The organism is Psychrobacillus antarcticus (genome assembly GCF_029533155.1).
In the GTDB taxonomy this organism is placed as follows: domain Bacteria; phylum Bacillota; class Bacilli; order Bacillales_A; family Planococcaceae; genus Psychrobacillus; species Psychrobacillus antarcticus.
The window spans coordinates 1-57,671 of the sequence record NZ_JAIZDB010000009.1 but is presented as its reverse complement, the minus strand read 5'-3'; the positions used below and the strand labels follow the sequence as shown (position 1 = coordinate 57,671).

Genomic DNA, 57,671 nt, shown 5'->3' with positions numbered 1-57,671 from the left:
AAATACTGCTTTTTTCTTTGTTTAAAAAACCAACCTAAATCCAAGAATACTTTCACTTTTCTTCCCCCACTATATATATTAAGACTTTTCTATTTTAGCAAATATTCTAACATTCCGGTAGATGAAAAATGAAAATAATTCGGTTTCTGAAATATCTCCAACCGTTTCATTAAAATTAGAAAGTTAACACTTTATTCACTTCTTTAAATTAATTATACAATTTTTAATATGTCAGCTTAAAAACTGTATATAATGAATAGATAAATTCAAATCAAAATGATAGGAGAGTTTATCTTGAGTCAATCAAACCAACGAGCGTATAATTTTAACGCTGGACCTTCAGCACTTCCACTAGAAGTTTTAGAAAAGGCACAACAAGAGTTAGTTAATTTCCAAGGTTCTGGCATGTCTATTATGGAAATGAGTCATCGTAGCGCAACTTTTGAAGAGGTACATAATGAAGCTATTTCCCGATTAAGAAAGCTTTTCGCTATTCCAAACGATTATGAAGTTCTTTTCTTACAAGGCGGAGCAAGTCTTCAATTTACAATGATTCCAATGAACTTCTTACAGGCTGGAAAAAAGGCAAGCTTTATAATGACCGGCGTTTGGTCAGAAAAAGCTTTTAAAGAAGCGAAACTATTCGGCGAACCTATACAAATTGCAAGTTCAAAAGAAAATAAGTATCGTAATATTCCTTCATCAGAAGAAATTCATATCGATTCAAATGACGCATATGCACATCTAACATCAAATAATACGATCTACGGAACACAATGGCACGAGTTTCCTAACACTGGTGGTGTTCCATTAATCGCAGATATGTCTAGTGATATCATGTCGAAGCCTATAGATGTTAGTAAATTTGATATGATCTATGCCGGAGCTCAAAAAAACCTTGGTCCTTCTGGGGTTACTGTCGTTATTGCCCGTAAGGATTTTCTAGCAATGGCAAACACGGAAATTCCAACAATCCTAAAATACAGCACACACGCTGAAAGTAATTCTCTGTATAATACACCACCGACTTTCGGCATTTATATGCTTGGTGAAGTGTTAAAGTGGATAGAAGAAAAAGGCGGATTAACTGTAATCGCTAAACAAAACGAAGAAAAAGCAAAATTAATTTATGATGCGATTGATAATAGCAATGGCTTCTATACAGGACATGCTTCAAAAGAAAGCCGTTCTCTTATGAACATCACGTTCCGCGTAGCAGACGAGGAATTGGAAAAACAATTCTTATCAGAAGCAAAAGAAGCAGGCTTTATCGGCTTAAATGGGCATCGCTCTGTCGGTGGTTGCCGTGCTTCTACATATAATGCGGTTCCACTAGAAACATGTGAAGCACTTCGTGATTTTATGCTTGCTTTTCAAACTAAACATCAATAAATTATTAAAACCCAAGGTGAAATTTACCTTGGGTTTTGTTTGAATTTCAGAAATAATTTTTATTAGCATATTTCCTTATGATTTGTGACATTTAAATGCACGATAGCCGATGAAATCACGGTTGTTAAGCATAAATTCGTTATGCTCCTCCCATAACTCATAGAGGTCCATATTTATGTGTATAGATGGATTTATATCACTAATCTCACTTTGATGAAGCACAGATGGTGTATTTATCAGTTCAACTTGAGTAAATCCAGCTTGATATAAGCGTAATATCCATTCATCAGTATCTAATATTTCATTGATGCCGTATAGTTTACATGCTTTTTTTTGTTTTTCTTCTGATAAGTATTGTTCAGCTGTCATTTCGATCATGATCAACTTACCATCACTTTTCAAGACTCTAGATAGTTCCTTTAACGTACTAGAAATATCCGTAAAAACGATAACTGACTCAGCTATGATCAAATCGAAGGAATTATCTCCAAAATTCAATTTTTGTACGTCAGCTACTTTCACTTTGACTGGTACTTTCATTTTTTTAAATCGTTGCCTAGCTTTTTCTGCCATAATTGGGTGATTATCAATCGCTGTCACTTGAGAATATTTTTTTTAGCTAAGAAAGCTGCAGTCTGCCCTGTCCCACAACCTACATCTAACACAGATAGATTTGGTTGAATGTTTTCAGATTCCAATATAGATTTGGTTAGACTAAACCCACCTGGATGTGCACCACCAATTCCAAAATAAGCTAATAAATCTAAATAGGCATTAGACAATGTGTTTCCCTCCTATATAGCTATAGTATGCTTTTAAAGCATATCCGTAACTGTATAGGTGGTTTTGGGATAATTGGAGTAAATATATAACCCCGTCTAAAATTAGGACAGGGTTAACAGAAAGTTGTTTAATTGTTAATAACTAGAATACATCTATTTCTACCATAAAGTTACTGCTGCAATATCTGAATTAGATTGCCGCATGTATTGTTAAATACAGCAATTGTAACATCGCCCATTTTGGTCGGGTCCATTCTAAACTGCACGCCTTTTTCCATTAATCGTTTGTGCTCTTTATATATATCTGGAACGCCATTTATTTATATGAATTATTTATATTTTTTAATCGTAATCACTGTGGTATCTAATCCCAAAACTTCCTTTAACTCTTCTGTTAAAGAGAATGAAATAGTTGTACCTTTTTCCACATCGATAAATTTGTGATGCATCCCCGTAACAACTGTTCCATCAGTGCCATATGTTTCAGAGGGATTAGAGTTAAAAGTTAAATGTTCATAATAATTGCCACTTATTTTTCCCTGCCTAAAAATGTCATCTGGTAAAACAACATAAGCTGGTTGCCTTTGTATCAAAGAAATTTCAATTGTGTTTTTTTGTACTTCTACTATACCGTCTCTCGGAACAGCTAATCCATTTATTTCTAACTCATAAACCCATAACTTTTTTGCTAAATCTTTTAATTGTGCTTCACTATAATCATTTATAAGGTCATCAATCAATTGATTATAATAATTGGCTTCCTCTCTCGCATAGTTGAGATCCGTTTCAATACTAGTCAATGTATCTTGAAGTTCCCCATTCTTCTCTTCTAGTTCCCTTATCTGAATATCTTTTCCCTCAATAAGTTCCGTCGTAGTGTTTTTTTCATCCAATTTATCACTGTTTGCCACTGCATTGTTATCTATACAACCTGATAACAATACAATAATACTTAATGTCGTTAATAATAAAGTTCCTCGCATTTAAATCCCCCTACTATTATATTAATCTTCCCTATAAGTTCTTTAAGTTCTTTTTTAACGTAGCCGTCGTTAGTAAAAAAACTACGTATGTCAATAATTCTATTAAAATCATAATAATCCCTTTAAAGTTACTTACTAAGGGGATGGATTTGTTACTGAAGCATGCCGATATGACCTGTTGCTTTATTATTACTGCTAATCACTGACATGGAACCGAAACATGTATTAGACTAGGATAAAACTATCTCTTTTTTAGATCTAACCCAAAAATCTAAATATTATTTACAAAAAATATTTAATACACTTATAATAAAGGAAACCATTAGTAAATTTATAGCGAATCTATGCATAAATAGTTAGCATCTGCTATGGATTAGATTCATTTTCTTCACTAAAAAATTCAGTAAAGAATAAGGAGATAATTAAATGAGTAAAAAGATTAAACTAGGCATCGTTGGATATGGTAATCTCGGAAAAGGTGCAATTGATGCGATTAAACAAACTCCAGACATGGAGTTAGTAGCAATTTTCACTAGAAGAGATCCTCAAGACTTAAATATTAATGAGCCCAATGTAAAAACGGTAAATATTTCAAAAGCAAGTGATTATAAAAATGAAATTGACGTGATGTTACTTTGTGGGGGATCTGCAACAGATTTACCAGAACAAACTCCTTACTTCGCAAGCATGTTCAACACTGTAGATAGTTATGATACACATGCAAAAATCTCTGAATTTTATCAATCTGTAAATGAAGCTGCAACGAAAAATAATACAACTGCAATTATCTCTGTAGGATGGGATCCAGGCTTATTCTCCATCAATCGAGTCATGGCAGATGCAATTTTACCGAATGGTGAAAACTATACTTTCTGGGGGAAGGGATTGAGCCAAGGACACTCGGATGCGGTAAGAAGGTTAAATGGGGTAAAAAATGGTGTACAATATACCATTCCAGTTGAAGACGCAATCGAAAAAGTTCGCAGTGGTGCAAATCCTGAACTAAAAACTGCTGAAAAGCACACCCGCGTTTGCTATATTGTTGCTGAAGAAGGTGCAGACAAAACAGCAATTGAGAATGAAATCAAAACAATGCCCAACTATTTCGCTGATTATGATACAGAAGTAAACTTTATCTCAGAAGAAGAATTAAATCGCGATCATTCCAAAGCACCACATGGCGGATTTGTCATCCGAGGTGGAAATACGGGAGCTGGCAACAAACAAATTTATGAATTTTCACTTAAATTAGAAAGCAATCCTGAATTCACTGCAAGTGTATTAGTAGCTTACGCGAGAGCAGCTTATCGATTAAATGAGGAAAAACAGTTTGGTGCGAAAACAGTTTTGGATATTGCACCTAGTTATATTTCACCACGTTCATCAGAAGAATTAAGAAGAGATTATTTATAAGAAATTATTGTAGAAACAACTCCTTTTTTGATAAGTAACCCGTTCAGTTAAGTGTTACAAACATTCAAAATAACTTACGAATTAACAAAATGTTACTGTGTAAATTACCACTTCAATTAACATAGTAACCAGCTATATTTTTGACACATAAATGGCTTAGTTCTCACTTAAGGAGAACTAAGCCATTATTATTTCGATATTCGAATTTTTAACAAAAGCATTCGTGAGTTTAAGTGAAATACTTCGCAGTATTGCCATTTAATAGGTCTTCACAGTTTTCGTGAGCTTTTAAATTATCAAGAACACGAAGACTGGACGACATGTTTTGTTAGTATCTTCCTTGCTGATAATATTCGGCGCCTTGGTTATCCACTAAAATACGCTCGCCTTTTCTCGTAAAGACGATGTCAAATCCATCTGCCGATAACCATAAAACTTTTCCATTATCTTTGTAGATAAGTCGAGGTTGTTGGAAATGTTTAAACACATTTTCCTTGCCAATCTCTTTTAAGTATAACTCGATGGCTGACTCTACTTTATTACGTGAACGAGAGCCACTCACCAGCAATTCCCCTTCATCTATTGCCACAGACTGATTGTTATTATGACTATATCCACCGAAACCAAAAATGGCTTGCGCCTGAGCTATTTCAATATCAAAACGCTCGTATATATAAAAGGGTTGATTATAAACTGATTCATATATTTTTCCATCAACAATTTGGTAATACGTCACAACATCGTTCCATTTTTCTCCTTCTTTATTCATCACCATAAATTTCATCCAAATGATGCCGTCAAGCTCCCGTAGAAATTCTGCTGTCGAGAAATCCGTATTTTCATACTTTTCAGACAGCTCATCCACAGTCCCACCATATGCCGGCAATGCTACTAAATTTAACGCTTCTGAATCCAGTGCATCAATTGCCTCGAAATAGGTGTTAAAAAGCTCTCCGTGGTCTCCAAGTGCTTTTGTTGTGGTATCACTTAGAATCCCTGGTTGGGTTGCCCATAATGTAATCGTAAGAAGCAATGCAGCGATTGAAACTATGCCTATCATTGCAAATACCGGCGTGCGAGTCGCTGTTTTTCTCGGTTCAGCCATTTTTCGTGCAAGTTCCTTCGTCATCCACAATTCTTCGCCAATCACTTCATCAATACCAGTTTTCAATCGTTCCATCAAAGCCGTCCTCCTTAAGCACCAATTTAAGTTTTTTACGACCACGCGCAAGCCTTGTACGCACCGTAGCCGGTGAACAATTTAGTAGCGTTCCAATTTCCTCTGACGAATATTCTAAGTAATACGTAAGTACAATGACTTCACGGTATTTCAGCGGTAATAAAAGAACGGCTTGTGCGAGTAGACGATTTTCTGATTACGTCACGATATCTTGCTCTGTCGATCGGCTAAATAAATGCTGAATTTTTTCTCCCATAATCGTATTTTTATAATGCCAACTTCGCAAATAATCGTAACTGCGATTTATCGTCATTCGATACAAATACGTACGATACGTGGCCTCTTCACGAAACAAATCTTGCTTTTCAAATGCTTTTATTAGCACATCTTGGACAATGTCTTCCGCAACTTGCTTATTTTTCACATATGTATAAGCAAGTCTCAACAACTCATCACCATGATCATATATAAATTTTTCAAGTCGGGTCATAGGGCAACTCCTTTTATTGTTATATGTTAGACGGAGCAATAGGAATTTCTGTTTCAAAAATGAGTGAAAAGACTAAATAAATTCAAAGGAGGACACATGTCGGAGGTGTGGCGATATGTTAGTTTTAGTGTAATATTTCACATTGTATCTTCGAAATCTTCTTGATATTTTAACATAAAAATAGACCATCGAAATGAACTGCCCCGTAAATGTTAGACACCAACTAACATTTACGGGGTGTTTTTATGTCTAAATATACATTAGAAGTTAAATTACAAGCGGTAAAACGCTATTTAACTGGAAACGAAAGCTATCAAACTATTGCAGAAAGCATTGGCGTAGCTAAATCTCAAGTCATTACTTGGGTGAAATTATTTGAAGTACAGGGTGAAAAAGGGTTTAAGAAATGCTATACAAGCTACTCATCTGAGTTTAAACTAGACGTACTTAATTTTATGAACGAAACAGGTACGTCTTTTCTAGAAACGGCAAGCACATTTAATATTTCTTCTCCGAGTATCATTTATCGGTGGGATCAATTGCTTAAGACAAAAGGATTGGACGCGCTAGAACCAAAGAAAAAGGAGCGTCCATCTATGAAAAAAGAAACGAAAAAAGTTGAACCAGAAAAATCCATCCCTGCCGAAGACTCTATGGAAGCCCTACAAGCAAAAATCAAACATTTAGAAATGGAAAATGCTTATTTAAAAAAGTTAAACGCTTTAGTTCAGATGCAGGAAAAATTACAAACAAAATCAAAGCGCAAGTAGTTTTTGAACTAAAGGAACAATATGAGGTCGTGGATTTAGTTGAAGTCGCTGACATTCCACGCAGTACTTATTACTACTGGGAAAAACGATTGGATCAAGCCGATAAATATGAAGCGGTAAAAGAAGCAATCAAGATTATTTATCACGAACATAAGGGACGTTATGGTTACCGTCGCATCGCGAAAGAACTGCAAAAATACGGCTTTATACATGACCCGAAAACCATCAACCGCTTGATGAATGAAATGGGTTTAAAATGTGAGGTCCGTATTAAGAAGTATCGCTCTTATAAAGGAAACCTCGGGAAAATCGCACCTAATGTATTACAACGTAATTTTAAGGCAGAGAAAATGAATCAAAAATGGGTAACTGACGTTACTGAATTCCATCTATTTGGAGAAAAGCGATATCTATCACCTGTTCTTGATTTGTGTAATGGGGAAATAATCGCATATAAAGTCATGAATCGACCGGTCTACCAACTTGTAGGAGATATGTTAGACGAAGCTGTTCAGCGCCTCCAGCCAGGAGACGAAGTCATCCTTCACTCCGATCAAGGTTGGCATTATCAAATGAAAAAATATCAACAGACATTACAAGCACATCAAATTACGCAGAGTATGTCTCGTAAAGGGAACTGTTTAGATAACGCAGTCATTTCTTTGGCCTCTTAAAGTCTGAACTGTTTTATTTACAAGAGTTTGAGAGTATGGCGCATTTTGAAAAGGAATTAGAAGAATATATGGAGTATTATAATCACAAGCGAATGAAGGCAAAATTAAAAGACCTGAGCCCGGTTGAATACCGAACGCAGATCTTAGAAGCTGCTTAAATTATTTGTCTAACTTTATTGGGTCAGTTCAAAATGATGGTCATGTATAACTAAAGCAGCCGTTGTTTCAATGAGTTTTTTAAAATATCCTTTATTGCGAAAACACTCTTGTCCTCGACAGTTTTTTTATTTCAACTAAATAGTATCAATTGTCATAGTATCTAAGTTGATATAGTAATTGTTGGTTGTGTTCACTTAGTACGTCAATAAAATAATCGGATGCTATATAAGTGATGTTCAAGATGAGAATCTTCAACCAGGATTCAAAACTTGAATTTTCTATTTTGTAAAAAGCGGGGTCGTATGCGAGCCTTGTCAATCCGGTGACATCTCTTTCCTCTCTTAATTTACCAATAAGGATTTCAATATCGTCTCTTGTTAATTCTTTCAGAATACGAAAATAACGGAAGGCATAAAAATTAGTTTAATCTTGCTTGTATGTGAATTTGAATTGCTGTCCACTGTTGAATGCCGAAAATGTTAATTCCAAAAACTCAAAACTCCATATAAGTATTCTAAAGGCTCTTTTGTTTTGTAATTTTATAGATTTTGAGCATTTTTTAATTTTTATAACTACAAAGTTCTATCAGGGTTCCATCAGTTGATGCCGGATTAATATAAATAAGCCTTCTTCCACGGGCGTTAGTACGAAGAGTGTCCTCTAAAAAACGGATTCCATTTTCACTTGCATCGAGTATTGCTTTGTCCAAATCATCTACTCGATAGGCAATATGATGTACGCCCTTTCCCCGCTGCTTTATAAACCGAGCCATTGGCGAGTTCTTGTTCGTTGGTGCTAGTAATTCAATTACTTTATCATTCGTTCGGACAACGGCGACGTGTACTTCAACTCCAGGTGTATCACTTGTGTATCGGTCCTCTACTACTCCATTTAAAACATGAAGATAAAAGGGTAGTGCGTCATTAATATTTCTAACCGCAATGCCAACGTGATCTAACACATATTCCAATTTAGTTCCTCCTGATTTTAGTTTTTAATCGCTCGATAAACTCTTTTGATCGTTTCCATGTGTAATGCTTCGTGATAGAAACTGAATAGGAATGTTTCACCAAGTGTGTGAAATGTAATCCCGGCTTTGTTAGTGAATGGCTCCGGCAATGTTTTCCGTAGATTTTCAGATAAGTAATCTGTAATTCGCTGTTTTTGTCCAATCAGTTCCCCCGAAATTTCTGCAAGAGATGGTGGAGTTCCAATCCAATCAGCTGGTTTCGTACCTGCACTAAAAAATACTTCATATGCTTCTGGAAGAGTCATCTTCTCTCCGGATACACCAAATACAAGCTTTTCCTGTATGTACGCTATATGACCGAAATTCCAACGAATATTATTCGTAAATCCTGTTGGAACAATATCGGCTAGTTCCTCAGGTATTTGTAGGATAGATTTTTCTGTTATTCCCCGTACTACCTGCATATGCTGAAAAATTGTTTGTTCCAATACTACTCCCCCTAGTTTCATTTAACTCCTGCTCTTACATGTATTCTCCCTGAACGCTCTTAATCCCTCCCTTTCTCGATATTAAAAATCACCTCCGTGTTTGGAAGTCATTTTTTCAAAGGTCTGATTATGCAAAGTATATCAATATTTATTTTTATATTTGTATCCTTTCTCCCTATTTTCTTCTATGTAATGGTTGCGAAGCGGTTGACTAATCGCAAAAATTATTTCGAAATCAAGGGGGAAAATATATTGACTATTCATCTAAAGACTTACCAAGTTTTTGACACTGTTCCAGAAATGGATTCACATATTAGGTCCCATGTAACGGAGAATTATTATAAGTTAAATGATACGGATCGTGCCGTGCTATCTTTGCTTGCGCAGTATGCTTGTAAGTATCCGGGTGCTGCACATTTGAAGGTGGAAACAATGATTCAAGCGATAAATAAATCGGATGCGACTGTTCGTCGCTCGTTACGCAAGCTAGAAAGCCTTCATATCATTAAGAGAATCTCCACTATTCGACGTGTTACAAAGGGTTATGGCGCTAATATTTTAATCATTTTGCCTTTTGATGATCAATCGGAAATGATCAGTCGTGAAGAGGCTCAAACATCAGTAGTTTCAAGTACGGAAGAGCATTTTTCACAAAAAGAAACCGATTATTCTTTAAGCCCTAAAAAAGAATTATTACATAATACGTATTCTAACGAAATTGTTACCTCTGCAATTCCTGTGGATAACTCAATAAATAAAAATACTAGTACATTCTATCAACAATTCCAATCGACTATTTTTTCTATGCTTGGAAAAGACCAAAGGACAGTAAGTCAATTGTATGGTGTTTACAGAAGCCTAACTTATCGTGTCATTAATTGCTTCCCTCAGCATAAGGATTTCTATGAACAAGTTGGTTACCAGGCATTGACTATTTTATTGCATGTATCAAAAAAGAAGAAAGTTCGTAATCTTGCAGGTTATTACGCAGGTATTTTCGAAAAAATATGCCAACGTGACTTGTTTGAATTCTACGATGAATTAGAGGATTAACCGAAGAATAAATAAACATCAGCCAACTTTGATTATCCATTAAAAAATGACTCCCGGAGTCGGAAGTCATTTTAAGAATATTTGTCCCGCGTTAACGGGCAGTAATACTCCCACTTCAGGGCTAGGCTCAAGTAACAAAGCAATAGGGGGAGTCAGCTGCCCGTAAAAGCCCGCGTCGCATTGGCGTTAATACTTCCACGCCAATGCGTACTCTAACACTTCTGTTGGAGCTACGCGACCAATACCAGCATTATTAAAAATTAACATCATTGTCTTACTTTTTATGACCACCAAGTAACCCTGCACGCTTTCTTGCAGTGCCTGCTTCTGTGTAAGATACTGCACGTAAAACTGCAGTAGAGCCGTATTTAGTACGAAGGGCATCCATTGTTTTTCCGAGCTTTCGTTCTTTCCATTTATTTTCTTCAAACAAGCTTAACTGCATCGAATGCTCCGGTTCTAAATTGGTAATCGAGAGGGACAACCTTCGAACAGGGCGGCGATCGTAAAATTCATCAAAAATTTGTTCACACACTTTATAAATGGTCATTGTGGCATTTGTCGACTCATCAATAGAACGAGATCGATTGAACCCTCCACCAAATGCGTCTTTGCTATACCCAACGGATAAATGGATCGTTCTGCCAACCATTTCTGCTTCACGCGCTCGTCTAGCTACATCCTCACACATTTCTAAAACGACTGCCATGACTTCTTTTTTACTGCGATAATCTCGAAATAATATTTGGCCTTTTCCATAACTAATTTGCCCTTCTGCGAGAGGGGCTCCAAGCTTGGATATATCTACCCCCCACGCATGATAATAAAGTTGGTTTCCCATCACACCAAACTTTTCCTCAAGCAGATTTAGTGGTGTTTTCGCCAATTGGCCAACAGTGAAAATCCCCATATTATTTAGCGTTTTTTCTATCCGAGATCCAATCCCCCACATTTCACTTAATGGAGTTACTGGCCACAATTTATGCTGAACGTCTTCATACGTCCATTTAGCAAATCCAGTTTTTTTCGCTTCTAGGTCAAGTGCCAGCTTAGCCATAAGCATATTTGGCCCCATTCCAACCGCACATGGTAACTGAAATTGAGCATATAGCTCATCTTGTATACGTTTTATCGTGTTTTCAATGGGTCCCCAAAGCTTTTCTGTACCTCCAAGATCTACGAAACACTCATCAACACTGTATACATGAATCGATTCATGTGGCACGAACTGATGTAAATAGCGCGTTATTTCCATCGATACTCGAACGAAAAATTCCATTTTAGGTTCGATCAGATGAATCGAAGGATGATCTGGTATTTCAAATAAGCGAGTTCCAGTCTTTACACCAAACAGTTTTTTCATAGGTGGAGATGCAGCGAGCACGATACTTCCTTTTTGCTCCAAATTTCCGATGACTGCAATCGGAGTATTCGTGACATCCAGACCTGCATCTGCTGCTGCACAGCTTGCAAAAAAACTTCGTATATCAATACATATAATTTTTCTGTTTATTAATCCTTCATACATATTATTCACTCTCCTCTTAAGGAACGTATGTTCTTTATAATATAACACGAACGCAGGTTCTTATTCAATAAAGAAATAATACATTGCAAGGAGCAGAATATTATGATAAATTAAACAACAACAAAAAGAAGTCAAAACTTCATAAATTATATAAAATAACGTGAATCCTTCAAAAAAGGAGAATATACTTTGTTATTACTAGATTTAATACGTGAAAAATATAGTACTATGTCTAAAAGTCAAAAGAAAATAGCGAACTACGTGCTAGATCATCCAAATGATATTGCTTTATATTCCGCGACTGAGTTGGGTTCTAAAATAGGGATAAGTGAATCTACAGTTATTCGCTTTGCCTATTCACTGGGCTTTTCTGGTTTTGCGGAACTCCAAAAACTAGTTCGTGAGCAATTTTTTATAACAAAAAGTAGTTTATCCACTTATCAGCAAGCAAAATTGGACATTCCAAAGGATATCAGCTTCCATAAACAAGTAATGGAACAGGACCGGGAATCTATCTTAGTAACGATGAATCAAATAGAAGAAAATGCTTATTATGCTGCAATTCAGCATTTATCCAATGCAAACTCCGTTTATGTACTAGGACTTCGCTCTTCCTATTCCGCTGCAAATTGGCTTTCATTTTCTTTAGGACTAGTAAAAGAAAATGTCCATTTTATGCGACCTGAAACGGAAGATGTTATCCGTACTATTTCACAAATGGATGAAAATTCTGTCGTCATAATTATTTCGTTCCATCGCTATCTGAAAGAAACAATTCAATTAGCCGAGCTTATACATAAGCAAAAATCATACATTATAGGAATAAGTGACTCCATCCTTGCTCCTATTCACATGTATAGTGATGTATTATTCCCTATCTATGCAGCAAACAAATCAACATTAGATGCTGTCTCTCCCCTCTTTTCATTTATGAACGCGATTGTTGCAGGATTAATCGTGGAGCAAAAAGAGGATTTTATAAAAAGGCAAACATTGTATGAAACTATACCGAGTCATTTTCTATTCGAGGAAGAAGGAGATTCAACATGAAACAAGCATTATTAGAAATAAAATCTACTGTGGAAGCAGTATTTCAACATCTTCATGCAAATCCTGAAATTAGCTGGAAAGAGTTTTCGACAACCGAGTATTTGAAAGACTTTTTAGTACAGGAAGGTTTTCATGTAACTACTTTTGAAGACTCCACTGGCTTAGTAGTTACGGTCGGTAGTGGAAAACCTTGCGTAGGACTTCGAACAGATATGGACGCCCTTTGGCAAGAAGTGGATGGCGAGTTTAAAGCAAACCATTCCTGTGGTCATGATGCGCATATGACGATGGCTATAGGAACTCTGCTTTTATTGAAGAAACTAGGTATTCCCAAACTTGGGACATTAAAAGTATTATTTCAGCCAGCGGAAGAGAAAGGTACAGGAGCACTTTCTTATATTGAAAAAGACTTAGTAGATGATATCGACTTTTTGTACGGTGTTCATCTTCGCCCTATTCAAGAACTTCGAAACGGCTATGCTGCCCCCGCCATTTTACATGGTGCAGCAAAACTAATTGTCGGTAAAATTCACGGGATGGAAGCACATGGTGCAAGACCACATCTTGGCATCAACGCGATTGAAGTTGGCGCACAAATTGTGCAAGCTATTCAAGGTATTTACCTAGACCCAATGATGTCTTATTCTGCAAAGCTTACAAAATTTCAAGCAGGTGGAGAATCTGCCAACATCATTCCTGGTACTGCAGAATTTAGTATAGATGTTCGAGCGCAAACAAATGCAGCGATGGATGAGTTAATCGCGAAAGTGGAACATGCTATTCAATCTGTTGCATTCTTAAATAATAGTACGATAGATTTTCATATTGAAACGGAAATTGCTGCAGCAGAGAATGATGCAACAGCAGTAGAATTTATGAAAGTGGCAATTATTGATACGATTGGTCAAGATCATTATGTCCCTCCAATCGTTACTCCAGGAGGAGAGGATTTTCACTTTTATACGTTAAAAAGACCTTCCATTAAAACGACAATGCTAGGATTAGGGTGTGATTTAGTTCCTGGACTACATCATCCCAATATGTCGTTTAACCATGATAGTATATTAACTGGTATTGAGATTCTTACGAAGACCGTTATCGGTACTTTCCAAAAAGAGGGGTGAAGAGAATGGCCCAGATTGACATTCGTGTATTAGAAACAAAGGAAGAAATGCTCCTTATTCAACAATTAGAAGAAACCGTTTGGGGCATGGGCGCAATTCCTACCCATCAAACGCTTACAGCAGTTAAAAATGGCGGATTGATCATTGGAGCATTTGATGGTGAAAAATTAGTCGGGTTTTCTTATGGCTTCCCTGGTTATAAAAACAACGAAACATATTTATGCTCTCATATGCTGGGTATTCACCAAGATTTTCAAGCAAAAGGCATCGGTAAAATGCTAAAAGATGAGCAGCTTATAGTTGCAAAAGAAATGGGATATAGACTAATCACTTGGACATTCGACCCACTAGAAAGTCGCAATGCCTTTTTGAATGTTTCGAAGCTTTATGGAGTCGTAGACACGTATATAGAGAACTGTTATGGGGAAATGACAGGGGGGATTAATGCCGGTTTACCAACCGATCGCTTGCAAGTTGAATGGAGAATTACAAGTGAACGTGTGCAGGAAAAATGGATGCCACATGCAATTATTTTTGAAAACCCATTTCAAACTGTTATCTCTGTAGAAAATCTACCTGTTTTAGTTGAACCAGATTTATTTGAGCCATCAGGACAGGGTTATGAAGTTCCTATTCCCCAGCAATTTCAAACGATGAAAACTGTAAGTCCTGAAATAGCTTTAAAATGGCGTTTGCAAATTCGAAAAATTATCCAAACATTATTTTCAAATGGTTATGCAATCGTTTCCGTGCGAAAAACAGATGAACCAGTTAACTATTATCAATTTGTTCAAAAATCAACGATACCATTAGAAACAGAGGAGAAATAATATGCTTATTAAAGAAGTAAATATTCGTAAAATGAAAATGACGATGAAATCCGCTTTTACCACAAGTTTTGGCACTTTCCAAGATAAAGAATTCCTTCTATTAGAAGTAACAGATGAACTCGGAAATACAGGTTGGGGGGAATCTACAGCATTTCACTCACCTTGGTATAACGAAGAAACGCTCGAGACCAATTTACATATGATAAGAGATTTTTTAATACCTTTAGTATTGGATAGAGAGATTACACACCCTGATGAAGTTAATGACCTATTTGCTCCTCTTCGCAAGAATAATATGGCGAAAGCAGCTGTTGAAGGAGCAATTTGGGATTTATATGCAAAGCGCAATAAGTTGACATTAGCAGAAGCGCTTGGTGGAACAGCAGGAAAAATTGAAGTCGGTATTAGTATTGGTATCCAAAAAAGTACAGAGGATTTAATCGAACTCGTTCGTGGTTATGTAGCGGAAGGATATAAAAGAATAAAAGTTAAAATAAAGCCAGGCTTTGACATAAATGTAATTCAAGCACTCAGAGAAGCTTTTCCTACCGTTCCCCTTATGGCAGATGCGAACTCTGCGTATACATTAGATGATATAGATGTACTAAAACAACTAGATGAGTTTAATTTGACAATGATTGAACAGCCTTTAGCTTCTGATGATATTATTGATCATGCAAAATTGCAAAAAGAGTTAAAAACGCCTATTTGTTTAGATGAAAGCATTCACTCGTTGGAAGATACACGCAAAGCTGTTGAACTTGGCAGTACAAAAATAATTAATATCAAAATCGGACGTGTTGGTGGCTTAACCGAATCGAAAAAAATTCATGACTTCTGTATGGAAAACAACATCCCTGTATGGTGTGGTGGAATGCTAGAATCAGGGATAGGGCGTGCTCATAATGTAGCTTTAACGACACTACCAAACTTTATATTGCCTGGTGATACTGCTGGCTCTTCCCGCTATTGGGAGGAAGATGTAATTACTCCTGAAGTAGTAGCCGAAGATGGATATATTACGGTTCCTACTGGCTACGGTATTGGATATGAACCGAATATTGAAGCAATGGATCGTTACACTGTGGAACAGTTCCATTTTAAAGCATAAACGAATAAGCGTCCCTTTACTTAAAGTGGGCGCTTCACCTTTAAAATATTCGGAATATTATAAATAGTCAGGAGTTGTTAAAGATGAAGAAAAGTTTTCAAATCGGATCTGCTTTTATAGGAATTATTGTTGGAGCAGGATTTGCATCAGGACAAGAGACTTTACAGTTTTTCACCAGTTTTGGTTACCTAGGTATTGTTGGGTCTGTAATCGCTACCATTCTTTTTGCTTTCCTCGGGATGAATTTAACGCAATTAGGAAGTCGTTTACAAACGACTTCGCATAAAGATGTTATTTACCATATTTGTGGTCGGTATTTGGGGGTTTTTGTCGATATACTTATCACATTTTTCTTATTCGGAGTAACCGTCGTTATGTTCTCTGGGGCCGGAGCAATCTTTGAAGAGCAATTTGGATTGCCGGCATTTGCAGGAAGTCTCTTTATGGCAGTTATATCGATTATATCTGTTACGCTGAATGTAAAGAAAGTAATTGGGTTGATAAGTGCAGTTACCCCCTTTTTACTTGTGATGGTTCTTTTAATAGCCGGATATTCATTATTTAATTATGATCCTTCTTCTTTTGATATGGATGCAGCTGTAGCAAAAACATCTCCAGCAGCTTCCAATTGGATTATGGGCGCATTACTATATGTATCTTATAATATTGCTGCCGGAGTTGCGATGATTACAGTAATTGGCGGTACAGTAAAAGATCAAAAAGTAGCGGGTCGCGGAGGAATTATCGGCGGACTAGGATTAGGATTGTTGATTATATTAATCAATATCTCCTTGTTAACACAACTGGATAAAGTTTCTGATGTAGCCATGCCAATGATTACATTATCAAATGCAATACATCCAGCTGTTGGCTTTTTGATGGCAATTGTGTTGATTGGTATGATTTACAACACTGCAGTTGCAATGCTTTATGCCTTTTCTGCACGAATCGTGAAACCGGAAAAACCTTCTTTCAAGGCATTTACTATTCTATTTGGAGTTATAGCTTTTATTGCTAGTTTCTTAGGTTTTGTAAATCTTGTCGGAACTGTCTATCCAATCACAGGATATTTAGGTTTCCTTTTAATTGTTGCGATTATTATTTCTTGGTTTACATATAAAAAGAGAGCATGATTTCGAATATGTAAGTAAAAAGAGATTCTTCTGCTATGAAACTAGCAAAAGAATCTCTTTTAGTATGTTACTATTTCACATCAACTCGTCTAACTCAGTTTCATTATAAATGGGAACTATGAAGTCTAGTGTTTGCTAGTTTTAAAGAGTTTGTATAAAATTTTCTAATCGATTTAAGCCTTCAACGAGAATTGGCATCGAGTAGGCGTACGAAATTCGAATATATCCCTCGCCGTATGGTGTAAAAGTGCTCCCCGGAACGACTGCAAGCCCACCACTGTGTAAAAGTTTTGTGGCAAACTCAAACGAACTCATGCCATATGCTTTTATAGAAGGGAAAATATAGAACGCACCATTCGGTTTTTCAACAGATAATCCTATTTCTAATAATCGATGATACACATAGTCTCTTCTCCTTACATATTCCATATTCATTTCTGCCGGTGTGTCTTTTGCATTTGTTAATGCTTCGATTGCAGCATACTGTGCTGGTAACGAAGAGCAGATGGAATTATAGGCATGTACGAGCGTCACTTTTTTCATAATCTCTGCCGGTCCCATGACAAAACCAATTCTCCACCCAGTCATAGAATGGGATTTAGAAACACCATGTAAACAAAATAGTTTATCTCTGATTTCACTGTAGGATGCTAAGGAAATATGACTCCCCGAAAATGTATTCTCACTATAAATTTCATCCGTCAGAATATATACATCTTTGTCTTTAAGCATCTGAACCAACTCATCCATTGTTTCTCTTTGCATAACTATTCCTGTTGGGTTCGAAGGGTTATTGAACAGAACTGCTTTTGTCTTGTCCGTAATTAGCTTTTCAAGTTGCTCTGCGGATGGCTGAAAAGCGGTATCTGTCGTATCTAGATAGACGACTTTTGCTCCACATAATTCAATAACTGGTACATACCCAGAATAAATTGGTGCTGGTAAAATAACTTCATCACCTTCTACTAATATCGTTCTAAAAATCGAGTCAATCGCTTCACTAGCGCCATTTGTAATGACAATTTCATGCTGTGGGTCATATGAAAAACCATATTTGTTCGAGAAAAAAGTATTGACTGCTTCTCTTAATTCTAGTAAACCGGCATTGTGGGAATAACCAGTTAAGTTTTGTTCGATTGCCCTAATTCCAGCTTCTTTCACGGAAATAGGTGTTGGAAAGTCAGGCTGACCAATTGTCAAATTGATAGCATTTGGAAAATTGACTAGCTGATTGGAAAATTTTCGTATACCTGGTACTTCTAGTGCATTAGCACGTGGATTAATGGTTAATGGCATAACAAAATCCTTCTTTCATTAGATTACTTAAAAAAGCCTAGAAGTCATAAGGACAAACTTGGAAATAGGATTGATAAACATCCATACGATTAACAATATGATATTAGTGGCTATTAGTATGACAATTAGATTAGAAGACAACTCTCCACTTGAAAAGATTCATTTATTCAACTCATTAATATGTTGGATTGCATCCTCCACATCTCGAACACCTATAATTTCTATCGGAAGATTTAACGATTTTCTTGCATCGTTACCTTCTTCGAAATTCCCAATAGGGAGAATTATATAAGGGAGACCGATTGTATTTGCACTTATAACTTTTTCTTTTACTTGACCAATCTCAATTGCTTTTCCAGATTTATTGATAGCTCCAGTTACACCGATTGGTATATCATTTTTAAATTCTCCCTGCTCCGATAAACTAGATAGAACGAGAGCTAAGCCTGCACTGTTCCCTCCTAAATTACTTCTAGAAAGAAACTCGTCTATTGCTGGATTAGTCGTATTTAAATACGACTTTACATTGACTGACATCTGTTGAAAATAATCTACCTCTAGATTGATTCTAGCCATTTTATAGATTAAGGTAGTTTTCCCCGAATAGACTTGAAAATTAGTTCCTTTAACTATGTCTAGAATTAACAAGTGACTATTAACATCTCGAAAAACTTGTTCATTTAAAGCATCTTGTTGCTGAATTTCGATGGAATTCACAGGTAATAAATAAATTCCTGTGTTTTTTATTAGTTCTTCTGGAGGTACATATGAAGATACTATATAGTTGTTTTCGTTTGCGAACATAATTGGAAATTCATATACCAGTAAGAATAACGAAGCGATTAAGGAAAACACAAAAGTATGTTTGTAGATTTTAGTCTTTCGAGTTCCGAGTAAAAAAGATGACCATAATATAACGAGCAAGAACAATACAGTCCAAAAGAAAAAATTCGAAATATAATCGAGAAGAAACAAATAGAGCTCCGAAAAATAAACAAACATCGTCATTACTAATGGGAGCATTGGATACTTATTAACTGATTCAATTATCTTTATCACCTATCCTCCCATTACACACTCTTATACTTATTCTATTAGTCACTAAAAAACCCTTTATATTGAACCTTAAAAAAACCGGGCAATAAAACGCCAGGTCCTTTAGGATCTAAACCTGTTTCTACTGCTTTCGAAGGGCTTTGGACAGGCTTATTGCTATATAATTACCGTTTGATTTTTTAAAGAAGCTGGTCGTGACTGAAGTCACGACCAGCTTCTTTTTTTCTCGGTAAACTTATGGCTATTGACTGTCCGTCGCCCTTCTACAACTTCTAGAAACAAGTTAGTGCATTTTTTGTTAACTAGAGAAAAGCTAAATTTCTATATAGAGAAGAAGCTCACGAAGATGCAATTTCGTTTGCTATTCCGCTTCTTTATTGGATAGATACTTACTATTTTTCATTATTTCCACTAGTAAAAAGGAAATCTACTATCTTCATCCTTCCTTACACAATTTCATTCCTACATTCAACAGACGGTTTTATCCCCACATTAACTCAGAATCCTGTGGGAACAGCAAGTGTTTTCTGCAACCATAGCGAAGCGACAGGTGCACGAGCTGAAAGACCTACAGGAAAGACGAGCAACCGCATGAGCATATGTTTTCGTAGTGATGAGCAGATTGAAGCCGTGCCCACTGAGGCCAACAGGATGTTGGTCACGAAGGCGTTGAGGCCCACAGGATGTGGGTTATGCAATCGTTGCCGCAGGACGTGGCGCTCTTAGCCTTTGTACACCACATGTAACAGAAATCAGTAGTATTATCCATTCTTTAAAGTATTCCGAACCCAGTTTACACGAGACATTTTTATATACTTATCTTATAAAAAAGAGCTTGGAATTAGTCCAAAGCCCTTTTTGTATTTAAAACATATGAGGAAATTGCCTAATAATTGCATGTGATATCATGTCCGACATTTCCAAAATTTCTGCTTCTATTTGGTCAAATACTATAATATCCTCTTTATATTTTTTTTGAATCATATATACCGCCTCGGATTTTGTTAATGCGAGATGCGTATAAAACATTCGCTGCACTTCTTCTTTCGTTAAATAGGGATTAATATTACTTAAAAAAATCGCAATATCATCTGCGTTGCGATACCATTCTTTTTCTTTTTGCTCTGCTGTTTTAGCATCACCTTTTACTGCTGCCGTTACGAGTTCGGCTGCTAAAACTAAGTGTTCTTTTATGAGTGCAGCATATTTGTCGGCGATTTGATCGCCGTAAAAGGGCCGAATACAATTTCCTAGATCGGTCGCATTTTGTAAAAGTCGTTCTTGCACAGAAGGTAGGTCAGGTAAGTTGAATACAATACTTGTGATGGTCATTCTAGTCCAATTGACATGCTCTAGCCAGAGAAGCCGGTTCATGCTTTCAAAGTCGACCGCTGCTTTACTCTTAAAGTAGCGCTGGTCATAACTAGATGATTTATTCAAAAAGTATCGAACTGGTGCGGTGTATTGTGCAGGATTTTGAGGGTAGGAGGAAAATTCATTTGAGTGAAAGTGCATGGTAAGGTCACTCCTTTTATTCTAGTCTACGTTTGCTCTTTCATTAGTGTGATAAATCTGTATAGGAAAGATGGGCCCAGTAATCCTGAGATTATTGGGCTAACTTAAAAAATATCCGTTTTTGCATTATTTCAGAACGTAAACCATCAATTTCCTATTCAAGTCGTTCATGTTTCTTCTTAATTGTAGCATTTACATCCTCTCAGGAGTTGGTACACCTAATAATCGCAACGATTCCTTCAAGACAACAGACACGGAAAATGCGAATGTTAACTTAGAAGAAGTCGTTCCGTCATCGGCTAAAATTTTTGTGTTTGCATAATATTTATTGAACTGGCGCGCAAGCAGTAAGCTAAACTTCGCAATTTGTGAAGGATCAGCATGATCAAATGCTTTTTCTACGACTCTCGGAAAATCCTCTAATAGTTGGATAATCTGCCAAGCTTCAACTCCAATAGAAGAAAAAGTGAATGCTTCCGCCTCAAAGTTACCTTTTTCGAGCAATGAACAAATTCTAGCGTTGGTATATTGGACATAAGGTCCTGTTTCCCCTTCAAAATTAAGAATTTGTTTCAAAGAAAAGTCAATATCATTCATACGATCATTTTTTAAATCATTGAAAATAACCGCCCCTACTCCAACTTGCTTTGCGACTTCCTCTTTGTTTTCTAATGTTGGATTTTTCTCTTCAATATTATGCTTTGCAGCCTTAATAGCATCAGCAATTACATCCGCAAGTAATATGAGTTTACCCTTTCGAGTAGACATTTTTTTACCGTCTTTTAGCATCATCCCAAATGAAACGTGTTCTAGCTGGTTGGACCATTCATATCCCATTTTTTCCAGTACCGAAAATAGTTGCCTAAAGTGAAGGGTTTGTTCATTTCCAACCACATAAAATGTTTTACTGGCATGATATGTTTGATGACGATACATAGCAGCTGCTAGGTCGCGTGTAGCATAAAGGGTAGCCCCATCTTTTTTAGTAATTAGACTTGGAGGCATATCTTCGAGTTCTACTACAAAAGCACCGTCGGATTCAATTAATAATCCTTTTCCCTTTAAATCGTCAACTACCTTAGTCATTTTATCGTTATAAAAAGCTTCCCCAGCATACGAATCAAAATGGACACCTAAAAGTTCATAGATTAATTGGAATTCCTTTAAAGATGCCTCTTTGAACCACTTCCATAACGATAGAGCCCCTTCATCTCCTTCTTCGAGCGACTTAAAAGCTGCACGAGCTTGCGCATTTAACGTGTCATCTTTTTCGGCCATATCGTGAAAATGCACATAAATCTTTAATAACTCTTCAATGGGTGCTGCTATAATTTTGTCTTTGTTTCCCCATAACTTATAAGCGAGGATTAGCTTGCCAAATTGTGTACCCCAATCTCCTAAATGATTAATACGAACAGCTTCGTACCCATTCTTCTCTGCAATATTTGCTAAGGCATTGCCGATTACAGTAGAACGCAAATGGCCCATGGAAAAAGGCTTTGCTATATTCGGAGAAGAAAAGTCGATCACAATTTTTTCTTGCTTGCTATCTTTACTTCCGTACTGCTGTTGATTCGCCGTAATAGATTGTAAAACCTGATTTGTAACAAGCGTTTGATCGAGGAAAATATTCACGTATCCACCAGCCACTTGAACGCTGGCTATCAATTTGTCCTCTAACTTCTTACTTATCTCTACAGCTATTTGTTGTGGAGGTTTACGTAACTTTTTAGCTAATGTAAGACAAGGAAATGCAATATCCCCTAATTCTGTATTTTTTGGCTTTTCCAATAACTGTTCTACTTGTTCAGCAGTCCATTCATTTTCTAAAGCGTTTGAAATGACATATGCGATCTGATTTGTCAGCCTCATGTTTTCTCCTCCAATATAAAAAGCCCTCGTCTCTATATAAGAGACGAGAGCTAAAATTCCCGTGGTACCACTCTAGTTGCCACAAATGTGACCGCTTTTCCGTTCGTAACGAGGTGTCTTCCCCGATGTTCCCTACTAGACTTTCAGGACATTTCTCCAAAGTGCGCTTCATCGATTCTTCGTGTATTAGGCTCACACCGTCCCTAACTCGCTTCCCATCTCCGTATCGACTACTCTCTTCTTCAACGAATTTAACATGATGATTTTACATATCGTACGAAAAATTCAGTCAATTGTCAATATCAAATTTCCTCTGTTAAAAAGAAATACATGACGGAATTCTCTACCTCTTTTGATTTTATTTCACTCATTATTACTATAATTAGTAATATTACAACATTATTCATTTATATTGTTTCGTTCCAAACTGTAGTATATACTGGTCACTATTCCAAAGAAATAGAACTTAAATTAATATCCTTGTATAATATCAGTTTAAATTGGTCTGATAGTTTCTACCTGGCAGCCGCTAAAAATGTCGGACTACATGGAAATGAGAAAAAAGAGAAGAATGAGTTAAGATAAATCGATTGGATCTTTTCCTACATAAAGATCGATATTTAATCCATCCTGTCTAAAAACTCTTATTTATTCATGCTTTCTGTCTGGTGGCTGAAGGTGTGAATGAATAAGAGTTTTATTTTTGGGAAAAATAAAGATGGAGTTGATTATATGTTTTTTTTAATAAATATACTGGGCATATTTGTTGTCCTCGGTCTCATTTACCTTTGTTCACCTGATAAACGGAAAATTAAATGGCGCTCTATTCTCAGCTTGCTCATTGCTGAATTAGTTATTACCTGGTTTATGTTATCAACCACAATAGGGACATGGACGATTAATAAAATTGCTTCCTTCTTTACATGGTTGGTCTCATCCGCCAATGCAGGAATCTCCTTTGCCTTTCCTTCTGTGATGGCGAACGAATCAGTAGATTTCTTCTTTAGCGCCCTACTGCCTATTGTTTTCATTGTGACTTTCTTCGATATCTTATCTTATTTTGGAATTATGAACTGGATCATTGATAAAGTAGGCTGGGTCATTTCCAAAATTTCGGGATTGCCAAAACTGGAGAGTTTCTTCTCGATCCAAATGATGTTCCTTGGAAATACGGAAGCTCTAGCTGTTATCCGTCAACAGTTGGTAGTTCTAAAAGACAATCGCTTATTAACTTTCGGCATCATGAGCATGAGCAGTGTCAGTGGTTCAATTATTGGGGCATATCTAACTATGGTTCCTGCCGAGTACGTGTTTGCAGCAATCCCGTTAAACTGCTTAAATGCCCTCTTACTGGCAAGTATTTTAAATCCTATAGAGGTTAGCAAAAAAGACGATATTGTTTACGTTCCCCCTAAAGAAGAACGTCAAGATTTCTTTTCTACCATCTCAAACAGTATGCTAGTTGGTATGAAAATGGTCATTGTAATTTTAGCGATGGTAATCGGATATGTCGCATTAACGACCGCTCTTAATGGGATTCTAGGTTTCTTTATAAATGGTTTGACAATCGAAAAGATTTTCGGCGTCATTTTCTTCCCATTTGCCGTCTTACTTGGATTAGGTGTTCAAGATGCTTCGTATGTTGCTTCGTTAATGGGGATTAAACTCTCAACAAACGAATTCGTGGCCATGATGGACTTAAAAAACCATCTTAATGATTTAAATCCACATACGGTTGCAGTTGCAGTTACTTTCTTGACCTCATTCGCTAATTTCAGTACAATCGGTATGATTTATGGAACATATAACTCCACTTTAGGTGAAGAACGTTCAAAAATTATCGGTAAAAATGTATGGAAACTTTTGGTCAGCGGAATGGCAGTATCTCTGTTAAGTGCGATGCTTGTGGGATTATTCGTTTGGTAAACATTCTAGTGATGACAGCTTTTGCAGTTTCGTTATAAAAACAATGGAACAGTTCACCATCCTAATTGAAGGTATTGGAAAATTTATATGAAATCAACAAAAGAAGCTAACAGCCTACCTTGGTCGTTTGCTTCTTTTCTCTTTAAATGGACTTTTTCAGTGACCTCACTTATAGAAACAGAGGGCTGGATCAAAATACGTAAGGGTCTTCATTCAAAAGAGTAGTCGGTACTATTCTAATCCGATGCCCAGATGCTTGTTGAAATGCATGATGAAATTGATTCAATTAAATAAATTTCCCACATGTAAATCCGATGAAAACCCAAATCTCGAATAGAACATCCTCTACTTAGTGATATTAACAACAAAGGAGATAATGTAATGCCACGAAGAAGTGACAATCGACATGTGAATGCGACTCCACATGTTGATGGTGATAAAGAAAATATTATTAATAACCCTACCTCAACTGCTGGGGCAAATTTGGGCATTCAATTTGAGGCGAAAGAGGAGTTTGGACAGGAAGGAAATCCATACAATTATCTACCGAAGCCAGATAAAGAAATGCAAGCATTCGCGAAACTAACAAAAGGTAAAAAAGTAGAGAAATAATTAGTAAACGTCAACTATAGAGTTCTCTCTATAGTTTTTGTTTTTCTTTAAAAGAAAAACATATGTATCAAGGAAATGATTTCGTATAAAAAAATACCCTTGTACCTGTAAGCTATGATGAAAATATCATAACATAGCGGTCTAAAGGAAATGCACAAAAATAAGCTGTGAAATGTCTCCAAGGTAATTATAATTTACTTTATGTTTGTTACTTTACCTGTTAGTCAAATATTATTTTATTGAGTATAATAAGTTCATAGACGGGGAATTATCATGACATTATCAAATATATATCAATACATTTGGAATTAATTTTCAACATCACTACCGTATACTCTAACAACTCAATTCACACTAAATAATTTTATATGAATAACAGATTAATAATTTGCGAAAATATTAACTCTTTCGCAGATTCAAAGGAGTAGACAATGAAATCTAACATTCAGTTCTTATTATCAATGATGATCTTCGGTACTATTGGTGTCTTTGTAAGATACATTGATCTATCTTCAAGTGAAATAGCTTTAATACGCGGTTTAATTGGTAGTTTATTTTTAACGACAGTTCTGTTCATGATGAAAAAGAAAATTTCATGGGCAGTGGTTAAAGTAAATGCTCTAGTATTAATACTATCAAGTATTGCATTGGGTGGAAATTGGATTTTTCTGTTCCAAGCATACAAACATACAACAATTTCTAACGCAACATTAAGTTATTATTTTGCACCTGTAATTGTCCTGATACTTTCACCCCTTGTACTCAAGGAAAAATTATCAGCTAAGAAAGTAATCTGCATTGCTGTAGCCATGCTAGGTATGTTATTCATTGTTGGCAATGGTGGTGCAAGTTCATCTGGTTTCGATGATTTAATTGGCATTGGTTACGGATTAATGGCAGCTGTACTTTATGCTTCATTAATGCTGCTGAATAAGTTTATCAAAAACATGGATGGGCTAGAAACTACATTACTTCAACTCGGTATAGCGACCATACTTCTAATGCCTTATGTTTTATTTACGGAGGGTTCCGGAATACTCGAAGTTTCAAGTTCTTCCATTCCATTTATATTAATAATAGGGATTGTACACACAGGTATTGGATTCTTGTTATTCTTCTCAGGTATGCAAAAGTTAAAAGGGCAAAGCATCGCTACACTAAGCTATGCAGACCCTATCACATCATTAGTGATTTCTGCTCTGATCTTGCAAGAACAAATGACAATTGTACAAATGATAGGTGGCGTATTGCTTTTAGGTTCAACATTTATTAGCGAAAATAAATCAATGAAATTACCAAAAAGGTTAAAACAGCTAAATAACTAAAACAGTGTGAAGCATCTGCTTCACACTGTTTTGTTTAAAAGAGAATGATTTAATTTTCACAGGTGAAACAATTCCTATCCATCTAATAGCTATATATATTACATATTTTTGCTTTGCTGAAGAAGTTTAGATTCCCCAGTCCTTTCCCATTCTTCCACCATCTCATATGCTTTTTCAGGAGAATAACCTTTTCCTACAAGAACTCCCATTAGAATAAATTCTTGAAGGATATGCGTAGCATTTACTCCTCTTTTAACATCCTCTAATCCTTCATTTACCAAAAATTCCGTGTGCCGTACCCATTCATCTGGAGTCTTCCCAGAAATAACTGTATTTCCCTTGCTATGATCCTTATTTTGTTTCGGAGCCATCGCATCTGCTTTCGTAGGATGAACAGTACCAAACGGATGGTTAGGCGGAGCATATATCGAATAAAGCTTTAATGGAATGTTACCTGTATTGGTTAAATTATGCCATGTTCCAGCAGGTATTATAATAGCCCAATCATCAAATACATTTCTTGTAAAGTTTAAATTATCTTTTGTCCTGCCCATTTGAGTAATTCCCTGCCCCTGTTCAATACGTAAAAATTGGTCAACATTAGGATGCATTTCTAATCCAATATCTTCTCCGGGATTCAGACTCATTAATGTAACCTGAAAATGTTCTCCAGTCCATATACTAGTACGATACGTATTGTTTTGTTTCGACGCTTCATTAATATTAAAGACAAATGGGCTCGGTCCATAATCTCTTAACATTATTCTATGATTATTATTTGAGGCATGATTCGGGTTCGCAGCATAATTATGCATTTGCGAATAATTATTATAGTAAGGATTTTGATGTGGATACCCATAAGGGTTATAGTACATTCTCTTCTCTCCCTTCACTGATTTATCGTATTATCATATGTAACTGTTTCAGGAACGTTCTTCCTACTAAACGGAAAATGGTTTTATGCATATTTGATAACTAATGTACTATATTTGTCATTTATATTTTTCATTGCTCAATCGCGAGAATTGCAACGAAAAAGAACAAGACCAGTCGCAAAATTAAGTATGTACAAAGTGAAAAGATAGGAGTATTATTACTCTCAGTTTCATGTTTCTAAATCGCTTAATCCATTTGGATCGGAGGACCCAGTTATTCGTGGCTTCTCGGCCGCTTGGGGTGAATCGTACAATTTGTATGTAAGGCTACTCTTTTAGCCTAAACCCGACAGCTAACTCCGTAAGCGTTATGAGAGAGGAATTTGAACTAGTGAGAATGTTAGAAGTCCACTAGGCTATTCTTGATGCCTTTTGTGGACTTTTTTTAATTCACATAATTTTCATTGTAAATTAAAAACGAGGAAGTGATCTTATGACGAAAAAGAAAAAAACTTCTATTTCACCACCTGTTATTTATGCTGGGAGTTTCTTGTTCTTAATAATTATAGGGACAATTTGTTTAAAACTTCCTTTTGCTACAACAGTACCTATTTCATGGACGGATGCTTTGTTTGTCGCAACGTCCGCAACAACAGTTACAGGACTCAGTGTTTTTGACCCAGGTACAACATTGACAGTATTTGGGGAAGTTATATTAATGATTCTTATCCAATGTGGCGGGATAGGTTTAATGACATTCGCGGTGGCAACACTTATGCTCCTAAGGAAGAAAATAGGTTTACAAAACCGTATCTATTTGCAAGAGTCACTCAATCAAAACTCAATAGGAGGAATTATAAAGTTACTAAAGCTAATTTTAACTTTTGTTTTATCTGTTCAACTCTTTGCAGTTCTTATTATGACAATATATTGGATACCCTCATTTGGATTTAAAGAGGGGCTTTATTTAAGTATATTTCATGTAATTTCAGCATTTAATAACGCTGGTTTTGCCTTGTTCCCAGATAACTTAATCAGTTTTGCAAATGATCCGATTGTAAATTTAGTTTTTTCAGCACTATTTATTCTTGGAGGAATCGGTTTTACCGTTATAGTTGATGTTCAACAGAAGAAGTCTTTCAAACAATGGTCACTTCATACCAAAATGATGATTATCGGGACAATTCTTATTAATGGAGTAGCTATAGTAGTAATTTTCTTACTTGAATACGGGAATGCAGCAACCATTGGCAATATGCCTTTGTCCGAGAAAATCATCGCTTCCTACTTTCAGGGAGTAACCCCTAGAACTGCAGGATTTAATACCATAAACTATGGTGATATGGAAGATTCGACTATATTTTTCACTATGATATTAATGTTTATTGGAGCTGGGAGTGCATCTACTGCATCCGGAATTAAGCTAACTACTTTTATGGTTATAGTTCTAGCTACATTCTCTTTCTTACGACAACGTAGCGAACCAGAGCTATTTGGCCGGTCTATTCGTATAGAAACAGTAATACGATCATTAGCTATTACAACAATTGCATTATTTACCGTCCTTTCATTTATCTTTCTTTTAACAATCACTGAAAATATTCCATTTCTACCACTGGCATTTGAAGTGGTATCAGCTTTCGGAACAGTTGGATTGTCGATGGGAATCACAGCCCAAATAAGCGACATCGGAGAAGTATTGCTATGCATAGTTATGTTTGTTGGACGAATTGGTCCTTTAACTTTGTTTTTTATACTTATGAAACCCAAAAATGTTCATTATCGCTACCCATATGACCAAGTATTTACTGGATAAGTAGCAATTTTTTTTGCTACTTATTATTTTTATTAACAATAGATATACATATTAATTATATATTTCAGAATTTCTAGAGATAGAATTTAGATGAAGAGTGATAAGAGAGGGTGTTTGAAATGTCTAAACAAATAAAGCAATTTGCAGTAATTGGGTTGGGTAGATTTGGAGGTAGTGTTTGTAGAGAATTGCATTCACTTGGACATGAGGTGTTAGCTATTGATATGCACTTAGTTAGAGTGGAGGAGTTTGTTCAGTACTCAACCCATGCAATTCAAGGAAACTCAACTGATGAGATGTTCCTCAAATCAATTGGTATACGAAACTTTGACCATGTCATCGTCGCAATTGGAGAAAATATACAAGATAGTGTACTTACTACTCTAAGTCTTAAGGAATTCGGTATTTCCGCTGTATGGGTGAAAGCACAAAATGTCTATCATCAAAAGGTTTTAGAGAAAATTGGGGCTGACCGTGTGATTCACCCAGAAGTAGAGATGGGTATTAGAATAGCCCAGTCTATGTCTTCTGATTTATTACTCGATTATATTAATCTGTCTGATGAATATAGTATTATTGAAATTCGTGCAACACTTCCAATACATAATCGGTCATTGTTGGATTTAAATGTTCGTGTAAAATTTGGCATCACCATTTTGGCGATTAATGGAAAATACAATATGAATGTATCTCCTTCACCTTCGGACATTATCTTCGAAGGCGATATACTAATAGCAATGGGACTCAATAATGACTTAAAACGATTTGAAGATAAGATGTTTTAAGTATTTCTATATGGTTTTCATTACTCTCTCTTCTTTAATCTACTTTATTTCTCTAGTGTTTGAACTTTAGAGAAGAAATAAAGTTTAAAATACAAATTTCAAATCCTTTAAAAAAATGTAATTACAATAATAAAGCAGAGGAATATGCTTCCCCTGCCTTTTTAGTATTTCCTATATTTTTTTGAGAACTCCGCAACTACCTTGTCATTTAATTAATCGTGAATTTTAACTAAGATTTTTGCTTGTGTTTTATCTACTAATAATTTTTCTAAGCCATCTTCTATAATTCTATCTAATGGGATTCTATCATTTACTATCTGTTTAACGTCCAGTACACCATTACTAATCATATTACAGGGAAAATATGACAATATGCAAGTGAGCCTTCAATATTAATCTCGTGTGCTACTACTAAAAACATTTCCACTTCTGCTTGTTTCCCGAATATTGCAATAATAATCACTTGTCCACCCTTTTTATCTACCTGAGTAGCGCTAGTTAATGTTGGTTGAACTCCTTCTGCTTCATAAGCTATATCTACCCCACCATAAACAGAATTAATAACTTCTGTTGGGTTTTCTTCTAAGCTATTAATGATGTGAGTTGCTCCCACTTCTTGTGCTTAAAGGAGTGAGTCCTGCTTGAGATATTGAGCAAATTTAAATTTTTGACCTTCCATTTGTTTTATGGATCGCCTTTGATTTCTTGGGTGGTTAAGGGTGTGCCTTTGCAACTTATTAAATTAGTTTCGTATATTTTAAACTTAAAAGGCTAACAATGGAATTAATATGGAATTTTACCGTTCTTCCAAAAATGCTTTTTTATATATAGAGATGAGGGGTGTACATGTTTTGGAAAAAACAATCAAATGAAAGTAAGCCTGTTTCTCAAGCAAACGCAGAATCAGAATTATCAATAGAAGCTCTAAAAAAAGCCCTCGTTCAAATGGATGATGCGGAATTTGTGGAAATTAACATTTCTGAAAATCAAAATGTTGATCTTATCTACGTAAGAACCCTAATTGACCAAGAAAGATTAAATGAAAGCATTGTAAAACCTTTATATAACTGTTCCAAACAATCCATTCAGGAATGCAATGTTCACTCATCAATTAACTGATAAAGGAGTATTCTACCGGCTCTTATGCAAATTGAGTATAGGGTACTATACTCCTGGACAAATTTATAAAAAGACTAAAGTGAAAATGATATATGTCGAAATTAAGAGGCAATGAAAATATAAAAGGAAGAAAAAAGATGATATTCCGTGAGGAACTGGTTCATTTTCTTTACAATAGAATTATAATTAAAAGTGGAGGTGACGTGATTTTGAATCTTAAAGACAAATCCAAAAAGTTTATTTCCACAGCGAGTGACATGCTGAAAGATGAAAAAAACAAGGAAAAGGCGAAAATTATTGTTTCTTCAGCCTTGAACCAAGCCAAAAAATTAAAAAAGAAATAAGGAACGATATAAAATAAAGCATGATTCTATAACAGAATCATGCTTTATTTTGTTTGATCTGGATACTACAGAAGCTGCGGGAACACCATTAATTTGCCATTATTTGATTGTCCAACTATGTTTAGACTATCCAAACAATATCGTTATTACTAATTTCCGCAAAATTTAAAATGCCACATAAAATGGTTGTTTGGTGCTATCAAGACAATACTCAATTCTCTGTCTAAAATTATCAATGGTTATCATTTTCAAAGCCTGCTCGATAGGAAAAAATCCCACTTCTAAACTTTCTGGGGAAGTTGATAATTTGCCACCTATTGGCTTAGCTAAAAAGAGTGTATTACAAATGGACTTATTCACATTTTGAAATATCCCACAGAATTTAAGAACTTCAATATCAATACCTGACTCCTCTTTAGTTTCCCTTATTGCAGCGTCTTTCAGAGACTCACCTTCCTCAACTATTCCACCTGGCATTTCCCACCCTCTCATAGGACCTTTAATTAGCAGAATTTCCTTTTGGTCGTTGAGTACAATAGTTGCAGCTGAAACAAAGTGTTTAGAAGGTGTGTAAATAGGTGATGTGTTTTGTCCCAAAGTAATTTCCCCCCCTTTATATAAAAAACTTATTGCGCAGATTCGTTAGTGTAATAAGCTACCGCTGCTCTGGTTGTCCAATCACCCCTATTTTATATATTTAGTGATTATTACTATAAAAACCAACGTGAAGAAAATACCTCTTATTATACGAGAACGCCTTACATATGCCTCATCTACTTTAGGCTCCTCCGCATAAGCTGCTTGAAACCACAAACGAATCGCCTTTGTTGGATTTATATATTGCCAAATTGAAATAACATAGAATGCAATGACTACGAATAAAAACAAAATGGTTTTAAACATATAGTCCCCTTCCTGCCCTTTTAGTTCAATAAGAAAAAAGATCTGATATAAGAAAAACCAGGCAAAAAGACGCCCGGTCCTCTAAAAATAAAAACGTAGATATGCCGTTGATTTCCGCTACGAGCGGACGCTTTCCGTGGGCACGGCTTCAGCCGCTTCCCTCGCGATGCTCAGTCCAGGGTCTTCAGCTCGCGCTGTTCCCACTGGAGTCGCCGCTCTGCGCTCAAACAACTAGGTCCACTTTATATAATACTACCCCTAACTCAAGAGTCCGTTTTACCCCTCTAGTAACTTTGAATACGCTTATCATCAAAGCGATAGGCTATGCAGATCTACTAGTGGAGTACTACTCATTTAATTGATTGTAGTGAAATGTGGCGACTCCAGCGGGAACAGCGAGAAAGTCGAGACCACGCAGGCAGCGCAGCGTACGAGGAGGCTCGGCCTCGCCCGCGGAAAGCGTCCACATGTAACGGAAATCAGTAGTATTATGCATTCTTAAAAGTTCTGTAAAACCAGTGTTCATGCTGTATTTTTATATACTTTCTTATCTTTTAAAAAATCAATAATCTTTAACTAAATCAACCGTAAATCATAAACAAGTTGATATCATTATGTTTTCTTATATTTTCTAAAAGGAAAAAGAACTATCAAGAAAATAATCAAAAGTAAAAGCAGAGGCACAATTATTTTATTTGCTTCATTAGGCTCACCAAATAAATTGACTAGGACGTTTGTAAATGATGGCAAACCAAGCCCTTCTACAAGCGGAATCACAAGAAACATTCCAACGATTATGCCAGTAAAAAAGTAAAGAATATAATTCTTCTTATTCATACATATTTGACCCCCCTTAAGCTAATTATTCGAAATTCACTGATAGACAAGTACTTCGACATCCTTCCAATAATACCTCCTTGCTCAAGTGCGTCTCTAGGTGAACAAGAAAAAAGGCCTTACTACTTTTTGAAGTAAAGCACCTGTTACTACAATATTAATGGTCAATTTGAGCACGCTCTTATCAGAAGAATAAATACTACAATTATTATAATCGAACCAATATTTACTAAACACCCACTACTAGGTGCTCCTGTATGGGCTTGAGCCCAAGCATTGTTTAAAGCACCACCAGGGTTTTTTCGTTGTTCTTTAGCTTTTAACCTATCTCTTTCTTCCTCGGACATTGAACTCCCCATTTTTTTAGGATTTTAATAAAATGAAATTTTTCTTCACCAACTCAACTAATCTGAAGTATTAGCACTATAAGCATGAAAAATAAAAAATAAAAAGTTTAATCACAACAAAAATGATATTCCAATAATAGTAAATAAATTAGCAATAAAATGCGAAATAGCACTTATCCACGCGTTGTTTGTTTTATAAAATATCACACCATATATAATGCTATTTATAAAAATAAAGAAAATATCATAAGCGACTATAACATTACTCCCCAGCACACTGTGACCAAATGCAAATATTATAGATGTAACGATTAAAGTAGGTATTATTGGTAGTGCTTTACCCAATTGCTTTTGAAAAAAAGCCCTCCAGGCAATTTCTTCACCCAATGCTAGAATAGCAAGTTGAAAAGCGAGAAATACTATCTTATCTAGGGAAACAACAAACCCCGTTCTTCCAGAAAGATGTTCTATGTATTCGGGCAAAAATAATTTTGCCAATACAATACAAACAACATTTAAAATCAGTGGTAAAACAATCCACAAATAAATTTTTTTATCTTTTAGACTCGTTCCAATTTCCTTTGTATTTAACCCAGTGTCATCAGAATATTTTTTTCCCAAGCTACTAATAATAAAGAAAAATACAATACAGATAATTACAGATATCCCAGCAATACTAAATCCAAAAAGATTACCAAATGAAACAACAGTCATAGCTATCATTGCAATTAAACACAATTTTTTTATATTAGCCAACTTTAACTCTCCTGCCTATTAAATTTTTCTATCTATTGCCCAATCCTTTGCGAAACCTTAACGTATCTATTTCTACATGATTTCAAAAATATCCTTCTTCTACCAATTTCTCGGATGATTTTTAGTAAATCCCTCTTAAACTTATTCAAAATTACATTTTACGATTCCTTTCACGTGGTTTATCTTTTTTCTCATTTTCACTTCCATTTTTTCATAAGCTATATAGACGGATGTCCCTGGGAGTGAGAAGATGCATTTTTGGAAAAAAGGCATGGTTATAGTAGTTGGAAGTATTTTTATCGCGTTAGGTATTAACCTTTTTTTAATACCATATAAGGTATTAGACGGCGGGATTATTGGGATAGCGCTAATAATAAATTATCTTTGGGCTTTAAAGCCTGGATTAATGATTATTTTGTTTAGTATTCCAATCTTTATCATTGCATGGTTCAATTATCGAGAATATTTCTATAATAGTTTGCATGGGATGATTATTTCCTCTTTTTTGATTGATTTACTACAGCCAATGGTAGGTTTTATACATATTGTGGCGATTTATAGCTCTATTTTAGGTGGGGTTTTTATTGGTTTCGGTATTGGGTTGATGCTACGGTTTAAGACTAGTACAGGTGGTACGGATTTAGTAGCACAATTACTTAGTGTTAAAACGGGAGTAAATGTAGGTATACTAATCTTTATCATTGATTCTATTGTTGTCTTACTTGGAGGGTTCTTATTGTCTACGGGTACGTTAGTTCTGTCTATTATTACAATCTTTTTCGTGGGAGTTACAACGAGTTTATTAGCAAGGAATGTTCGACCAGTTTCATAAGAAAAACCGCTAAGGAAATTAATTCCTTTAGCGGCTTGTTATTATTTAATACGTAGTTCCGTTTCCTTATCAAAGAAATGTGCCTTACTAAGATCAAATGCTAAGTCGATTGTATCCCCCGCAGTAATATTGAAACGTGAGTCAATACGAGCAACAAAGTTTTGATTGTTCACTTGCGAATAAAGTATAATTTCTGCACCCATTAATTCTGCAACCTCTACAGATGCACTCAATTTCGTTTCAGGAGAAAAGTCTAAGAATACTTGCTCGTCATTAATATCCTCTGGGCGAATACCAAGAATGATATCTTTCCCGTCATACCCTCGCTCTTTAAGAATCTTCAGTCTGCCATCAGGTACTAATAATTTGATATCATCCATGATAAAGTAATTGCCTATCAATTTACCATTCAAGAAATTCATAGCTGGAGATCCAATAAATCCACCGACAAATACATTATCTGGCTCGTCGTATACGTCTTTTGGTGCACCAACTTGTTGAATGATTCCATCTTTCATAACTACTAATCTAGTAGCCATTGTCATTGCCTCTGTTTGGTCATGTGTTACATAAATAGTTGTAGTTTGCAGACGGTTATGAAGCTTCTGAATTTCCGCGCGCATTTGAACACGAAGTTTTGCATCTAGGTTAGATAATGGTTCATCCATTAAGAAAACCTCAGCGTCACGAACAATTGCTCTTCCAAGTGCTACACGCTGACGTTGACCACCAGATAGAGCTTTTGGCTTACGATTTAGTAAGCTCTCTAATCCTAAAATTTTTGCAGCATTATCTACTCGTTTTTTAATTTCATCTTTTTTAAATTTGCGCAGCTTTAATCCAAAAGCCATATTATTATATACGTCCATATGTGGATATAGGGCATAGTTTTGGAATACCATCGCAATATTACGATCCTTTGGAGGCACGTCGTTTACTCGTTTATCTCCGATATATAAATCCCCAGAAGTAATCTCCTCTAATCCAGCAATCATACGTAATGCCGTTGATTTACCACAACCAGATGGACCAACTAATACTAAAAATTCTTTATCTCTTATTTCTAAATTAAAGTTTTGTACAGAAACAACGTTATTGTCATATACCTTTTTAATATTCACTAATTTAAGTTCAGCCATCCTATTTCCCCCTTGAATATGTAAGTGCTTTCATTATTAATAGAATACTATATTTTTAATTTTCAAGAAATGGGAATAGTGCACAAAGTTATGGCAGAACTTAGTGAATATTTACTAATTATCATTTTCTAGCTATTAACGCCAAGGATACTGTCATTGCATGATGGAATTGGCGTATATCGATCCCAGTCTTATCAACGAACCGATCTAATCGATATTGCAGACTGTTTCGGTGCAAATGGAGCACTTTTGCTGTCTCTGAAAGATTTAAGTTACATCGGAAAAAAGTCTCGATCATCTTAATCGTTTCTTCGTCGTGTATGTACTCTTGCAATATAGTTTTAGAAATATCTATTCGTAATTCTGCCTCGGTCTGCTTTGTTAGTATGAAAGGGATAGCCTCTACATACGTCACTACCGACTTGTTCGTATAAAGGAAAACGCGTTTGGCCACATTAGTCAACGAAATGTAGTGAAGTGTAAGATTCACCATATCCTTTATGTATGGTCCAACAAAAAAGTTTATCTTTACATATAAATCACTCATTAAAATATCAATTATCTGCTCAAACGAAATACTTTCCTCTTCCAACATTTGCTGCTCTATGATAAAACCTTCGTGTTCACTCTCCCATAAAATAGAAACTTGCTTATCAAAAAGGGCCTCTATGGCATCTTTAAACAAGAGTGGTTCTATTTGATTTATATTAAATGAAAAATAAACGAACCGGAATGGGTTACTCGGTTTCCAATCCTTCTCTTCGATCAAATCTGCAGAAAAGATAACTTTCCTCCAGTTTCTTTCTGCTTCAGTTGGTGTAGGGAACTTCACCTTATACGGAGAAAGAAAAGTAGTTAATAATGAAACATCCCTGGAAGTCAGTTCATCATTCCGTATTCCGATGATTTCCCCATTGTCTGTAGCAAACCATTTATAATCTAAGCCTAACTGATCCGAACCGTCCTTATATACTATTAAAGTCGAGTAGATTTCCTTTAATTGTTCAATCACTATAAAACCTGCTTTCGATAGAATTATTACCTATGTATCCTAGAGTTTTTCTATAACTATTACCATAACTATACAATTAAATTCCTATTAATGAAACCAGAGATAGACTATAAAAAAACTGTAGACAGCTCAATAAATCTGAGAGTCTACAGTTTAGTACACCAAGGGCTTCTTTTCCATTTATAAAGATTTTCATATCGCCATCTCTATATTTTCTCCAATTTTAAGGTCAATAGATTTTCCCTTATGAGAAATGGTTAAATTATTCCCTTTTATTAGTGAATAGGTTACTATACTTCTTTCCATTTTGATATTTAAAGTTCTATTTTGATATTGCAGATGAAACTCAAGTGAATCCCAATGATCAGGAAGAGAAGGTGCCAGTGAAAGACCTCTCTCTTTTACTCTTAAACCAGCAAAACCATAAACAATCGCTAGCCAAGTCCCTCCCATATTCGCCATGTGAAGCCCGTCTTTTGTATTGCCATGTGTATTTTCCAAATCTAATCGCGCAGTTTTTCTAAAATATTCATAAGCTTTCGCTTTATCCCCTAATTTGGAAGCCATCACACTAAATATACAGGAAGACAAGGAAGAATCATGTGTTGTAATTTGTTCGTAGTAATTATAGGAGTTATTCATCGTTTCAAAGTCCTGTTCATCTTCCAATAAGAAATGTGCAAGAACTGTATCTGCTTGTTTACAGACTTGATATCTATAAAGAGTTAAGGGATGATAATTCAGTAAAAGTGGGAATTTATCTGGTGGCGTATTTTCTAAATCCCAAAGATCTTTTTGTAAAAAACTATCATCCTGTGCATTGATTTTGTACTGTTCATCATATGGAAGGTACATCTTCTCACCTGCATCTGTCCACTCGCTCAATTCTAGTTCAGATAAATTTAGTTTATCGCTCAATTGGTTTAGTAACTTGCTATCCTTTTCTTTCAAAAGATTATATGCCTTCACAGCCCATAGTAAATTATGTTTAGCCATGACATTTGTATAGTAATTGTTATTTACAATACAAGTATATTCGTCTGGTCCAGTTACACTATCAATTCTAAAAAGTCCATCTTTCATATGCCCTACATCAACCCATAGACGAGCAGTTTCAAATAGAAGTTCGGCCATATAATCCTTTAAAAATGCTTCATCTTGTGTTACTAAATAATACTGAATATAACTATAGGCTATATCTGCACTTATGTGATACTGTGCTGTACCTGCCGGGAAGAATGCTGAACTTTCAGGACCAGTGATCGTTCTCCACGGAAATAATGCGCCTTTTTTATGTCCCATTTCCTTCGCTCTTGACTTAGCACTATCCAAAATAGAATATCTTTGCACTAATAAGTTTTTCGCCATTTCTGGATTCGTCATTAAGAAAACTGGAAATATATAAATCTCAGTATCCCAAAAATAATGCCCTTCATATCCCTCTCCCGATAATCCTTTTGCTGCAATATTGCTTACCGGGTCTTTACCAACCGATTGTAACAGCTGATATAGGTTAAAACGAATTCCCTCTTGCAAGGCAACATCTCCACCGATTTTTACATCGGCATGATGCCAAAAGTTATTGAGGTAATCTTTTTGTTCTAATAAAAGCTCGTCAAAAGATGTATCTTTTAACTGTTGTTGAATAGCTAGAGCCTTGTCAATAATGGCATCCCCATGCCTTAATGTGTCTGTATACACATTATATTTTGTAAATTGAATAGGCTCATTACCATTGCATACATAGGTCTCTTCCACACTACTATCAGTTATTTTACTCGCATATTCATATGCAGCTATATCTATGCTAGAAGACGTAACACATGCAACTTCTAGCTTCGTTGCATACGTAATGTTTTTAACAATGCTTAATTTTTTTTCCTTTCGAACTTCTGCAATATGCAGTCTTCTAGCATGACCTGAAGCAACTCTAGGGTCATTTTTATCCACAAAGTTCGAAACATTGCCATCGACTATCGAAACAATTTTTACGATTTGAATATTGTTTAATGGTACTATCTTGACTTCTATCGCAAACAATTCTTTCGTTACAAATGAAATAACTCTTTTAAAATGAATTTTGACCTCTTTGCCTTTAGCAGATTTCCAATGGATAATCCGATCAACATAGCCTGCATCCATATGTAAATTTCGTTCTAATTGAAGTACTTCCCCTTCAAATAAAGAAAATTGTTCATCATCAAAATAAATATTTATCCTTTGAGCATCAATAACATTCAAAATTTTCTGTTGTATTTCTGGAAATGCATGAAGTTTCTCCCCATAGTTAATTTCCGTTTCATCATGAAAAGCATTAATATATGTACCTCGAATAGAGCTATATGTACTTTTATAGCCCTCTTCAAAATTTCCTCTAACACCCAGATAACCATTCCCTATAGACAAAAGACTTTCATCTAATAGAAGGCTTTGGTTATCTATTTCTGATTTAGTTAATTTCCAAGTCATTAAATTTCACCTCAGCTGTTTTTATCGCTGTATTTCTTCATTATTTCTTCAAAATCTAACTTGGAAGTATCTTCAACTAAATAGTCAGCCTGAGATAGATGCTCATGGGAACCAACACCAACTGAGAACATATTGGCTTTGTTTATAGCTTCTATACCAGCAGCTGCATCTTCAATTCCAATGCACTCCGCATAAGGAATACCAAAGTAATCTGCAGCAGTTGTGAACGTTTCAGGATCCGGTTTTCCCTTTGAAACCTTCGACGCATCCACAATATAGTCAAAGTAACTAGTGAGTGCAAGTTTTTCTACTACATTTCTAGCATTTTCACTTGCTGAACCAAGTGCAATTTTAATATTTTGTTCTTTATTGTCCTTTAGTAAATCTTCAATTCCTGGCAAAATATTTTCTTCGTTTATGGATTCTGCTAATGCCAAATAAAATTCATTTTTTTTACTTGCTAGTCTTACTTTTTCCTCACTACTCATCTTTAACAATGAATCATTCAATTGTAGAATTAGTTCAAGAGACTCCATTCGGCTAATTCCTTTAAGTTTTTCATTAAACTGTCTATCAAATGAGATACCAAGTTCCTCTGCGAGTTTCTTCCATGCTAAATAGTGAAACTCTGCCGTATCCGTAATGACGCCATCCAAATCATATATAAAGGCTTTTGGGTACTGAGACATTAAATCCTGTCCTTTCTAAGAAAAATTATTAGACAAAATGGGAAAGTACTAACTAAGGTGAAAGCGTGTTGACACTTCCCCGTTGTATTAATCGATGTTCCACATTTACATGTTTGTGATCTAGTCTATTTTCCATTAAGTCTTGGAGCAATTGCGCTGCCATTTTTCCAATTTCAAAAAAATCTTGGCCAATTGTCGTGAGTTGTGGGTCTGTGTAACTACTAAATACCAGATCATCAAATCCAGTAATAGATATATCGTCTGGGATTTTCAAACCAATTTCCTTAACTGCCTTCATTACTCCAAATGCCATTAGGTCGCTAAAACAAAGAAAAGCAGTAGGACGCTTAGTTTTCAAATATTCTCTTGCTAGTTCATATGCTTCTTGCTCTGAAAAATCAGCATACATAATCTCATCAGTGTTTAGCTCTAAGCTATAGTCCTTATATGCTTCTCGAACTCCCTTAATCCGCTCTGAGTTCACATAGGTTTCTTTTCTACCTGCTACCAAAGCAATATCTCGATGATTATTTTCAATTAAATACAAGGCAATTTCGTTGCTAGCTTTTACGTTATCAATAGAAACACTTCCAACTAACCCATTATTTGTTGCAGGTATAATGTCGAGAACCACACAAGGGATGTTAGTATCAATTAGTTCCATATAGTATGGATCGTCTATACGTATTCCCTGTAACAGTGCACCGCCAATATTTCGTTCTCGACAATACTGGGCATAGCTCTTTTTCTTCTGACGCTGTGAATCTATTAAGTAAATGGACAATTCAAACTGACTGGTCGAAACAGCTGTATATACTCCCTTGAATATATTAAAGGCATTATTATCTTTTTCACTATTGTTAAGAACACCAGATGAAATCAGGCCGATAGTCATTTGTTTTTTGGAAGATAAATTTTTAGCTATTATATTTGGAGTATAGCCCATTCGGTTGGCAATCTCGAAAATTCTTTGCCTTGTTTTTTCATTAACGTCCGTATAATTGTTAAAGGCTTTTGAAACAATACTTACCGATACTCCAGCCTCTTTTGCAACATCTTTTATAGTAGTCACTTCTATAGATCACTTCCTAAATTTAATAAGTAAAAAATTCTTATAACTATCCAAATCTCCAATATTTAAGTACTTTTATTGGTTAGAGCTTTTTCTTGTATCTTCAATGAAAAACTATAAAATAAAGCAAAAGCTACATAAGCACTTAATGATCCCGTAAAAAGTGGGAGAAGAAAAATAAGCTTGGTAGCACTTAAGTAAAATAATATTCCATTGCTAAGTAGTATTCCCAAGAATAATAAAGGACTTCCAAACGTTATAAAAAATGTGTTCTTTAGCATTTCTCGAATGTTCATATGAAAATGCACATGCAGTGAAAAAAAGTTAATAGTACATACAAATAACACAAGTCCCACAATTGAAAATACAATTAACAACAAATCACTTTGATTTCTAAAAAAGTAGAAATCGATTATCCAAATTAGCCATATGAAGGTCAAAATTATACCAGCCAAAACACTTTTTTTGTAATTAGATTTCATATGAGAAAAATACGCTCTCGTTAGAGATGGATGATCTAACTTCATCACCCAATCACGCGCCATTGCAAACAACCCCATCGTGCTTGGGACAAATAATAGAGGGATTAGTAGTAGTAAAGGTACAAAGTAAATTACAAACTCCATACTAAAGTTATTAACGTATAAACTTAATAAAATGATCACAATAGGAAGATTGATCGTAAACCATAAAATGTTCACAACAGAAAATCGCATAATCCATTCTGTTGTACTATAAAGTACTCCTGTAAAACCTGAAAACTCTCGCATTTTCTAACCTCCTACAGAAATAAATTCTATTTTACAGCCCCTTCCCCAATACCTTTAATAATATGTTTTTGTGCAAGTATATAGAAAATTACAACAGGAATGATTGTTAGCATCAAGCCAGCCATCGCTAAGTTCCACTGAATCGTAAATTCACCAAAGAAATAAAAAGTAGAAAGTGGAATTGTTCGAAGCCCCTTATCAGTCAGTGTTAACGAAGGCAGTAAATAATCATTCCATATATTAATAACATTTAAAATCATTACTGTCACAGTGATTGGTTTTAAAATCGGAAAAATAACTCGCCAGAAAACCCCAAACTTCGATGCACCATCGATTGTAGCTGCTTCCTCTAAAGTAATCGGTATAGACTTAACAAATCCATGGTATAAGAAGACTGAAATACTGGCACTAAAACCAATATGCATAAATATTAACCCTTCTCGTGTATTAATCATTGGAATATGTAAGGAATTAGTTATAGTGCTCATGAATTGCATTAAAGGCATCATTAATGTTTGAAAAGGAATGAGCATCGTTGCAATGAAAACCATAAAAATAATTTTACTTAACTTATTATCTGTTCTAGCTAGCATCCAAGCGGTCATAGAAGATAATATAACTATTATTAGAACAGAAAGAATAGTTATATATAATGAATTACCAAGTGCAGTCATAAAATTCATTTTATCCATTGCTTCTATATAATATTGGAAACTGAATTCTTTCGGAAGTGCTAAAACATTTTCATATAATTCCTGTCGATCTTTAAATGAATTGACAATAATTATATAAACGGGAGATAGAAAGAAAAGCGCTGCAATAAGTAGTAAAAACTCTTTTAAAATTTTATAAAACTTTTTCATTACAATTCTACCTCCCTCTTTTTCGTAATATAAACTTGCGTCAGAGTGATTCCAGCTACTATGAAGAAGAAGATGATTGCCTTAGCCTGACCATAGCCATAATTACCATAACCAAAAATTTCATTATAAATGTTCATCGCAAACATTTCAGTAGAATTTGCAGGTCCCCCACCCGTTAAAGATAGGTTGACATCGTAGATTTTAAATGCTGAGGAAAGCGTTAAAAATAAGCTAATCGTAAAAGCAGGCATTAACAAAGGGAAGGTAATATTTTTTAACCTTTGCCACCAACTTGCACCATCAATCATGGATGCTTCCATTACTTCGTTAGGTATACTTTGTATCCCTGCGATATAAATAATCATAATATATCCTGCCATTTGCCAAGTAAAAACGAAAACCAAAGCATATAAGGCAAAATCCATATCGATTAGCCAATTAAAAAAGACTTTTTCAAAACCAGTTACTTCCCCTATTAATGTAAAAACATCTAAGAAAATAAACTGCCAAATATATCCTAATATTAATCCGCCGATCAAGTAGGGCATAAACACCATCGTACGTGCAATATTTGACGTTCTAAGTTTTGATGTCACCAAGAGTGCAAAAACAAGGCCAACTACATTTACGGAAATAACGGCTAATATGGTGAAGAAAGTCGTCTTCCATGTAGATTCAAGAAAACGTGTATCACTAAATAATTTGATAAAATTATCAAAGCCAACAAACACTTTTGGATTAGCTGCAATACCATCCCAACTAAAGAAGGAATAATATATTCCAATAACAAATGGAATGACTACTACTGTCAAGAAAATAATAATTAGCGGTGCAGTAAATAATAAATACCAGCCTTTATTATGTTTATTTTGCATGTCAAACACTCCTATTTAATAGTTTATAAATGGATTGAATAAGTAACTACTGGGCACCCATAAAATGTATGCCCAGACTTTATTAATCTATCTTCGTAGTGAAATTAAACTATTTTACAGCGTTTTTCCAAGCATCATCTAAGTTTTCTATAAATTCTTGGCCAGTCATATCTTTAGTTAAAAAGAATTCTTCTGCTTTTGGAGCAAAATCATTTGGAACAATATTCGCTGGGTAATAATTTTGTGCCCAAGGAATTGTCTGCCCACTATTGGATGCGTTTAATACGTCTTGAGAAAGTGAATCTAAGTCATTAGCTTCGATATTTGTAAGCGCAGGAACAAATCCAAATTCCTCTACAATGTATCTGTGACCTGTTTCACTTGTAAACATCCAATTTAAAAAGTCTTTTGCTGCTTTCGTTTCCGCTTCATCTTTTTTCCCATTGACTGCCCAGTTATTTCCTACACCAACTGCTAATTTATCAGTACCCATCAATGGGAATGGCAGCATTCCTACTTCAAAATCTATATCAAAATCTGAAAGCATCCCATAAGCCCAGTTACCCTGATGAATCATTGCTGATTTTCCAGCGGCAAAGTCACCAACTTCTTTGTCATATGTCACATCTAAAGGACTTGGTGTGTTTACTTTTATAGCTTCCATAAATTTACCGAACTCTTGAAATTCTTTCGTTTCTGCCATTGTTACATCACCACTTGTTAGCTTATCGATAAATTCATAGTGGTCGCTTTGCAAAGAAAATGGATAGTTACTAATATGCCCAATTAAGAAATATGCTTCCTTAGATAGGCCAAGTCCAGTAATACCGTCAGCTTTAAACTTTTCTAAAGTGCTAACAAAAGAATCATAATCTGCAATATCTTCCGGTTTCACTAAATCTTTGTTATAAACTAATCCAAATCCTTCTACTCCATAAGGAACTCCGACAATTTTGTCATCTACCTTTAATTCCATTCCTGGAGCAATGTCTTTTGCATATCCTTCCGAAGATAAATCGGCTACATAAGATTTCATTTTTTCAGCTTCCATTACATTTTGAAGACTGAATATAGATGGACCTTGATCACTATTCAAACGAATTTGCAATTGTTCAAAGTAATCATCTCCTGTTGTTCCCCATACTTCCACTTCAACACCAGTTTCAGAAGTATATTCCTCTGCTAGCGCTTCTAATTGATCGGATATTTCCACTTTACTTTGGAAAATAGTAATTTTTTGAGTTGAAGCTTTATCACTATCCCCATTACTTTCTTTCCCTGTTGACCCTTCATCACTGTCACTACAAGCTGCTAAAAGCAATAACAAAGCGATAATAAATAGACTACTCCGTGTTCTTTTTTGAAACTTCATATTAAATTCCTCCCCCTACGATTTGAATTTCTATAGTGAATAAAATGAAAAATCATTTTATAACTACCTAGTTTTGGTATTCAAAATCTATTTTTAATACATCATCACACTCATAGTGTTGACCATATATCTCAAATTCTATTTTTTTCTTGTTTTCTACTTTTATAGATAAAGTAGTAGCAGTAAGGAATAAGGTAATTGGTTGACCTTGCCAATAAATCGTGAACTTCATATGATTCCACTGTTTTGGTAATTTCGGATTTATACGAAGCTTCCCATCTACGAGTCTCAATCCAGCAAAGCCAAAGATGGTTGCTTTCCAAATTCCACCGGTAGATGCCGCGTGAATACCATCATCTGATGTGTTCATTCGTGGTCCTAAATCTACTTCTGTAGATTTCCTAAATAGCGAATAAGCTAACTCTGTGTCACCTATGTCATTTGCTAGAATAGAGTGGGTTGCCAAACTTAACGAAGAATCATGTAAGGTTTTCGCCTCATAATAATAGAAGTTGGCCTCTTTAATAGAAGTTGATAGATGAATATCTTCCTGTAAAAAAGTTTGCTGTAACAGGTAAAACAAAAGTAACGTATCTGCTTGTTTCGTAACTTGAAGGTTATTAATCTGTTCTGGATTATAGTCTCGATATATTGTTCTTAGTTTTTCTTGTTTTTTATATTTTGTCAGGTCAATTTCTTTTAAACTTAAGTAAGTATCATCTTGAGGAATTACTAAATCTTCTTCACGCGGCTGTGGTAAATATATTTTCTCTGCTTTCGTTTGCCAAGTTTGGTAAGCTGTTTCCAAATCTAATTTTATAGTCAATTTTTCTATTAAACTGGAGTTTTCTTTCATTAATGTAACGTAATAGCGAATTGCTAGTTTCAAGTTGAAAAAAGCCATATAATTCGTAAAAGCATTGTTGTTTACATGCTCTTTATATTCATCAGGACCTATTACATTATTAATATGGTATTCTTGCTTAACTTCATTCCACTCAAGACGACTTGCCCAGAAACTTGCCGTTTCAAAAATCATTTCATAACCATAGTGATTCATAAATTCTTGATCAGCTGTCACATTAAAGTATTGGTAAACTGCAAAGGCAATATCAGCAGAAATATGTTGTTCAATAAATCCCGACCAAATTCTCGTTTGCTCTCCTGTAACAATATCGATGTCCCCAAGTTTAGGAGTTACTTCTCCGTCAGTTGGCCAAGCCGACTCCCAAGGATACATGGCCCCACTATATCCATTTTCAAAGGCCTTTTTTCTAGCGCCTTCTAGAACATAATAGCGATAAGTTAAAAGTGATTTTGCAACTTTTGGATTGGAAAAAGTGAAAAATGGAAGTATAAAAATTTCTGTATCCCAAAAAGAATGCCCCTTATAGCCTTCTCCACTTAAACCTTTTGCAGCAATTCCCATTCGCTCATCATGGGCGGGAGCCATAATCGTTAAATGATATTGGGAGAATCGCAATGCAAGCTGATCATACGGATTTTCACTATCAATCTCTAATGCATATGAATTCCATATGCTCTTATTCCATGCTTCTTTATGTGAATGAAACAGTGAATCATATCCTTGCATCGAACAATTCCGTAAATCATTTAATGATTTTTCTCGAAGCTGCTCAATTGTATATCCTGCATTATCTTGGTCTTTATCACGACTCGTATATACTGTTGTAAGCTTTTCCACTTCCAGCTTGTCGTTCGGCTGAAGATTAAAATCATAAGTAAGCCATACTTTTCTACGGGTCATGTTCATTTCTGGTTCATCGATTCTTTCCACATTATTAACCGTAATTTTGTGAGTCGAATTAATAACCACATCTATTTTGGACTCATTGGTTGTTTGGACAAGCAGAATTTCCTTTTTATCAAAAATTCTCCGCTCACCTTCTAGAAAATGCTGCGAGCCTGAATTACTCATTTGTGCATCAATACCAGTATCAAAAGAAATTTGAACAGGATCTGATAAGCTTTTAACACACATTTTCATGCCTATTAAATGTAAATTATTTAAAGACACAAATCGTTTAAATTCAAACTGCAGTACTTTTCCTTTTGGAGATGTCCACACAAAATATCTTCTCAACTCTGCTGTTTTAATATTTAATTGTTTTATATATTCCTTTGTTTTTCCAAATTCCAGGCTGAATCGGTCACCGTCTACCCGTATATCTAACCTCGTTACATCCGCTAAGTTTGGCAATTCTGTTACTTCATTTTCTTCTGCTTTGTTAAAAGTACCACTAACAAACAAATTCCTTACTTCTTTCATATAAGGTTCTTCAGTCGCGGAGCGCAATCCCATATAACCATTACCAAGGTACATAATTGCTTCACTTTTCCCAAGTGTATCTGGTTGAAATGCCTCTTCCGAAATAATCCAATTTTCAAGATCTCCTTTACCATGCGAATAATTTATCATGTGACTAAAATCCCCTTTCCGAAAGTCTATGTATAAAGTTACGAAAACGTTTTAGTTTTATAAAAAAATAAAAACGTTTTATGGAGAAGTCATTATGAACATTCTTCAAAAACGTTTTAGTAGTAGATAATAAAATGTAAGCCTTTACATCTCCAACTATAAATATAAAATTCTAAAATGTCAATTAATTATAGTGGAAGATTAGATTACTCGTTCCATTATTGAACAATTTATGAAGTGATTTAAAAACCTGCAGACTATTTCGTATTAAAACGAGTGTCTGCAGGTTCTATTAGATTATGCTAATCGCGTCTTTGCTTCTGCAATTTGAATGTTTACTTGATCGAAACCAGTTCCACCTAGCGAATTTCTTCTTCTTACTGCGGCTAATGGTGATAATACATCGTATATATCTGACTCGATCAAACTGTTTGCTTCCTGGAGATCCTCCAGTGGTAAATCTAGCAAGAAATAGCCACGTTGAATACATAGGAATACTAATTTACCAGTTACTTCATGTGCTTCACGGAACGGAAGTCCTTTTGCAGCTAAATAGTCAGCAAGCTCTGTTGCATTTGAAAAGTCTTTATGGACAGTATCATACAATCGTTCTGTATGAACATCCATTGTACGAACCATTCCTTCAAAAATTTTCAATGATCCAACGATTGTATGCACAGTATCGAACATACCTTCTTTGTCTTCTTGCATATCTTTGTTGTAAGCAAGTGGAAGTCCCTTAATCACGGTTAGTAATCCCATAAGATTTCCATAAACACGGCCTGTTTTCCCACGAATTAGCTCGGCCATATCAGGGTTTTTCTTTTGGGGCATAATACTAGAACCAGTTGAAAAAGAATCATCCAGTTCAATAAAATTAAATTCAGCACTAGACCATAAAATTATTTCTTCGGCAAATCGGGATAAATGAGCCATCAACATGGAAGAATTACTTAAAAATTCCACGATAAAATCACGGTCACTAACTGCATCCATACTATTTGCATAGACATTGGCAAAGCCAAGATACTCTGCTGATAGCTTGCGATCTATCGGGAAGGTTGTCCCTGCAAGTGCACCTGCTCCAAGTGGTGAAATATCAATACGCTTTAAGGAATCTTTATAACGATCTTTGTCACGTTCTAGCATCCAGAAATATGCCATTAAATGGTGAGCAAATGAAATGGGTTGCGCACGCTGTAAATGAGTGTAGCCTGGTGCAAGTGTTTCCACATGCGTTTCAGCTTGTGCAATGATTGTTTGTTGAAAAAGTTCTATTAACTCGATTATTTCAACTACTCTATTTTTCAAAAACAGATGCATATCTGTCGCTACTTGATCGTTACGGCTACGCCCAGTATGCAGCTTACCACCAACTGGCCCGACTAAATCGATTAACATTTTTTCTAAGTTCAAGTGAATATCTTCATTGGCAACGGAAAACTCTAATTTGTTTTCCGTTGCTAGTTTTTTTAATTGAACAAGGCCACCTAGAATACTTTGAACATCTTCAGATGGTAGTATATTGCAGTCCCCAAGCATTTGAACATGCGCCATACTTCCATCTAGATCTTCCATTACTAATGTTTGGTCGAACCCGATGGATGCTCCAAATTCATCGACCCATTGTTCGGCAGATTTTTGAAATCTGCCTCCCCATAATTTTGTCATGCTTTCACCTTCTCTGCTCCCTTGTTCACCATTGCGTGAACTATTGTAGGAAGACCCCATAACTCGATAAATCCTACAGCAGAAGCGTGATTAAATTCATCATCTTTTGTATACGTTGCTAATTTCTCATTGTAAAGAGAATTAGGAGATTTACGTCCTTCTACAATTGCATGCCCTTTAAATAATTTTACACGAACTGTTCCATTTACATATTGCTGTGTTTCTTTTAAGAATGCCTCTAGTGCATTTCTAAGTGGTGAGAACCAAAGTCCTTCGTAAATAAGTTCTGTTAACTTTTTCTCCATTACTGGTTTAAAGTGAGCTAATTCTTTTACTAATGTTATATCTTCTAATTCTTTATGAGCTATGAGTAAAGTATGCGCCCCAGGAATTTCATACACTTCACGTGATTTAATGCCAACTAAACGATTTTCCACGTGGTCTATACGTCCAACACCGTGTTTTCCAGCTAAATCATTTAATTTTAATATTAATTCATGTAATGGATATGCTACGCCATCTATAGATGTAGGTACGCCTTTTAAAAACTCAATTTCAATTACATCTGCAGTGTCAGGTGCATTTTCCAAAGAAACAGTTAAATCATAAGCATCTTCCGGTGGAGCAGCCCATGGATCTTCCAAAATTCCACATTCATTTGCACGTCCCCAAAGGTTTTGATCGATAGAGAATGGGCTGTCTAGATTAATCGGAATCGGAATATTTTTTTCTTTTGCATATGCAATTTCTTCTTCACGACTCCAGCTCCACTCACGAACTGGTGCAATTACTTCTAAATCCGGATTTAATGCTTTAATAGAAACTTCGAAACGAACTTGGTCATTCCCTTTACCTGTACAACCATGTGCCACTGCAGTTGCTCCAGTTTGTTCTGCAATTTCTACTAATTTTTTAGAGATTAGTGGACGAGATAAAGCAGAAACTAATGGATATTTATTTTCATACCATGTATGTGCTTGAAGTGAAATCAATGCATATTCATTGGCAAACTCTTCTCTTGCATCGATCATATAACTTTCGATTGCTCCAACTTCTAGTGCTTTGTTTTTGATAAAAGTAAGATCTTTACCTTCTCCAACATCTAGACAAACCGCTATAACATCATAGCCCTCATCTTTTAACCATGTGATTGCAACTGATGTGTCTAATCCGCCTGAATATGCTAAAACAACTTTTTTGTTCATTTTTTTACCCCTCCAATGAATTTATATACAGCTATTTAGTATTAATATACATAATGTAACATGATTAATGTATTAATACAACTAATAATTTATAATTATTAGTATTTATTCATCTTCCTGTATTTCCTGATCTTCTACCTTCTTTTCGTTTACTTCATCAGAAATAAGTGTATATTCAATCCCTCGTTTGTCTAACTGGTTTTCTATTTCTTGAATAGTATTTTGTAAAACAACTATGCGTGCATGTAATTTATCGTCGCCATGGACAATAAACCAAGGTGCGTCCGTACAATTAGTCTTGGCAAACATATCTTCGGCTACCTCTAAATACTGATCATATTTTTCTCGATTTCGCCAGTCCTCGTCTGTCAACTTCCACATTTTATAAGGATCAGTCTTGCGTTCTATAAACCGTTTCAATTGTTCTTCCTCTGAAACATGTATCCAATGCTTAACAACTATGTAATTCTCATCGGATAAGGTTTTTTCGAATTGATTTATTTCTTTAAAAGCTCGTTTCCATTCCTCTTTAGTTGCTAGATTTTCCACACGCTCCACTAAAATTCTTCCATACCAGGACCGATCGAAAATACCTATTTGCCCGTGCTGAGGAAGTTTTCTCCAAAACCGTTGAAGGTAGTGAAAACGCAGTTCATGGGCTTGGGGAGCAGAAATGGGATGTACTATATATCCTCTGGGGTCTAAGCGCTGCGTTAATCGTTTAATAGCGCCACCTTTACCTGCAGCATCCATTCCTTCAAAGGCAAGTATTAGTCCAATCTTTTCCTCTAAAAGAGTCTGCTGCAAGCTTAATAAATGATATTGAAGTTTCTTTAATGTTTTTTTATATTCCTTTTTAGAATGCTCAAAATGTGTTACTTCTAAATTATGTAATCTTTTTATCAACTTAGATCCCTCCGATGTTTTTTATCAGTATACCTAATTTTCTGCTATTTTAATAATTACAACTATTCTTTATGTTTCATGATAATGCTAAAAAATAGACTTAACTCTCTCTATTTATATGAGTGAAATAAGTCTATTTACTATTCTAAGATATATGTACGTTCTCAAAATATTCGACAACTGGAAATGGATCATAGTATGGATGAAGGAGTTTTTTCCATTCTTGATACTCGATCGATTCCCTAAAACCTACTGTATGATCTTCTAGTGTTTCCCATCTCACTAGCAGTAAATATTTCCCCTTAACTTCCATACAACGTTGTAACTCATGAGTGATATAACCTGGCATGGAGGAAATGATTTTTGATGCTTGACGAAAAGTAGTCTCATAATTTCCTTCTAAACCCGGTTTAACTTGTAACATTACTGCCTCTAATATCATGTTACCGCTCCTTTACGCTCTATACGCTGTAATAACTCACTTAAAGTGATTTCCCCCATGGAGTCTATTCGATCATCAAAATTCTCAAATTTAAGGTTTCTCGTAACATTATTTGGAACAATGACACAGCGAATCCCAGCCTGTTTTGCTGCACTTAATCCGTTCAGGGAATCTTCAAATACTATCGTTTCTTTTGGTGACAATCCCAAGTCCATAAGTGTTTTACTATATAGTTCGGGGTCAGGTTTAATTTTGCTTACATCATCTTTTGTATTGATGATCTCAAAGTAATCTATTATGTTAAGTTGCCCTAAGTAATTATGAACCCACTCCTTTGATGAACTTGAAGCTAATGCTATTTTTAATTTTTTTTGTTTAGCTTCATCTAAATATTCTTTTACACCTTCACGAAGTACAGGTGTTTTCATCATGTCTTCATATCTTATTGCTGCAAGATCTTCTAGCAATTCACAATTGACTGAGTTACCAGCGATTTCTCGGAAGTAACGGTATAAAACATCGTTTCCAGTTCCAATACATTCGGAATACCCTACTAACTCCAAGTCAATTTCATGACTTTCCCAAAAAATTTCTTTGAATGCTTCATACCAAGTAGTTTCTGTGTCCACAATTAAACCATCAAAATCAAATATAACTCCTTTAATCAATTTCAAAACCCCATTTTCATATATTATGTTGTTAAAAAAATTCGTAAAGTCCACCATCAAAGTAATCAAATTCTTCTTTTGAAATCCGTTGTAACTTATATCCTTCATAAAAAGCATTTAGTAAATCCTTATCATATAGAAAGGACCGTATAGCAAGCGCAACATCATATCTTGGATCACCAAAAGCAGACTCAGACAGGTCAATAAACGTTTGAACTCGATTCTCTGTAACTAGTACATTATCAATTGTAAAATCCCCATGAATAAGCGTTTGGGTTATATTATCCGGTTTGTTTTCTTTCAAGCTATCTAATAAATGCTGATTTCCATCCACCTCATAGTTTTTTAGATTGTATGCAGCCTTTTTAAGTTGCAAATCTAACCAGCTTTCCTGTTGCTGCCATTTTGGTGGCGGGTCAGTTTCGTGTAAAGTTCTTAACTTAGTGCCAAAGCTATGAATAAGGTTCGTTTTTTCCTCATCTGTTTTGGCAGCAATCATTGCCTCTCTTAAAGGAATCCCTTGTTCCAAACTCATGAGAAGGTAACTTTTATTTTCGTCCTCCACATAGTGAAGGTAGGTTGGTATTGATAAAGCAGTATTCACATTCAACTCTTCCATAACTTTTGCTTCCTTTAACAACCAGCTTCTATACTTTGGTAAAGAGGAACATTTGCAGACAAAGTTACCTTGATCAGTATGTAGAAATACCACCTCAGAAGTCGCACCTTGTCTTTTAGGAAAAGAAGTCCTTTGAACATTTCCAATTCTTTCTTGAAACTGCTCTGGAATAGCCTGATTTTCAGTGTTTTTCAACGTTTGCACCTCTTTTTCACTATTTCGGTTTCATAGTTAATGGTTATTATTCTTCATTGCTTACTATTATCCTTTTTGTTCAATAGTTGGAAATAAAAACTCTCTAGAAATCAAATGCGATGAAATGTCCAATGAAATAGTTGAATTTTTAAAATATTTTTTTAAATGTGACAACTTTGTGAAAAGTGGATATTTTCCACAATCCGACAAACTTTGCCATCTCCTGATATTACAATAAAGAAGTTGCTACAAAACCTACTAGATATACACTCAGGATATGGAGCTGAATACACACTACTACGGAGGGAATTTTGTGAAAAGTTACTTGCACCAAAGATCTTTATTGTTACGAATAGAATTAAAGAAACAAGAGATGTATAGAAAGGCAAATGTTCTTGGCTTTACTCATCCAGTCGTCGTTACTTGTAGTCAAGAGCTAGATCAATTACTAAATAGATACCAACGAAAAGCTTCATAATAGGAAATAAATATATAGGTATCTACTTACATTCTACATTAATGAAATACATTTGCTTTTATCTTATTAAAAAACCGATTTCTCCTTTTTTGAGGAAAAGTCGGCTTTTTATTTGTATATGGTTTTTGCTCAGTATGTGTCGCTAATCTGATTTTATTTTTTTGTAAAATACTTTTTCCCAACTGTTTCAACAATTGTTGGAGCTATTGCATATAATTTGCTTGTAATACTCATGTAAGATGGAAGATTAACCTCTCGAACTGGCTTTTCAATTACTTGTTTAATAGACGCTACCACTTTTTCCGGAGTCAACAGATGCTTCTTCATACTACTTCTATAATTACCAGTTTGATCAGCTAAATCGAGGAAAGGAGTATCAATTGGTCCTGGATTAATAGTGGTCACATCAACACCAAATTCTCTCAGCTCCATTCGGATAGCATTTGCAAACCCAAGGATGGCATGCTTGGATGCTGCATACACAGATGCTTTAGGTGTAGCTACTTTACCTGCCTGGGATGCAACAAATATAAAGTGACCACTTCTGCGATTTTTCATCATTTCTGCAAAGTATTTCGTCAGCTTCATCGGTGCCAATACGTTTACCTGTAACATTTTCTCCATATCACTTTCATCCACATCCAATAAATAAGAAAATGTGCCCACACCAGCACAGTGGATAACTATATCAGGTGTACCCATGTCTTTAAAAAGTGATTCGAAAGATTGTTCTGATGTTAAGTCTGCTTCAATTGTATGGATACCTATGGTAGATAAACTGTTTAATACATTGGTATTTCTACCAGTCGCCCATATTTCATGACCTGCATCATGCAGTGTTTTAGCAAGTAGTAAACCTACTCCGCTAGTAGCACCTGTTATTAGAATTTTTTTAACTTTGCTCATATAGCAGAATTCCTTTTTCATTTCGTTTTACCGTAATAAGTTTTTCATCTACTAAATAATCTATTTGGCCAATCGTTTCAGAAAGTGTTAACCCTAGTTCCTTTTCATATACTTTTGGAAATAGTTGTTTCGTTAATTCAAAAATTGTTTTTTCTCCGTCATTCATCATATCAAGTACTTTAAGTGCACGTTCTTTTTGTTTTTCCAGTCTGCTTGTAACTAGGTCCTGAATATTATACACTTCATTACCATGCCCACTATAAACTTTTTCAATAGGTAGCTGTTGAATTTTTTTCAAAGAGGCGTTATATTGTAACATCGATTTTGGACGCTCCTTATTAGGATCTAGCGGTGGCTCAATTAATGGGTTAGAAGAGATCATTTCCAGAATAAGGTCCCCACCTATAAGAACTTTCGAAGTTTCAGACCAAAATGCTAAATGGCTTTGTGCATGGCCTAATGTTTCAAGTACTTGAATATCTGGATGACCAGGCAAAATATCCCCCTCATTTAAGTATGTATCTAAAGGGCGACTTCCAAGTAGGCTTAATGGTCTCCTCATCTTCTCTATCCAATTTAAATATTCTTCTGGTACCCCTTCTTCTATTAAGCATTTTAGATAAAAACGATCATGAAACTGGAGAAACTCTTCATCACGTGTCATCCAAACTTGATTGTATTCGTGCCCTAAAATGGTTGCTTGTTCAAAAGCATCCGTCCACCCGGCGTGGTCCGGGTGATGGTGTGTCAGCACTACCTGTTCAATATCGTTCAGTTCAAATCCAGCCTCTTTAATTCCATATGTTAATGCTATTAATGCTTCCTTTGTTTTAGGTCCAGCATCTATTAGGGTCAAAGCATCCCCTTTAACTAAATATGCGTTTACATCCCCCACAGCAAAAGGTGTAGGAATAATAATTTTATGTATCATTTAAATTCTCCTTATTAATGAATAATCATTCACTACATTGTACCCTTATTTTTGGGTGTCGTCACGAATATAAGGTTGACTTTCTATGATAAGATGCATATAATTTCATTAATTCAGAATATAAAAGCTAAGATGAAGATTAGTACATATATGATGGAGTTAAGAGAATGAAATGACCCGCTGTAAGTTTCATCTCCCGCTCGTATATAGAACCTACTTCGGAGCTACTATGTAAACATGGTCGTACCTTCTCGATACGAAGGGTTAAGTTGTGCTGAAAGTTATTTCAGCAAATTTAGGTGGTACCGCGGAAAACAAGTGTTTTCGTCCTTATTATTATAGGATGAGAGCGCTTTTTTATTTTGCTCTCGTTTTAATACTGCTCCACTTGATTGAAGATTAATGAAAATCTGGGACTACTAAATGGAGGGATTTATATGACGAAGATTGTATTTGTTGGCGCTGGTGCCATGGCAGAAGCTATTATAAATGGACTAACGAAGGGAAATAAAATAGCATCTGCAAGTATCCATGTTATGAATAAATCGGATCAAAACCAGCTTAACTATTTAAAAGAAACGTACAATGTACAAATCGTATGTGAACAGAAAAAAGCGTTAACTGAAGCTAATATTATTTTTTTAGCGATGAAACCAAAAGACGCAAACGATGCATTATCTGGTCTGGCAGCCTATATAAACAAAGATGCCACGATAATTTCCGTTATTGCTGGGATCAGTATCCAAACCATTATCAATTCTCTAAGTAATAGACCAATTGCACGTGTTATGCCAAATACATCTGCAGCTGTTGGAATGAGTGCATCTGCACTATGCTGGAATGAACTTATTTCAGACGAGGCCAAACTACTTATCATCGATCTTTTAGAATCGATTGGCTCTGTCAAGGTCGTAGCAGAAGAAGATTTACATGTTGTTACTGCTCTTTCCGGAAGTGGTCCAGCTTACTTCTATTATTTCGCTGAACAGTTTGAATCCGCTGCTGTTGAGCATGGTTTAGATCCGAGTGATGCGCGTCAATTATTTATACAGACGATGGAAGGTGCCGCACAAATGCTAAAAAAAGGAGATGTGGAACCAAAAGAACTGCGTAGAAGAGTCACGAGTCCAGGTGGCACAACAGAAGCAGGCATAGAGCAATTGGTAGAGCATAAAGTGAGTGAAGCTATCTTCGCGTGCATCCATGCTGCACAAAACAGATCCCGAGAGCTGGGGAAATTATTTGAAACTTGATAAAAATTGCAAAGGATGTTGATTTTGAATGGAAAACTCATATGTTGTTGGTTGGGGAACACTAGCTTTTCTTAATGCCGGGATTGCCCAAGGTAAAAATAGAAGTGGCCTTAATTGGTTCCTCTTATCTTTAATAATAGGACCTATCGCTACAGTAAGTTTAGTTATTATAGAGAAAAAAAGAGAGTCCGAAAGTTCATAATGAACTGAGCCCTATAAAGTAGACAACTTAATAAAAAGAGAGTTTGTAGTTTAGACTGCGATGAGATGGTTTCGGTATGCTTCCGGAGCCATCTTTTTTAAATCCCATTGCTTTCGTTCTGAGTTGTAATAATCTATATAATTTCCTA

General features: G+C 35.4%; 58 protein-coding genes, 3 pseudogenes, 2 riboswitches and 2 other annotated features (1 of these 65 running past the window's edge). Of the genes and pseudogenes, 20 read left to right on the top strand and 41 right to left on the bottom strand.

The window, feature by feature from the left end; all coding sequences use genetic code 11:
* Nucleotides 1-56, bottom strand: partial view of an ABC transporter ATP-binding protein gene (locus LDK52_RS06715; RefSeq protein ID WP_277585181.1) — the start only. It extends 1,699 nt beyond the left edge of the window; only the first 56 of its 1,755 coding nucleotides appear in the window; it begins with the start codon at nt 54-56; its stop codon lies beyond the left edge, outside the window.
* Nucleotides 57-294: 238 nt separating this feature from the next.
* Between LDK52_RS06715 and serC the strand changes: the two genes are divergently transcribed.
* Entirely contained in the window at nt 295-1,392 is a 1,098-nt protein-coding gene (gene serC / locus LDK52_RS06710) for a 3-phosphoserine/phosphohydroxythreonine transaminase (protein WP_277585180.1), read from the top strand.
* Nucleotides 1,393-1,467: 75 nt separating this feature from the next.
* On the opposite strand, the gene LDK52_RS06705 is transcribed toward serC, so the two are convergent.
* From LDK52_RS06705 to LDK52_RS06690, 4 genes and pseudogenes are all read right to left on the bottom strand, one after another.
* Nucleotides 1,468-1,992, bottom strand: coding sequence for a class I SAM-dependent methyltransferase (locus LDK52_RS06705; RefSeq protein ID WP_277585179.1), 525 nt, complete (start codon nt 1,990-1,992; stop codon nt 1,468-1,470).
* On the bottom strand, nt 1,989-2,174 hold the full coding sequence (locus LDK52_RS06700; protein ID WP_277585178.1) for a class I SAM-dependent methyltransferase: 186 nt from the start codon (nt 2,172-2,174) through the stop codon (nt 1,989-1,991). The genes LDK52_RS06705 and LDK52_RS06700 overlap by 4 nt, the downstream gene beginning before the upstream one ends.
* A gap of 170 nt (nt 2,175-2,344) precedes the next feature.
* Nucleotides 2,345-2,488 (bottom strand): annotated as a pseudogene (locus LDK52_RS06695) (VOC family protein); the annotation flags it as partial.
* A 15-nt stretch (nt 2,489-2,503) separates the two neighbouring features.
* On the bottom strand, nt 2,504-3,157 hold the full coding sequence (locus LDK52_RS06690) for a hypothetical protein (protein ID WP_277585177.1): 654 nt from the start codon (nt 3,155-3,157) through the stop codon (nt 2,504-2,506).
* Between the two features lie 426 nt (nt 3,158-3,583).
* Here LDK52_RS06690 and LDK52_RS06685 point away from each other — a divergent pair, with 426 nt between their 5' ends.
* Nucleotides 3,584-4,570: a diaminopimelate dehydrogenase gene (locus tag LDK52_RS06685; protein ID WP_277585176.1), complete on the top strand. Its 987-nt coding sequence runs from the start codon at nt 3,584-3,586 to the stop codon at nt 4,568-4,570.
* A gap of 328 nt (nt 4,571-4,898) precedes the next feature.
* Here the strand turns inward: LDK52_RS06685 and LDK52_RS06680 are convergent, their stop codons facing one another.
* The 3 genes and pseudogenes from LDK52_RS06680 to LDK52_RS06670 all read right to left on the bottom strand — a co-directional run bounded on the left by LDK52_RS06680 (nt 4,899) and on the right by LDK52_RS06670 (nt 6,240).
* Entirely contained in the window at nt 4,899-5,750 is an 852-nt protein-coding gene (locus LDK52_RS06680) for a hypothetical protein (protein WP_277585175.1), read from the bottom strand.
* Nucleotides 5,725-5,931: pseudogene (locus tag LDK52_RS06675) on the bottom strand (RNA polymerase sigma factor); the annotation flags it as partial. The gene LDK52_RS06680 and the pseudogene LDK52_RS06675, both read right to left, overlap by 26 nt.
* A 15-nt stretch (nt 5,932-5,946) precedes the next feature.
* Nucleotides 5,947-6,240, bottom strand: coding sequence for a sigma factor (locus tag LDK52_RS06670; protein ID WP_277585174.1), 294 nt, complete (start codon nt 6,238-6,240; stop codon nt 5,947-5,949).
* 245 nt (nt 6,241-6,485) lie between these two features.
* Between LDK52_RS06670 and LDK52_RS06665 the strand changes: the two are divergent.
* Nucleotides 6,486-7,842, top strand: a pseudogene (locus LDK52_RS06665) (IS3 family transposase).
* 560 nt (nt 7,843-8,402) lie between these two features.
* Here LDK52_RS06665 and LDK52_RS06660 read toward each other — a convergent pair.
* Both LDK52_RS06660 and LDK52_RS06655 read right to left on the bottom strand, forming a co-directional pair.
* Complete coding sequence (locus LDK52_RS06660) at nt 8,403-8,813, bottom strand: VOC family protein (RefSeq protein ID WP_277585173.1); 411 nt, start codon at nt 8,811-8,813, stop codon at nt 8,403-8,405.
* A gap of 17 nt (nt 8,814-8,830) precedes the next feature.
* Nucleotides 8,831-9,301: a DinB family protein gene (locus LDK52_RS06655; protein WP_277585172.1), complete on the bottom strand. Its 471-nt coding sequence runs from the start codon at nt 9,299-9,301 to the stop codon at nt 8,831-8,833.
* Nucleotides 9,302-9,553: 252 nt separating this feature from the next.
* Between LDK52_RS06655 and LDK52_RS06650 the strand changes: the two genes are divergently transcribed.
* Nucleotides 9,554-10,354 (top strand): helix-turn-helix domain-containing protein, encoded by an 801-nt coding sequence (locus LDK52_RS06650; RefSeq protein ID WP_277585171.1) that lies wholly within the window; start codon nt 9,554-9,556, stop codon nt 10,352-10,354.
* 274 nt (nt 10,355-10,628) lie between these two features.
* Here the strand turns inward: LDK52_RS06650 and LDK52_RS06645 are convergent, their stop codons facing one another.
* Complete coding sequence (locus tag LDK52_RS06645; protein WP_277585170.1) at nt 10,629-11,882, bottom strand: Y-family DNA polymerase; 1,254 nt, start codon at nt 11,880-11,882, stop codon at nt 10,629-10,631.
* Between the two features lie 189 nt (nt 11,883-12,071).
* On the opposite strand from LDK52_RS06645, the gene LDK52_RS06640 reads away from it, so the two are divergent.
* The 5 genes from LDK52_RS06640 to LDK52_RS06620 all read left to right on the top strand — a co-directional run bounded on the left by LDK52_RS06640 (nt 12,072) and on the right by LDK52_RS06620 (nt 17,130).
* Nucleotides 12,072-12,932: a MurR/RpiR family transcriptional regulator gene (locus LDK52_RS06640; RefSeq protein ID WP_277585169.1), complete on the top strand. Its 861-nt coding sequence runs from the start codon at nt 12,072-12,074 to the stop codon at nt 12,930-12,932.
* Nucleotides 12,929-14,056, top strand: a complete 1,128-nt coding sequence (locus LDK52_RS06635) for a M20 peptidase aminoacylase family protein (protein WP_277585168.1) — start codon at nt 12,929-12,931, stop codon at nt 14,054-14,056. Before LDK52_RS06640 ends, LDK52_RS06635 begins: the two co-directional genes overlap by 4 nt.
* A gap of 5 nt (nt 14,057-14,061) precedes the next feature.
* Nucleotides 14,062-14,886, top strand: coding sequence for a GNAT family N-acetyltransferase (locus LDK52_RS06630; RefSeq protein WP_277585167.1), 825 nt, complete (start codon nt 14,062-14,064; stop codon nt 14,884-14,886).
* A gap of 1 nt (nt 14,887) precedes the next feature.
* Entirely contained in the window at nt 14,888-15,997 is a 1,110-nt protein-coding gene (gene menC / locus LDK52_RS06625; protein ID WP_277585166.1) for an o-succinylbenzoate synthase, read from the top strand.
* Nucleotides 15,998-16,080: 83 nt separating this feature from the next.
* Nucleotides 16,081-17,130 carry a YkvI family membrane protein gene (locus tag LDK52_RS06620; RefSeq protein WP_277585165.1) on the top strand — a complete coding sequence of 350 codons (1,050 nt, stop codon included), beginning with the start codon at nt 16,081-16,083 and terminating at the stop codon, nt 17,128-17,130.
* Nucleotides 17,131-17,271: 141 nt separating this feature from the next.
* Here the strand turns inward: LDK52_RS06620 and LDK52_RS06615 are convergent, their stop codons facing one another.
* From LDK52_RS06615 to argS, 4 genes are all read right to left on the bottom strand, one after another.
* Nucleotides 17,272-18,426 (bottom strand): aminotransferase class I/II-fold pyridoxal phosphate-dependent enzyme, encoded by a 1,155-nt coding sequence (locus LDK52_RS06615; protein WP_277585164.1) that lies wholly within the window; start codon nt 18,424-18,426, stop codon nt 17,272-17,274.
* 159 nt (nt 18,427-18,585) lie between these two features.
* Nucleotides 18,586-19,485 carry a S16 family serine protease gene (locus LDK52_RS06610; protein ID WP_277585163.1) on the bottom strand — a complete coding sequence of 300 codons (900 nt, stop codon included), beginning with the start codon at nt 19,483-19,485 and terminating at the stop codon, nt 18,586-18,588.
* Between the two features lie 861 nt (nt 19,486-20,346).
* The gene (locus tag LDK52_RS06605; RefSeq protein ID WP_277585162.1) at nt 20,347-20,997 is read right to left on the bottom strand and encodes a hypothetical protein; all 651 of its coding nucleotides are present in this window, start codon (nt 20,995-20,997) and stop codon (nt 20,347-20,349) included.
* A gap of 192 nt (nt 20,998-21,189) precedes the next feature.
* The gene (gene argS, locus LDK52_RS06600) at nt 21,190-22,869 is read right to left on the bottom strand and encodes an arginine--tRNA ligase (protein WP_277585161.1); all 1,680 of its coding nucleotides are present in this window, start codon (nt 22,867-22,869) and stop codon (nt 21,190-21,192) included.
* Between the two features lie 36 nt (nt 22,870-22,905).
* Nucleotides 22,906-23,124: a binding site (T-box leader), on the bottom strand.
* 205 nt (nt 23,125-23,329) lie between these two features.
* A riboswitch (purine riboswitch) is annotated at nt 23,330-23,435 on the top strand.
* Between the two features lie 166 nt (nt 23,436-23,601).
* On the opposite strand from argS, the gene LDK52_RS06595 reads away from it, so the two are divergent.
* The 3 genes from LDK52_RS06595 (at nt 23,602) to LDK52_RS06585 (ending at nt 26,732) form a co-directional block, all read left to right on the top strand.
* Nucleotides 23,602-24,795, top strand: coding sequence for a NupC/NupG family nucleoside CNT transporter (locus LDK52_RS06595; RefSeq protein ID WP_277585160.1), 1,194 nt, complete (start codon nt 23,602-23,604; stop codon nt 24,793-24,795).
* A gap of 381 nt (nt 24,796-25,176) precedes the next feature.
* A complete protein-coding gene (locus LDK52_RS06590; RefSeq protein WP_277585159.1) occupies nt 25,177-25,407 on the top strand; it encodes a hypothetical protein in 231 nt (76 codons plus the stop codon).
* A gap of 431 nt (nt 25,408-25,838) precedes the next feature.
* The gene (locus LDK52_RS06585; protein WP_277585158.1) at nt 25,839-26,732 is read left to right on the top strand and encodes a DMT family transporter; all 894 of its coding nucleotides are present in this window, start codon (nt 25,839-25,841) and stop codon (nt 26,730-26,732) included.
* Between the two features lie 98 nt (nt 26,733-26,830).
* Here the strand turns inward: LDK52_RS06585 and LDK52_RS06580 are convergent, their stop codons facing one another.
* Nucleotides 26,831-27,607 carry a cupin domain-containing protein gene (locus LDK52_RS06580; RefSeq protein WP_277585157.1) on the bottom strand — a complete coding sequence of 259 codons (777 nt, stop codon included), beginning with the start codon at nt 27,605-27,607 and terminating at the stop codon, nt 26,831-26,833.
* 234 nt (nt 27,608-27,841) lie between these two features.
* Nucleotides 27,842-27,991, top strand: a riboswitch (cyclic di-AMP (ydaO/yuaA leader).
* Between the two features lie 109 nt (nt 27,992-28,100).
* Here LDK52_RS06580 and LDK52_RS06575 point away from each other — a divergent pair.
* Nucleotides 28,101-29,423: a TrkH family potassium uptake protein gene (locus tag LDK52_RS06575; RefSeq protein ID WP_277585156.1), complete on the top strand. Its 1,323-nt coding sequence runs from the start codon at nt 28,101-28,103 to the stop codon at nt 29,421-29,423.
* A 119-nt stretch (nt 29,424-29,542) separates the two neighbouring features.
* Nucleotides 29,543-30,208, top strand: a complete 666-nt coding sequence (locus tag LDK52_RS06570) for a potassium channel family protein (protein ID WP_277585155.1) — start codon at nt 29,543-29,545, stop codon at nt 30,206-30,208.
* Between the two features lie 346 nt (nt 30,209-30,554).
* Here LDK52_RS06570 and LDK52_RS06565 read toward each other — a convergent pair whose 3' ends face one another.
* Nucleotides 30,555-30,821, bottom strand: coding sequence for a zinc-binding dehydrogenase (locus LDK52_RS06565; protein WP_277585154.1), 267 nt, complete (start codon nt 30,819-30,821; stop codon nt 30,555-30,557).
* A 233-nt stretch (nt 30,822-31,054) separates the two neighbouring features.
* Between LDK52_RS06565 and LDK52_RS06560 the strand changes: the two genes are divergently transcribed.
* Nucleotides 31,055-31,327, top strand: a complete 273-nt coding sequence (locus LDK52_RS06560; protein ID WP_277585153.1) for a spore germination protein — start codon at nt 31,055-31,057, stop codon at nt 31,325-31,327.
* A gap of 92 nt (nt 31,328-31,419) precedes the next feature.
* Nucleotides 31,420-31,671, top strand: a complete 252-nt coding sequence (locus LDK52_RS06555; protein WP_277585152.1) for a hypothetical protein — start codon at nt 31,420-31,422, stop codon at nt 31,669-31,671.
* Between the two features lie 165 nt (nt 31,672-31,836).
* Here the strand turns inward: LDK52_RS06555 and LDK52_RS06550 are convergent, their stop codons facing one another.
* From LDK52_RS06550 to LDK52_RS06530, 5 genes are all read right to left on the bottom strand, one after another.
* Nucleotides 31,837-32,268 carry an NUDIX hydrolase gene (locus tag LDK52_RS06550; protein ID WP_277585151.1) on the bottom strand — a complete coding sequence of 144 codons (432 nt, stop codon included), beginning with the start codon at nt 32,266-32,268 and terminating at the stop codon, nt 31,837-31,839.
* A gap of 87 nt (nt 32,269-32,355) precedes the next feature.
* Nucleotides 32,356-32,574, bottom strand: coding sequence for a hypothetical protein (locus LDK52_RS06545; RefSeq protein WP_277585150.1), 219 nt, complete (start codon nt 32,572-32,574; stop codon nt 32,356-32,358).
* A gap of 612 nt (nt 32,575-33,186) precedes the next feature.
* Entirely contained in the window at nt 33,187-33,411 is a 225-nt protein-coding gene (locus LDK52_RS06540) for a hypothetical protein (RefSeq protein ID WP_277585149.1), read from the bottom strand.
* 164 nt (nt 33,412-33,575) lie between these two features.
* The gene (locus LDK52_RS06535; RefSeq protein ID WP_277585148.1) at nt 33,576-33,758 is read right to left on the bottom strand and encodes a DUF6366 family protein; all 183 of its coding nucleotides are present in this window, start codon (nt 33,756-33,758) and stop codon (nt 33,576-33,578) included.
* Nucleotides 33,759-33,869: 111 nt separating this feature from the next.
* On the bottom strand, nt 33,870-34,514 hold the full coding sequence (locus LDK52_RS06530; protein WP_277585147.1) for a CPBP family intramembrane glutamic endopeptidase: 645 nt from the start codon (nt 34,512-34,514) through the stop codon (nt 33,870-33,872).
* 250 nt (nt 34,515-34,764) lie between these two features.
* Between LDK52_RS06530 and LDK52_RS06525 the strand changes: the two genes are divergently transcribed.
* A complete protein-coding gene (locus LDK52_RS06525; RefSeq protein WP_277585146.1) occupies nt 34,765-35,346 on the top strand; it encodes a YitT family protein in 582 nt (193 codons plus the stop codon).
* 41 nt (nt 35,347-35,387) lie between these two features.
* On the opposite strand, the gene LDK52_RS06520 is transcribed toward LDK52_RS06525, so the two are convergent.
* The 16 genes from LDK52_RS06520 to LDK52_RS06445 form a co-directional block, all read right to left on the bottom strand.
* Entirely contained in the window at nt 35,388-36,485 is a 1,098-nt protein-coding gene (locus LDK52_RS06520; RefSeq protein ID WP_277585145.1) for an ABC transporter ATP-binding protein, read from the bottom strand.
* Nucleotides 36,486-36,606: 121 nt separating this feature from the next.
* Nucleotides 36,607-37,497, bottom strand: a complete 891-nt coding sequence (locus LDK52_RS06515) for a PucR family transcriptional regulator (RefSeq protein ID WP_277585144.1) — start codon at nt 37,495-37,497, stop codon at nt 36,607-36,609.
* A 192-nt stretch (nt 37,498-37,689) separates the two neighbouring features.
* Nucleotides 37,690-39,966, bottom strand: coding sequence for a glycoside hydrolase family 65 protein (locus tag LDK52_RS06510; protein WP_277585143.1), 2,277 nt, complete (start codon nt 39,964-39,966; stop codon nt 37,690-37,692).
* 11 nt (nt 39,967-39,977) lie between these two features.
* Nucleotides 39,978-40,655 carry a beta-phosphoglucomutase gene (gene pgmB, locus LDK52_RS06505; RefSeq protein ID WP_277585142.1) on the bottom strand — a complete coding sequence of 226 codons (678 nt, stop codon included), beginning with the start codon at nt 40,653-40,655 and terminating at the stop codon, nt 39,978-39,980.
* Nucleotides 40,656-40,707: 52 nt separating this feature from the next.
* Nucleotides 40,708-41,727: a LacI family DNA-binding transcriptional regulator gene (locus LDK52_RS06500; protein WP_277585141.1), complete on the bottom strand. Its 1,020-nt coding sequence runs from the start codon at nt 41,725-41,727 to the stop codon at nt 40,708-40,710.
* Nucleotides 41,728-41,792: 65 nt separating this feature from the next.
* On the bottom strand, nt 41,793-42,497 hold the full coding sequence (locus LDK52_RS06495) for a YesL family protein (RefSeq protein ID WP_277585140.1): 705 nt from the start codon (nt 42,495-42,497) through the stop codon (nt 41,793-41,795).
* Between the two features lie 26 nt (nt 42,498-42,523).
* On the bottom strand, nt 42,524-43,360 hold the full coding sequence (locus LDK52_RS06490) for a carbohydrate ABC transporter permease (RefSeq protein ID WP_277585139.1): 837 nt from the start codon (nt 43,358-43,360) through the stop codon (nt 42,524-42,526).
* Nucleotides 43,360-44,235 carry a carbohydrate ABC transporter permease gene (locus LDK52_RS06485; RefSeq protein WP_277585138.1) on the bottom strand — a complete coding sequence of 292 codons (876 nt, stop codon included), beginning with the start codon at nt 44,233-44,235 and terminating at the stop codon, nt 43,360-43,362. Before LDK52_RS06485 ends, LDK52_RS06490 begins: the two co-directional genes overlap by 1 nt.
* 109 nt (nt 44,236-44,344) lie before the next feature.
* A complete protein-coding gene (locus LDK52_RS06480; RefSeq protein ID WP_277585137.1) occupies nt 44,345-45,607 on the bottom strand; it encodes an ABC transporter substrate-binding protein in 1,263 nt (420 codons plus the stop codon).
* 67 nt (nt 45,608-45,674) lie between these two features.
* Complete coding sequence (locus LDK52_RS06475; protein WP_277585136.1) at nt 45,675-48,047, bottom strand: glycoside hydrolase family 65 protein; 2,373 nt, start codon at nt 48,045-48,047, stop codon at nt 45,675-45,677.
* 297 nt (nt 48,048-48,344) lie between these two features.
* Nucleotides 48,345-49,718: an argininosuccinate lyase gene (gene argH, locus LDK52_RS06470; RefSeq protein ID WP_277585135.1), complete on the bottom strand. Its 1,374-nt coding sequence runs from the start codon at nt 49,716-49,718 to the stop codon at nt 48,345-48,347.
* The gene (locus tag LDK52_RS06465; RefSeq protein ID WP_277585134.1) at nt 49,715-50,923 is read right to left on the bottom strand and encodes an argininosuccinate synthase; all 1,209 of its coding nucleotides are present in this window, start codon (nt 50,921-50,923) and stop codon (nt 49,715-49,717) included. The genes argH and LDK52_RS06465 overlap by 4 nt, the downstream gene beginning before the upstream one ends.
* 105 nt (nt 50,924-51,028) lie before the next feature.
* Nucleotides 51,029-51,829, bottom strand: a complete 801-nt coding sequence (locus LDK52_RS06460) for a polyphosphate kinase 2 family protein (protein WP_277585133.1) — start codon at nt 51,827-51,829, stop codon at nt 51,029-51,031.
* A gap of 145 nt (nt 51,830-51,974) precedes the next feature.
* Nucleotides 51,975-52,271: an antibiotic biosynthesis monooxygenase family protein gene (locus tag LDK52_RS06455; RefSeq protein WP_277585132.1), complete on the bottom strand. Its 297-nt coding sequence runs from the start codon at nt 52,269-52,271 to the stop codon at nt 51,975-51,977.
* On the bottom strand, nt 52,268-52,936 hold the full coding sequence (locus LDK52_RS06450; RefSeq protein ID WP_277585253.1) for an HAD family hydrolase: 669 nt from the start codon (nt 52,934-52,936) through the stop codon (nt 52,268-52,270). Before LDK52_RS06450 ends, LDK52_RS06455 begins: the two co-directional genes overlap by 4 nt.
* Before the next feature lie 34 nt (nt 52,937-52,970).
* Nucleotides 52,971-53,753: a phosphotransferase family protein gene (locus tag LDK52_RS06445; protein ID WP_277585131.1), complete on the bottom strand. Its 783-nt coding sequence runs from the start codon at nt 53,751-53,753 to the stop codon at nt 52,971-52,973.
* A gap of 313 nt (nt 53,754-54,066) precedes the next feature.
* On the opposite strand from LDK52_RS06445, the gene LDK52_RS06440 reads away from it, so the two are divergent.
* Nucleotides 54,067-54,231 (top strand): aspartyl-phosphate phosphatase Spo0E family protein, encoded by a 165-nt coding sequence (locus LDK52_RS06440; protein WP_277585130.1) that lies wholly within the window; start codon nt 54,067-54,069, stop codon nt 54,229-54,231.
* Between the two features lie 153 nt (nt 54,232-54,384).
* Here LDK52_RS06440 and LDK52_RS06435 read toward each other — a convergent pair whose 3' ends face one another.
* Both LDK52_RS06435 and LDK52_RS06430 read right to left on the bottom strand, forming a co-directional pair.
* The gene (locus LDK52_RS06435) at nt 54,385-55,137 is read right to left on the bottom strand and encodes an SDR family NAD(P)-dependent oxidoreductase (protein WP_277585129.1); all 753 of its coding nucleotides are present in this window, start codon (nt 55,135-55,137) and stop codon (nt 54,385-54,387) included.
* Nucleotides 55,124-56,068: an MBL fold metallo-hydrolase gene (locus tag LDK52_RS06430; RefSeq protein ID WP_277585128.1), complete on the bottom strand. Its 945-nt coding sequence runs from the start codon at nt 56,066-56,068 to the stop codon at nt 55,124-55,126. Before LDK52_RS06430 ends, LDK52_RS06435 begins: the two co-directional genes overlap by 14 nt.
* A 120-nt stretch (nt 56,069-56,188) precedes the next feature.
* Nucleotides 56,189-56,403, top strand: a binding site (T-box leader).
* Nucleotides 56,404-56,505: 102 nt separating this feature from the next.
* Between LDK52_RS06430 and proC the strand changes: the two genes are divergently transcribed.
* Together proC and LDK52_RS06420 are read left to right on the top strand one after the other, a co-directional pair.
* Complete coding sequence (proC, locus tag LDK52_RS06425) at nt 56,506-57,321, top strand: pyrroline-5-carboxylate reductase (RefSeq protein WP_277585127.1); 816 nt, start codon at nt 56,506-56,508, stop codon at nt 57,319-57,321.
* A 28-nt stretch (nt 57,322-57,349) separates the two neighbouring features.
* Nucleotides 57,350-57,523, top strand: a complete 174-nt coding sequence (locus tag LDK52_RS06420) for a hypothetical protein (RefSeq protein ID WP_277585126.1) — start codon at nt 57,350-57,352, stop codon at nt 57,521-57,523.
* A gap of 50 nt (nt 57,524-57,573) precedes the next feature.
* Here the strand turns inward: LDK52_RS06420 and LDK52_RS06415 are convergent, their stop codons facing one another.
* The gene (locus LDK52_RS06415; protein ID WP_407081798.1) at nt 57,574-57,660 is read right to left on the bottom strand and encodes an IS3 family transposase; all 87 of its coding nucleotides are present in this window, start codon (nt 57,658-57,660) and stop codon (nt 57,574-57,576) included.
* Nucleotides 57,661-57,671 lie beyond the last annotated feature (11 nt).

Excerpts from the sequence above, each read along its gene's own strand:
- LDK52_RS06630 (WP_277585167.1), top strand. The coding sequence starts at position 14,062 with ATGGCCCAGATTGACATTCGTGTATTAGAAACAAAGGAAGAAATGCTC.
- LDK52_RS06510 (WP_277585143.1), bottom strand. The coding sequence starts at position 39,966 with ATGACTTGGAAATTAACTAAATCAGAAATAGATAACCAAAGCCTTCTA.
- LDK52_RS06435 (WP_277585129.1), bottom strand. The coding sequence starts at position 55,137 with ATGAGCAAAGTTAAAAAAATTCTAATAACAGGTGCTACTAGCGGAGTA.
- LDK52_RS06645 (WP_277585170.1), bottom strand. The coding sequence starts at position 11,882 with ATGTATGAAGGATTAATAAACAGAAAAATTATATGTATTGATATACGA.
- LDK52_RS06490 (WP_277585139.1), bottom strand. The coding sequence starts at position 43,360 with ATGAAAAAGTTTTATAAAATTTTAAAAGAGTTTTTACTACTTATTGCA.
- LDK52_RS06495 (WP_277585140.1), bottom strand. The coding sequence starts at position 42,497 with ATGCGAGAGTTTTCAGGTTTTACAGGAGTACTTTATAGTACAACAGAA.
- argS (WP_277585161.1), bottom strand. The coding sequence starts at position 22,869 with ATGAGGCTGACAAATCAGATCGCATATGTCATTTCAAACGCTTTAGAA.
- LDK52_RS06475 (WP_277585136.1), bottom strand. The coding sequence starts at position 48,047 with ATGATAAATTATTCGCATGGTAAAGGAGATCTTGAAAATTGGATTATT.
- LDK52_RS06615 (WP_277585164.1), bottom strand. The coding sequence starts at position 18,426 with ATGCCATTAACCATTAATCCACGTGCTAATGCACTAGAAGTACCAGGT.
- LDK52_RS06595 (WP_277585160.1), top strand. The coding sequence starts at position 23,602 with ATGTTTTTTTTAATAAATATACTGGGCATATTTGTTGTCCTCGGTCTC.
- LDK52_RS06455 (WP_277585132.1), bottom strand. The coding sequence starts at position 52,271 with ATGATATTAGAGGCAGTAATGTTACAAGTTAAACCGGGTTTAGAAGGA.
- pgmB (WP_277585142.1), bottom strand. The coding sequence starts at position 40,655 with ATGTCTCAGTACCCAAAAGCCTTTATATATGATTTGGATGGCGTCATT.
- LDK52_RS06485 (WP_277585138.1), bottom strand. The coding sequence starts at position 44,235 with ATGCAAAATAAACATAATAAAGGCTGGTATTTATTATTTACTGCACCG.
- LDK52_RS06690 (WP_277585177.1), bottom strand. The coding sequence starts at position 3,157 with ATGCGAGGAACTTTATTATTAACGACATTAAGTATTATTGTATTGTTA.
- LDK52_RS06605 (WP_277585162.1), bottom strand. The coding sequence starts at position 20,997 with ATGCACTTTCACTCAAATGAATTTTCCTCCTACCCTCAAAATCCTGCA.
- LDK52_RS06680 (WP_277585175.1), bottom strand. The coding sequence starts at position 5,750 with ATGGAACGATTGAAAACTGGTATTGATGAAGTGATTGGCGAAGAATTG.
- LDK52_RS06525 (WP_277585146.1), top strand. The coding sequence starts at position 34,765 with ATGCATTTTTGGAAAAAAGGCATGGTTATAGTAGTTGGAAGTATTTTT.
- LDK52_RS06535 (WP_277585148.1), bottom strand. The coding sequence starts at position 33,758 with ATGTCCGAGGAAGAAAGAGATAGGTTAAAAGCTAAAGAACAACGAAAA.
- LDK52_RS06465 (WP_277585134.1), bottom strand. The coding sequence starts at position 50,923 with ATGAACAAAAAAGTTGTTTTAGCATATTCAGGCGGATTAGACACATCA.
- LDK52_RS06570 (WP_277585155.1), top strand. The coding sequence starts at position 29,543 with ATGTCTAAACAAATAAAGCAATTTGCAGTAATTGGGTTGGGTAGATTT.
- LDK52_RS06575 (WP_277585156.1), top strand. The coding sequence starts at position 28,101 with ATGACGAAAAAGAAAAAAACTTCTATTTCACCACCTGTTATTTATGCT.
- LDK52_RS06430 (WP_277585128.1), bottom strand. The coding sequence starts at position 56,068 with ATGATACATAAAATTATTATTCCTACACCTTTTGCTGTGGGGGATGTA.
- LDK52_RS06635 (WP_277585168.1), top strand. The coding sequence starts at position 12,929 with ATGAAACAAGCATTATTAGAAATAAAATCTACTGTGGAAGCAGTATTT.
- LDK52_RS06560 (WP_277585153.1), top strand. The coding sequence starts at position 31,055 with ATGTTTTGGAAAAAACAATCAAATGAAAGTAAGCCTGTTTCTCAAGCA.
- LDK52_RS06480 (WP_277585137.1), bottom strand. The coding sequence starts at position 45,607 with ATGAAGTTTCAAAAAAGAACACGGAGTAGTCTATTTATTATCGCTTTG.
- LDK52_RS06420 (WP_277585126.1), top strand. The coding sequence starts at position 57,350 with ATGGAAAACTCATATGTTGTTGGTTGGGGAACACTAGCTTTTCTTAAT.
- LDK52_RS06545 (WP_277585150.1), bottom strand. The coding sequence starts at position 32,574 with ATGTTTAAAACCATTTTGTTTTTATTCGTAGTCATTGCATTCTATGTT.
- LDK52_RS06520 (WP_277585145.1), bottom strand. The coding sequence starts at position 36,485 with ATGGCTGAACTTAAATTAGTGAATATTAAAAAGGTATATGACAATAAC.
- LDK52_RS06580 (WP_277585157.1), bottom strand. The coding sequence starts at position 27,607 with ATGTACTATAACCCTTATGGGTATCCACATCAAAATCCTTACTATAAT.
- LDK52_RS06540 (WP_277585149.1), bottom strand. The coding sequence starts at position 33,411 with ATGAATAAGAAGAATTATATTCTTTACTTTTTTACTGGCATAATCGTT.
- LDK52_RS06620 (WP_277585165.1), top strand. The coding sequence starts at position 16,081 with ATGAAGAAAAGTTTTCAAATCGGATCTGCTTTTATAGGAATTATTGTT.
- LDK52_RS06585 (WP_277585158.1), top strand. The coding sequence starts at position 25,839 with ATGAAATCTAACATTCAGTTCTTATTATCAATGATGATCTTCGGTACT.
- LDK52_RS06670 (WP_277585174.1), bottom strand. The coding sequence starts at position 6,240 with ATGACCCGACTTGAAAAATTTATATATGATCATGGTGATGAGTTGTTG.
- LDK52_RS06555 (WP_277585152.1), top strand. The coding sequence starts at position 31,420 with ATGTCGAAATTAAGAGGCAATGAAAATATAAAAGGAAGAAAAAAGATG.
- menC (WP_277585166.1), top strand. The coding sequence starts at position 14,888 with ATGCTTATTAAAGAAGTAAATATTCGTAAAATGAAAATGACGATGAAA.
- proC (WP_277585127.1), top strand. The coding sequence starts at position 56,506 with ATGACGAAGATTGTATTTGTTGGCGCTGGTGCCATGGCAGAAGCTATT.
- argH (WP_277585135.1), bottom strand. The coding sequence starts at position 49,718 with ATGACAAAATTATGGGGAGGCAGATTTCAAAAATCTGCCGAACAATGG.
- LDK52_RS06685 (WP_277585176.1), top strand. The coding sequence starts at position 3,584 with ATGAGTAAAAAGATTAAACTAGGCATCGTTGGATATGGTAATCTCGGA.
- LDK52_RS06590 (WP_277585159.1), top strand. The coding sequence starts at position 25,177 with ATGCCACGAAGAAGTGACAATCGACATGTGAATGCGACTCCACATGTT.